Source organism: Aquamicrobium sp. YD-1-mutant5, from assembly GCF_059509755.1.
In genome coordinates this window covers 112,134-168,331 of record NZ_JCAKKP010000005.1, presented here as the reverse complement: position 1 = coordinate 168,331, position 56,198 = coordinate 112,134, and the positions used below count along the sequence as shown (strand labels likewise).

Annotated in this window: 51 protein-coding genes and 1 tRNA gene (2 of these 52 cut by a window edge); 29 read left to right on the top strand and 23 right to left on the bottom strand. The window is 62.8% G+C overall.

Features of this window, described 5'->3' with window-relative positions:
- From AC5XE7_RS10720 to AC5XE7_RS10710, 3 genes are all read right to left on the bottom strand, one after another.
- On the bottom strand, positions 1–301 hold the 5' portion of the coding sequence (locus AC5XE7_RS10720; RefSeq protein ID WP_495366007.1) for a hypothetical protein. It extends 89 nt beyond the left edge of the window; the window shows 301 of its 390 coding nt (coding positions 1–301); the start codon lies at positions 299–301; its stop codon lies off the left edge, out of view.
- An 87-nt stretch (positions 302–388) separates the two neighbouring features.
- Positions 389–589, bottom strand: a complete 201-nt coding sequence (locus tag AC5XE7_RS10715) for a Flp family type IVb pilin (RefSeq protein WP_495366006.1) — start codon at positions 587–589, stop codon at positions 389–391.
- Between the two features lie 241 nt (positions 590–830).
- Positions 831–1,784: a phosphatase PAP2 family protein gene (locus AC5XE7_RS10710; RefSeq protein ID WP_495366005.1), complete on the bottom strand. Its 954-nt coding sequence runs from the start codon at positions 1,782–1,784 to the stop codon at positions 831–833.
- 105 nt (positions 1,785–1,889) lie between these two features.
- Between AC5XE7_RS10710 and AC5XE7_RS10705 the strand changes: the two genes are divergently transcribed.
- Positions 1,890–2,213, top strand: coding sequence for a hypothetical protein (locus AC5XE7_RS10705; RefSeq protein ID WP_495366004.1), 324 nt, complete (start codon positions 1,890–1,892; stop codon positions 2,211–2,213).
- A gap of 47 nt (positions 2,214–2,260) precedes the next feature.
- Positions 2,261–2,926, top strand: a complete 666-nt coding sequence (msrA, locus tag AC5XE7_RS10700; protein WP_495366003.1) for a peptide-methionine (S)-S-oxide reductase MsrA — start codon at positions 2,261–2,263, stop codon at positions 2,924–2,926.
- A 30-nt stretch (positions 2,927–2,956) separates the two neighbouring features.
- Here msrA and AC5XE7_RS10695 read toward each other — a convergent pair whose 3' ends face one another.
- The gene (locus tag AC5XE7_RS10695) at positions 2,957–3,169 is read right to left on the bottom strand and encodes a SlyX family protein (protein ID WP_495366002.1); all 213 of its coding nucleotides are present in this window, start codon (positions 3,167–3,169) and stop codon (positions 2,957–2,959) included.
- A gap of 7 nt (positions 3,170–3,176) precedes the next feature.
- Complete coding sequence (upp, locus tag AC5XE7_RS10690) at positions 3,177–3,806, bottom strand: uracil phosphoribosyltransferase (RefSeq protein WP_495366001.1); 630 nt, start codon at positions 3,804–3,806, stop codon at positions 3,177–3,179.
- Between the two features lie 212 nt (positions 3,807–4,018).
- On the opposite strand from upp, the gene ubiE reads away from it, so the two are divergent.
- The 3 genes from ubiE to coaBC all read left to right on the top strand — a co-directional run bounded on the left by ubiE (position 4,019) and on the right by coaBC (position 7,701).
- On the top strand, positions 4,019–4,795 hold the full coding sequence (gene ubiE / locus AC5XE7_RS10685; protein WP_495366000.1) for a bifunctional demethylmenaquinone methyltransferase/2-methoxy-6-polyprenyl-1,4-benzoquinol methylase UbiE: 777 nt from the start codon (positions 4,019–4,021) through the stop codon (positions 4,793–4,795).
- A 13-nt stretch (positions 4,796–4,808) separates the two neighbouring features.
- On the top strand, positions 4,809–6,383 hold the full coding sequence (gene ubiB / locus AC5XE7_RS10680; RefSeq protein WP_495365999.1) for a 2-polyprenylphenol 6-hydroxylase: 1,575 nt from the start codon (positions 4,809–4,811) through the stop codon (positions 6,381–6,383).
- 79 nt (positions 6,384–6,462) lie between these two features.
- Positions 6,463–7,701 carry a bifunctional phosphopantothenoylcysteine decarboxylase/phosphopantothenate--cysteine ligase CoaBC gene (gene coaBC, locus AC5XE7_RS10675; protein WP_495365998.1) on the top strand — a complete coding sequence of 413 codons (1,239 nt, stop codon included), beginning with the start codon at positions 6,463–6,465 and terminating at the stop codon, positions 7,699–7,701.
- A 215-nt stretch (positions 7,702–7,916) separates the two neighbouring features.
- Here the strand turns inward: coaBC and AC5XE7_RS10670 are convergent, their stop codons facing one another.
- The 4 genes from AC5XE7_RS10670 to AC5XE7_RS10655 all read right to left on the bottom strand — a co-directional run bounded on the left by AC5XE7_RS10670 (position 7,917) and on the right by AC5XE7_RS10655 (position 11,473).
- On the bottom strand, positions 7,917–8,393 hold the full coding sequence (locus AC5XE7_RS10670; RefSeq protein ID WP_495365997.1) for a DUF992 domain-containing protein: 477 nt from the start codon (positions 8,391–8,393) through the stop codon (positions 7,917–7,919).
- Positions 8,394–8,560: 167 nt separating this feature from the next.
- Positions 8,561–9,397, bottom strand: coding sequence for a tetratricopeptide repeat protein (locus AC5XE7_RS10665; RefSeq protein ID WP_495365996.1), 837 nt, complete (start codon positions 9,395–9,397; stop codon positions 8,561–8,563).
- Positions 9,398–9,546: 149 nt separating this feature from the next.
- Positions 9,547–9,798 (bottom strand): 30S ribosomal protein S21, encoded by a 252-nt coding sequence (gene rpsU / locus AC5XE7_RS10660; protein ID WP_183831877.1) that lies wholly within the window; start codon positions 9,796–9,798, stop codon positions 9,547–9,549.
- Positions 9,799–9,964: 166 nt separating this feature from the next.
- On the bottom strand, positions 9,965–11,473 hold the full coding sequence (locus AC5XE7_RS10655) for a helicase HerA domain-containing protein (RefSeq protein WP_495365995.1): 1,509 nt from the start codon (positions 11,471–11,473) through the stop codon (positions 9,965–9,967).
- A 215-nt stretch (positions 11,474–11,688) separates the two neighbouring features.
- Between AC5XE7_RS10655 and AC5XE7_RS10650 the strand changes: the two genes are divergently transcribed.
- The 6 genes from AC5XE7_RS10650 (at position 11,689) to AC5XE7_RS10625 (ending at position 17,564) form a co-directional block, all read left to right on the top strand.
- Positions 11,689–12,942 carry a sarcosine oxidase subunit beta family protein gene (locus tag AC5XE7_RS10650; protein WP_495365994.1) on the top strand — a complete coding sequence of 418 codons (1,254 nt, stop codon included), beginning with the start codon at positions 11,689–11,691 and terminating at the stop codon, positions 12,940–12,942.
- Positions 12,942–13,373: a hypothetical protein gene (locus tag AC5XE7_RS10645; RefSeq protein ID WP_495365993.1), complete on the top strand. Its 432-nt coding sequence runs from the start codon at positions 12,942–12,944 to the stop codon at positions 13,371–13,373. Before AC5XE7_RS10650 ends, AC5XE7_RS10645 begins: the two co-directional genes overlap by 1 nt.
- Before the next feature lie 18 nt (positions 13,374–13,391).
- Positions 13,392–13,682 carry a sarcosine oxidase subunit delta gene (locus AC5XE7_RS10640; RefSeq protein WP_287943329.1) on the top strand — a complete coding sequence of 97 codons (291 nt, stop codon included), beginning with the start codon at positions 13,392–13,394 and terminating at the stop codon, positions 13,680–13,682.
- Position 13,683: 1 nt separating this feature from the next.
- The gene (locus AC5XE7_RS10635) at positions 13,684–16,680 is read left to right on the top strand and encodes a sarcosine oxidase subunit alpha (protein ID WP_495365992.1); all 2,997 of its coding nucleotides are present in this window, start codon (positions 13,684–13,686) and stop codon (positions 16,678–16,680) included.
- Positions 16,673–17,251 carry a sarcosine oxidase subunit gamma gene (locus AC5XE7_RS10630; RefSeq protein ID WP_495365991.1) on the top strand — a complete coding sequence of 193 codons (579 nt, stop codon included), beginning with the start codon at positions 16,673–16,675 and terminating at the stop codon, positions 17,249–17,251. The genes AC5XE7_RS10635 and AC5XE7_RS10630 overlap by 8 nt, the downstream gene beginning before the upstream one ends.
- Positions 17,252–17,336: 85 nt before the next feature.
- A complete protein-coding gene (locus AC5XE7_RS10625; RefSeq protein WP_183831870.1) occupies positions 17,337–17,564 on the top strand; it encodes a hypothetical protein in 228 nt (75 codons plus the stop codon).
- A 127-nt stretch (positions 17,565–17,691) separates the two neighbouring features.
- On the opposite strand, the gene AC5XE7_RS10620 is transcribed toward AC5XE7_RS10625, so the two are convergent.
- From AC5XE7_RS10620 to AC5XE7_RS10595, 6 genes are all read right to left on the bottom strand, one after another.
- Positions 17,692–17,931, bottom strand: coding sequence for a DUF680 domain-containing protein (locus tag AC5XE7_RS10620; protein WP_495365990.1), 240 nt, complete (start codon positions 17,929–17,931; stop codon positions 17,692–17,694).
- Between the two features lie 586 nt (positions 17,932–18,517).
- Positions 18,518–19,189, bottom strand: coding sequence for a TetR/AcrR family transcriptional regulator (locus tag AC5XE7_RS10615; protein ID WP_239799477.1), 672 nt, complete (start codon positions 19,187–19,189; stop codon positions 18,518–18,520).
- A gap of 76 nt (positions 19,190–19,265) precedes the next feature.
- Positions 19,266–19,736 (bottom strand): MaoC family dehydratase, encoded by a 471-nt coding sequence (locus AC5XE7_RS10610; RefSeq protein ID WP_495365989.1) that lies wholly within the window; start codon positions 19,734–19,736, stop codon positions 19,266–19,268.
- A 108-nt stretch (positions 19,737–19,844) separates the two neighbouring features.
- The gene (locus AC5XE7_RS10605; RefSeq protein ID WP_495365988.1) at positions 19,845–22,973 is read right to left on the bottom strand and encodes an efflux RND transporter permease subunit; all 3,129 of its coding nucleotides are present in this window, start codon (positions 22,971–22,973) and stop codon (positions 19,845–19,847) included.
- A 30-nt stretch (positions 22,974–23,003) separates the two neighbouring features.
- Positions 23,004–24,146 (bottom strand): efflux RND transporter periplasmic adaptor subunit, encoded by a 1,143-nt coding sequence (locus AC5XE7_RS10600; RefSeq protein ID WP_495365987.1) that lies wholly within the window; start codon positions 24,144–24,146, stop codon positions 23,004–23,006.
- A gap of 171 nt (positions 24,147–24,317) precedes the next feature.
- Positions 24,318–25,145, bottom strand: a complete 828-nt coding sequence (locus AC5XE7_RS10595) for a MurR/RpiR family transcriptional regulator (RefSeq protein ID WP_183831864.1) — start codon at positions 25,143–25,145, stop codon at positions 24,318–24,320.
- 142 nt (positions 25,146–25,287) lie between these two features.
- Between AC5XE7_RS10595 and AC5XE7_RS10590 the strand changes: the two genes are divergently transcribed.
- From AC5XE7_RS10590 to AC5XE7_RS10540, 11 genes are all read left to right on the top strand, one after another.
- Positions 25,288–26,076: an N-formylglutamate amidohydrolase gene (locus AC5XE7_RS10590; protein ID WP_287945846.1), complete on the top strand. Its 789-nt coding sequence runs from the start codon at positions 25,288–25,290 to the stop codon at positions 26,074–26,076.
- Entirely contained in the window at positions 26,069–26,581 is a 513-nt protein-coding gene (locus tag AC5XE7_RS10585; protein ID WP_495365986.1) for a TRAP transporter small permease subunit, read from the top strand. The genes AC5XE7_RS10590 and AC5XE7_RS10585 overlap by 8 nt, the downstream gene beginning before the upstream one ends.
- Positions 26,578–27,906, top strand: coding sequence for a TRAP transporter large permease (locus AC5XE7_RS10580; RefSeq protein ID WP_183831861.1), 1,329 nt, complete (start codon positions 26,578–26,580; stop codon positions 27,904–27,906). The genes AC5XE7_RS10585 and AC5XE7_RS10580 overlap by 4 nt, the downstream gene beginning before the upstream one ends.
- A gap of 109 nt (positions 27,907–28,015) precedes the next feature.
- Positions 28,016–29,086 carry a TRAP transporter substrate-binding protein gene (locus tag AC5XE7_RS10575; protein WP_183831860.1) on the top strand — a complete coding sequence of 357 codons (1,071 nt, stop codon included), beginning with the start codon at positions 28,016–28,018 and terminating at the stop codon, positions 29,084–29,086.
- Positions 29,087–29,180: 94 nt separating this feature from the next.
- Complete coding sequence (locus tag AC5XE7_RS10570; protein WP_495365985.1) at positions 29,181–30,551, top strand: glutamine synthetase family protein; 1,371 nt, start codon at positions 29,181–29,183, stop codon at positions 30,549–30,551.
- A 115-nt stretch (positions 30,552–30,666) separates the two neighbouring features.
- On the top strand, positions 30,667–32,055 hold the full coding sequence (locus tag AC5XE7_RS10565; protein WP_495365984.1) for an aldehyde dehydrogenase family protein: 1,389 nt from the start codon (positions 30,667–30,669) through the stop codon (positions 32,053–32,055).
- Between the two features lie 94 nt (positions 32,056–32,149).
- Complete coding sequence (locus AC5XE7_RS10560) at positions 32,150–33,322, top strand: iron-containing alcohol dehydrogenase (RefSeq protein ID WP_495365983.1); 1,173 nt, start codon at positions 32,150–32,152, stop codon at positions 33,320–33,322.
- Between the two features lie 271 nt (positions 33,323–33,593).
- Positions 33,594–34,646, top strand: a complete 1,053-nt coding sequence (locus tag AC5XE7_RS10555; protein WP_425291502.1) for an ABC transporter substrate-binding protein — start codon at positions 33,594–33,596, stop codon at positions 34,644–34,646.
- 166 nt (positions 34,647–34,812) lie between these two features.
- On the top strand, positions 34,813–35,700 hold the full coding sequence (locus AC5XE7_RS10550; RefSeq protein ID WP_425291460.1) for an ABC transporter permease: 888 nt from the start codon (positions 34,813–34,815) through the stop codon (positions 35,698–35,700).
- A complete protein-coding gene (locus AC5XE7_RS10545) occupies positions 35,697–36,488 on the top strand; it encodes an ABC transporter permease (protein WP_183831854.1) in 792 nt (263 codons plus the stop codon). The genes AC5XE7_RS10550 and AC5XE7_RS10545 overlap by 4 nt, the downstream gene beginning before the upstream one ends.
- Positions 36,489–36,508: 20 nt before the next feature.
- Positions 36,509–37,573 carry an ABC transporter ATP-binding protein gene (locus AC5XE7_RS10540; RefSeq protein WP_495365982.1) on the top strand — a complete coding sequence of 355 codons (1,065 nt, stop codon included), beginning with the start codon at positions 36,509–36,511 and terminating at the stop codon, positions 37,571–37,573.
- Here the strand turns inward: AC5XE7_RS10540 and AC5XE7_RS10535 are convergent.
- The 3 genes from AC5XE7_RS10535 to AC5XE7_RS10525 form a co-directional block, all read right to left on the bottom strand.
- Entirely contained in the window at positions 37,547–39,283 is a 1,737-nt protein-coding gene (locus AC5XE7_RS10535; protein WP_495365981.1) for an ABC transporter permease, read from the bottom strand. The genes AC5XE7_RS10540 and AC5XE7_RS10535 overlap by 27 nt on opposite strands.
- A gap of 41 nt (positions 39,284–39,324) precedes the next feature.
- On the bottom strand, positions 39,325–40,347 hold the full coding sequence (locus AC5XE7_RS10530; RefSeq protein WP_495365980.1) for a Fe(3+) ABC transporter substrate-binding protein: 1,023 nt from the start codon (positions 40,345–40,347) through the stop codon (positions 39,325–39,327).
- A 114-nt stretch (positions 40,348–40,461) separates the two neighbouring features.
- Positions 40,462–41,535 carry an ABC transporter ATP-binding protein gene (locus AC5XE7_RS10525; protein ID WP_495365979.1) on the bottom strand — a complete coding sequence of 358 codons (1,074 nt, stop codon included), beginning with the start codon at positions 41,533–41,535 and terminating at the stop codon, positions 40,462–40,464.
- Between the two features lie 196 nt (positions 41,536–41,731).
- Between AC5XE7_RS10525 and AC5XE7_RS10520 the strand changes: the two genes are divergently transcribed.
- Both AC5XE7_RS10520 and AC5XE7_RS10515 read left to right on the top strand, forming a co-directional pair.
- Complete coding sequence (locus tag AC5XE7_RS10520; protein ID WP_495365978.1) at positions 41,732–42,577, top strand: EamA family transporter; 846 nt, start codon at positions 41,732–41,734, stop codon at positions 42,575–42,577.
- A gap of 122 nt (positions 42,578–42,699) precedes the next feature.
- A complete protein-coding gene (locus AC5XE7_RS10515; RefSeq protein WP_183831848.1) occupies positions 42,700–42,951 on the top strand; it encodes a GlsB/YeaQ/YmgE family stress response membrane protein in 252 nt (83 codons plus the stop codon).
- Between the two features lie 270 nt (positions 42,952–43,221).
- On the opposite strand, the gene AC5XE7_RS10510 is transcribed toward AC5XE7_RS10515, so the two are convergent.
- Together AC5XE7_RS10510 and cpdR are read right to left on the bottom strand one after the other, a co-directional pair.
- Positions 43,222–43,296 (bottom strand) — tRNA-Val (locus tag AC5XE7_RS10510).
- Positions 43,297–43,364: 68 nt separating this feature from the next.
- A complete protein-coding gene (gene cpdR, locus AC5XE7_RS10505; RefSeq protein WP_183831847.1) occupies positions 43,365–43,727 on the bottom strand; it encodes a cell cycle two-component system response regulator CpdR in 363 nt (120 codons plus the stop codon).
- A gap of 163 nt (positions 43,728–43,890) precedes the next feature.
- On the opposite strand from cpdR, the gene AC5XE7_RS10500 reads away from it, so the two are divergent.
- Complete coding sequence (locus AC5XE7_RS10500) at positions 43,891–44,832, top strand: N-formylglutamate amidohydrolase (RefSeq protein ID WP_495365977.1); 942 nt, start codon at positions 43,891–43,893, stop codon at positions 44,830–44,832.
- 79 nt (positions 44,833–44,911) lie between these two features.
- Positions 44,912–45,685: a histidinol-phosphatase gene (gene hisN / locus AC5XE7_RS10495; protein WP_495365976.1), complete on the top strand. Its 774-nt coding sequence runs from the start codon at positions 44,912–44,914 to the stop codon at positions 45,683–45,685.
- A 45-nt stretch (positions 45,686–45,730) separates the two neighbouring features.
- On the opposite strand, the gene AC5XE7_RS10490 is transcribed toward hisN, so the two are convergent.
- Positions 45,731–46,696, bottom strand: a complete 966-nt coding sequence (locus AC5XE7_RS10490) for an alpha/beta fold hydrolase (RefSeq protein ID WP_495365975.1) — start codon at positions 46,694–46,696, stop codon at positions 45,731–45,733.
- 435 nt (positions 46,697–47,131) lie between these two features.
- Here AC5XE7_RS10490 and AC5XE7_RS10485 point away from each other — a divergent pair, with 435 nt between their 5' ends.
- On the top strand, positions 47,132–47,602 hold the full coding sequence (locus tag AC5XE7_RS10485) for an Hsp20 family protein (protein WP_183831843.1): 471 nt from the start codon (positions 47,132–47,134) through the stop codon (positions 47,600–47,602).
- Between the two features lie 69 nt (positions 47,603–47,671).
- Here the strand turns inward: AC5XE7_RS10485 and AC5XE7_RS10480 are convergent, their stop codons facing one another.
- Entirely contained in the window at positions 47,672–48,721 is a 1,050-nt protein-coding gene (locus AC5XE7_RS10480) for a threonine aldolase family protein (protein WP_495365974.1), read from the bottom strand.
- A 446-nt stretch (positions 48,722–49,167) separates the two neighbouring features.
- Between AC5XE7_RS10480 and gltB the strand changes: the two genes are divergently transcribed.
- Positions 49,168–53,895 (top strand): glutamate synthase large subunit, encoded by a 4,728-nt coding sequence (gene gltB / locus AC5XE7_RS10475; protein WP_495365973.1) that lies wholly within the window; start codon positions 49,168–49,170, stop codon positions 53,893–53,895.
- Positions 53,896–54,094: 199 nt separating this feature from the next.
- The gene (locus tag AC5XE7_RS10470) at positions 54,095–55,549 is read left to right on the top strand and encodes a glutamate synthase subunit beta (protein WP_495365972.1); all 1,455 of its coding nucleotides are present in this window, start codon (positions 54,095–54,097) and stop codon (positions 55,547–55,549) included.
- 57 nt (positions 55,550–55,606) lie between these two features.
- Here the strand turns inward: AC5XE7_RS10470 and AC5XE7_RS10465 are convergent, their stop codons facing one another.
- Positions 55,607–56,198: the 3' end of an SGNH/GDSL hydrolase family protein gene (locus tag AC5XE7_RS10465; RefSeq protein WP_495365971.1), read on the bottom strand. The gene runs 623 nt beyond the window's last position; the window shows 592 of its 1,215 coding nt (coding positions 624–1,215); its start codon lies off the right edge, out of view — the gene reads right to left on this strand; it ends in the stop codon at positions 55,607–55,609.

Below are 56,198 nucleotides of genomic sequence, written 5' to 3'. Positions count from 1 at the left end.
GCTGGGTGACCTGCTGGCGGTCGATCTGCCTGTTAAGCTGCTGCTGCTGCTCGAATTGCTGGCGCTGGATGCGGTTCTGAAGCTGGATGATTTCGGACTGGTCCTGCACCACGGGCGGCCGTTGCTGGGCCGAGGCCGGAACGCTGACGGTCAGAAGTGCTGCTGCGAAGACCGCCGCCGCATATGAGGTTCGGGAGAGTTCGTTCAGCATCTGTCCGCAACCCTTGATACCGCCAGAATATAAGCCTGCTGCATCATTGTTCCAGAAAATTGAGGCCGAAAAACAGAAAAGGCCGCCCAATGGCGGCCTTTTCGTGCAGTTACTAAATCCACTGGTTTCAGTGATACTTAAGAGCCAATGGTAGCACCGCCGCCTTTGGCTGGCTTATTAGCTGCCATTGCCACCGCCGGCGGTGCCGTTTGCCTTCTCAAGTTCACCGCTCACCTTTTCGAAGGTTCCGCTGATGTTGGTGCCAAGAGCAGTGGCAGCCGTGATGATGCCAACGGCGATCAGAGCTGCGATCAGGCCGTATTCGATGGCGGTGGCGCCAGACTCGTCCTTGGCGAAGCGTGCGAAAAGCTTGGTCATATCTGTATTCCTTGTTGCCCAGGTTGTGACTTGTTTGAACGGCTTCTTGATGAACCGTGACCCCACTATCGCGGGTGCAGCTTTCGGTTGTGTTAAGCCCGATGGTAAACGAAAAATGTCGAAAAAATGTACTTAACAAAGGCGCAACAGAGAAGGTTGAATTGTTGGAATCCGGATCCCTCAAACAGGCGTGAAAGGCCAGAGGCCATCGCGATCGCCCTTCATGCCTGCTTTTCTCCAATCAGGCGTTTGATGCGGGAGTTACGGCGAGCCTGCCGGGCCCCACGGGATGGCCAAGGGTCATTATTTTTCCTGTCGCCATGAGCGCCAGCACAATCAGTGTCAGCCCGGCAGGAATATCGACCAGGTGATGACCGCCATGCACCAGAACGCCGGGAATGACCATGATCACGATGGCCAGATAGGGCAAGAACAGCCACTTCATCGGCCGTGAAAAAAGCAGAGACAAACCGGCCATCACGATATGCATCGATGGGAATGCGATCATGCCGCGAATTTCGTCCGGGCTGATCATGGATGAGCCATGTTTGAAGTGGGACAGGATCGTTGCCCCGTATTCTGTCGATACGACAGGGTGTACACGCAGCAATATGTCTTTCGGCACCTGATAATACGCACTTGGTCCAAGACTTGGAAAGAAAGCCCAGAAAATAACGGCGATGAGGCCTGAGATAGACAGGCTCAATGTAAACGCGTGCAGGTGCCGGATGCGATTGGTGAAGACCAGAGCAATGATGAGCACCGCGACTTGTATCAGAGTGGCGTTATAGGCCAGACGCATCGCCTGGCTGACCAGTGGATGGTCAGAAGCCCATGCGATTATCTGCGGCCAGGAATAGCCGAGCAGAGTGTCCATCTGGATCAGCCAATCGTCGATCAGAGGCCTGCTGTTGGGCGTCAACAGGTAATTGAGCAGGGAAACCGAGTTGGAAAACAGAATGAAAATGCCCACTGTGGTGATCGCGCTGCCCAGTTCCCTGCTTCTTCCGCTGTGGCGATACCACGAACCAAGACCCAGAAAGAGCATCACCAGCAGGCCGAGCACGGCATAGGAGCCCCAGGCAACCTTTGCAGGGTGCAGCAGGATCAACATCGCATCGATGGCCAGCACCGTGAACGTGATCCGGAACAGGAAAAGCTCGGCCGGAGGATAAAGGGGATCAGATGTGAACATGGCTGATTTTGATCACAACATGGCTTACAAATCTCTAATGGCCACTCTGCCGAGCTTGTGTAGACGGGCCTCTGCTCATATCTCTTGTGCCAGAAAGGTGCACTGATGTTCCGTTTCCTGTTCCGGCTTGCCGCGATGGTTTCACTTTCGGTCGCCGTGACCATGGCGGTGCTCGATGCGACGCGCACGGTTGCGGCTTCTCAGCTGATCACCACGCCGCTGAAAACCAGCTGGAATGCGGTGTCGCCGCAGACACTGGGTGCCGCGGAAATGTTCGTGCGCGAGAAGATTGGTCCGCTGGTCTGGGATGTAGGCGTGAACTTCATTCTGTCTCTGCCGGGTTTTGCGGTGTTCGCGTGCCTGGCATTGCTGCTCTACGCCATCGGCTACCGGCGCGAGCGCCCGGCCGTACGCTATGCAGCCGGCTGAACGGTGATAGCCCTTTAGCGCTAACCCTTTAAGGAAGGAAGACCGACATGTTTTCCCTGAATGATCTCCTGAGCAAGAAATCCTCCATGCCGAAGCCTGAGGAGGCGCTGCCGGGACGCGATCAGCCGCTCCCGACCGCCGAGACCCACTACGTCAACGGCAATCCGCTCAAAGGACCTTATCCGGCTGGCATGCAGAGCGCCTTGTTCGGCATGGGCTGCTTCTGGGGTGCGGAGCGGCTCTTCTGGCAGATGCCGGGCGTCTTCGTCACCGCCGTCGGCTATGCAGGTGGCCTCACGCCCAACCCGACCTATCGTGAAACCTGCACCGGGCTCACCGGCCATGCCGAGGTGGTGCTGGTGGTCTTCGATCCAGACATTGTATCGTATGCCGACCTGCTGAAGCTGTTCTGGGAAAATCACGACCCGACGCAGGGCATGCGTCAGGGCAACGACATCGGCACCACCTATCGCTCGGTGATCTTCACCACCAGCGAGGCGCAACTGGAGCAGGCAAAGGCTTCGCGCGATGCCTATGAGGCCTCGTTGCTGGCAAGCGGCCGCGGCAAAGTCACCACGGAGATTGCGCCGGCGCCGGAGTTCTATTTCGCTGAAACCGAGCACCAGCAATATCTGGCGAAGAACCCGGACGGCTATTGCGGCCTGCAAGGCACAGGCGTTTCCTGCCCGATCCCGACCGGCGTGCGCGCCTGACCGTCCGTTCCGGTCGTGTCGTCTCCGCACTTACCAGTGGGGCGGTTTGGTCACCGGTATCTCGGGCGAGGCCTGTTCTTCCAGTTCCAGAAAGCGCTCGGTCAGGGCGTTGAGCTTCTTCTGAAGCCGGTCGATCACCTTCCACTGTTCGGCGAGCTGGCCGGACAGTTCCTCGATGGTCTTTTCCTGTTCGGCCGCGCGGATTTCCAGCGCGACCAGCCTGTCATTATCACTGTCGCTCATGGCGGGCCTATTTCGTGCCATACATGCGGTCGCCCGCATCGCCGACACCGGGCATGATGTAACCCTTTTCGTTGAGCTGGCGATCGATGGACGCGGTATAGACCGGCACGTCCGGATGGGCGGCGGTGAAGCGGGCAATGCCTTCCGGCGCTGCGAGCAGGCACAGGAAGCGGATATTGGTGGCGCCGCGCGCCTTCAGCCTGTCGATTGCCGCCGTGGCCGAATTGGCGGTCGCCAGCATGGGGTCGACCACGATCACCAGCCGGTCGGCAAGGTCGCTGGGAGCCTTGAAGAAATATTCGATCGCTTCCAGCGTATCGTGATCGCGATAAAGCCCTATATGGGCGACGCGCGCGGCCGGTACGAGGTCGAGCAGGCCTTCGAGCAGCCCGTTGCCGGCGCGCAGCACGGAGGCGAACACCAGCTTCTTGCCTTCCAGCACCGGCGCTTCCATTTCCTCGATCGGCGTTTCGATGGTTCTCGTCGTCAGTTGCAGGTCGCGCGTCACCTCGTAGCCGAGCAGCAGCGAGATCTCGCGCAGCAGCCGGCGGAAGCTCGCCGTCGAGGTGTTCTTGTCACGCATGATGGTGAGCTTGTGCTGCACCAGCGGATGATCGATGACGGTGACGCCCTTCATGGTGTTCTCCGGCTAATTCATAGCTCGATTGTGAATGGTGGAAAGAAATTAGAAAAGGCCTATGCGGGCTGAGGCGCACAAAGTCCACAGCTGGCCTGCGACCTTTTACCGGGTAAATGCGGGGCGCAGGGTAAATGAAATGACGGCTAAAGCCATGGCGCGGCCAAATTCGTTCCTGTATGGTCCGCGCGCATAAAAGGCGGATCATGATCATGTCAGTTGAAAGAACCACCGCCCGTGGCGGCATGGAAACCTCCTACGGATTCCGTCAGGTCGGCGCCGGCGAAAAGCAGCCCCTGGTCAACGAGGTGTTCCACAAGGTCGCCAATCGCTACGACCTGATGAACGACCTGATGTCGGCCGGCATGCACCGCATCTGGAAGGACGCCATGATCGCCTGGCTCAACCCGCCGAAGCGGCCGGGCTGGAAGGGGCTGGACGTGGCCGGCGGCACCGGCGACATCGCCTTCCGCATCATCGAGGCCAGCCGGCGCAATGCCCACGAAACGGTGCTCGACATCAACGGTTCGATGCTTCAGGTGGGGCGCGAGCGCGCGGAAAAGAAGGGGCTTTCGCCGCATCTCGATTTCGTCGAAGCCAATGCCGAGGAACTGCCTTTCGCCGATTCCACCTTCGATGCCTATACGATCGCCTTTGGCATTCGTAACGTGCCGCGCATCGATGTGGCGCTGTCGGAAGCCTTCCGCGTGCTGAAGCCCGGTGGACGTTTTCTGTGCCTCGAATTCTCCGATGTCGACATGCCGCTGCTCGACCGGTTCTATGAGGCATGGTCGTTCAACGCCATTCCGAAGATCGGCGAAATGGTGACCGGCGACGGCGAGCCTTACGCCTATCTGGTGGAATCGATCCGCAAGTTCCCCGACCAGAAGAACTTCGCTGAAATGATTTCCTCGGCCGGCTTCGAGCGCGTGAGCTTCCGCAACTATTCGGGCGGCATCGCCGCACTTCATTCGGGCTGGAAGCTTTGACTGGACAGCCTTCATGAGCAGCGTGAGTGCGGGTTTCCGGCTGGTCAGGGCCGGCTGGGTTCTGGTGCGTGAGGGTGTGGTGGCCGCACTGCCGGGCGATCAGCTTTCGGGTCTGCCGAAACTGGGCTGGCGGGTCGCCACGATGTTCACGCGGCGGCGCGCGCTGAAAGAGCAGCGCAGCGACCGGCTGGCGCATGCGGTGGCGCGGCTCGGGCCATCCTATGTCAAGCTCGGCCAGTTTCTTGCTACCCGTCCCGATGTGGTCGGCAACGACATCGCCCTTGAGCTTGCGCTGTTGCAGGACAAGATGCCGACCTTCCCAAAGGCGGCCGCGCAGGCGGCTGTCGAGGCGTCGCTGGGGCGCACGATCGGCGATCTCTACCATGACTTCGGGGATGCCGTGGCTGCCGCCTCCATCGCGCAGGTGCATCCGGCAGATGTCGATTATCCCGATGGCCGGCGTCAGGTGGCGGTGAAGGTCATCCGCCCGGGCGTGCGGCGGCGCTTCAATCAGGATCTGGAAAGCTATTTCCTCGCTGCCCGCCTGCAGGAGAAGTACATTCCTTCAAGCCGGCGGCTGCGCCCCGTGCAGGTCACGGAAACGCTGGCGCAGACCACCCGCATCGAGATGGACCTGCGGCTCGAAGGGGCAGCTCTTTCCGAGCTTGGCGAAAACACGAAGGACGATCCCGGTTTTCGCGTGCCGGCGGTGGACTGGGAGCGTACCGGCCGCGACGTGCTCACCATGGAGTGGGTCGACGGCATCAAGATGAATGACATCGCCGCCCTTGCGGCGGCCGGTCACGATCTGAGGGCCATCGCCACCAATCTGATCCAGTCGTTCCTGCGCCATACGCTGCGGGACGGCTTTTTCCATGCCGACATGCATCCGGGCAACCTGTTCGTGGAAGCCAATGGCACTATCGTCGCCGTCGATCTCGGCATTTCCGGGCGTCTCGGCAAGAAGGAGCGTCGCTTCCTGGCCGAAATTCTCTACGGTTTCATCACACGCAACTATCTGCGCGTGGCGGAAGTGCATTTTGAGGCCGGTTATGTGCCTGCCAGGCACGATGTCGCCGCCTTCGCGCAGGCGATCCGCGCCATCGGCGAGCCGATCCATGGTCAGCCGGCCGAAACCATCTCCATGGCCAAGCTGCTGACGCTGCTGTTCGAGGTAACGGAGCTGTTCGACATGCAGACCCGGCCGGAACTGGTGTTGCTGCAAAAGACCATGGTGGTGGTGGAAGGCGTGGCACGCACGCTCGATCCGGCCTTCAACATGTGGAAGACGGCGGAGCCGGTCGTGGGAGACTGGATACGGGACAATCTGGGTCCGCGCGGTTTGGTGGCCGACGCCCGCGACGGGGTCTATGCGGTTACGGCGCTGGCGCGTCAAATGCCCGAATTTGCCAAGCGCACGGAGCGCCTGTCGCGCGAAATCGATCATATGGCCGAGAACGGCCTGCGGTTCGATGCCGAGACCGCGCAGGCGATCGGCAAGGCCGAAGCCCGCCACACCCGCTCCGGCCGGCTGGCGCTGTGGGTGATCGCGCTGACGCTCATCTACATTGCGTGGAAGGTGTTCTGAACGGCAAATTGACCGCACCGGCAGTCCTGCCTAATTTGCTTTTCCAGACAGGACGCTGCTTACGGAGTTGATCAACGGCATGTCGAGTACCCTTTCCGGCAAGCGAATCCTGCTTATCATTGGCGGCGGTATTGCCGCTTATAAAACTCTGGATCTCATAAGGCGGCTGCGCGAGCGCGGGGCGGCGGTGCGGCCGGTGATGACGCAGGCGGCGCAGCAGTTCATCACGCCGCTGGCAGTCGGGGCGCTGGCGGCGGACCATGTGTTCACCGACCTGTTCGACCGGCAGGACGAGCAGGATGTCGGCCACATCAGGCTGGCGCGCGAGGCCGATCTGGTCGTGGTCGCGCCGGCAACAGCCGATCTGATGGCAAAGCTTGCCAATGGCCTTGCCAGTGATCTGGCTTCTGCCGTTCTTCTGGCAACGGACAAGCCGGTGCTGATCGCGCCGGCCATGAACCCGAAGATGTGGGCGCATCCGGCAACACGCCGCAACCGCGAGACGCTGGCAGGCGATGGCGTTTGCTTTGTCGGGCCGAAGCGGGGCGAAATGGCCGAAAGTGGCGAGGCGGGCGAGGGCCGCATGGCGGAACCGCTGGAAATCGTGGCAGCCATCGAGGCGCTGTTGGCGCCGGCGGCGAAACCGCTGGCGGGACGGCGCATTCTCGTCACTTCCGGCCCCACCCATGAGCCGATCGATCCGGTGCGCTATATCGCCAATCGCTCGTCGGGCAAGCAGGGCCATGCCATCGCTGCCGCCCTTGCCCGGCTGGGGGCCGAAGTGCAGCTCGTCTCCGGCCCGGTGACCATTGCCGATCCGGCGGGTGTGTCGGTTACGCATGTGGAAAGCGCGCGCCAGATGCGTGATGCTGTCGAAAGCCTGCTGCCGGCCGATGCGGCGATCTTCGTTGCCGCCGTGGCGGACTGGCGCACGGCCGATGCTGCCGGGGAAAAGATCAAGAAGGTGGCTGGCGAGGGACCGCCGGCCCTTCAGATGGTGGAAAATCCCGACATTCTGGCCGGCATCGGTCATCATTCCAGGCGTCCGCCGCTGGTCATCGGCTTCGCCGCCGAGACACAGGACCTTGTGAGAAACGCACAGGCCAAGCTCGACAGGAAGGGCGCGGACCTGATCGTCGCCAATGACGTGTCGCATGACAGCGGCATCGGAGCTGGTGGTGTGATGGGCGGTGATCGCAACCGGGTGCGCATCGTGTCGCGAACCGGCGTGGACGAGTGGCCGGAACTCACGAAGGATGAGGTCGCGGAACGGCTTGCTGCTCTGGTTGCAGATCGTCTGGGCGGCGCAACCGGCTAAAGCGCATCGTCCGAAAATGGCCAGCGGATGCGGCACGACGGCAGATGTGAGAATAGGAACTCGAGCTTCGGGAGCGAATCTGAAGCATCGCTACGCGTTTCAAGCCTGCAGGCATTCGGCAGGACGCCGTAGTTGGCCCTGCAGTGTGTTCGACCCGGCTGCCCGATACCGTGAAGGACGCCGGCGAAACGCTGGGTTCCGCCGGCGAGGTTTCCTTATTTCAGCGAGTGAACCAGTTCGAGCGACTGCACGGCCACCGCGAGGTTGAGGCCGGTCTGGGCCTGCACGCTGAGCGGCTGCAGGGCATAGGAGCGGTCGAAGCCGCCAAGCAGCAGATTGGCGCCGCCGCCGGTGATGACGCTGGCTTCGGCGTTCACACCGAAATACTTGCCGGCGATGCGGCCACTGTCATAGTTGCGGTTGGCGGCAAGCACTGCCCAGACGAGATTGCCCTGATGGGTCTTGCCGAGATCCACACCAAGCTTGGAGACCACGCCGCTGTAATACTCGGTCGCGCGGCCATTGGAGGGCTTGAAGGAGCAGGCAAGGCCCTTGTTCGAGGTGATGAGGTAGCCAACGCCGCCGTCGATCTTGCAGTCGAGAATGCCGAGTTCGAACATGTCGGCTGCATGTGCGGTGGCGGTCATCGAAGCAAGGCCGACCACTGCGGCGGCAACAAATTTCCTGATCATGAGAGAACTCCTGAATTCCTGATCGCGCATTGGCAGAATCGCCATGGCGATCAACGCCTGAAAGCGCGATACGTTGCGTCGAACCATGGCGCGATCATGGCACAGTGATGCCGGATCGCTGCGATATGGCTGACGCTGCGGAAGAATATGTGCCCCCTATCGGGTGCTTACTGGGTGCGGGAAAGCCCGTCCTTGGCCGGCTGATAGGCCGGCTTGAGGCGTACCGCCTCGCGATAGGACTTCGCGGCCTTCGCCTTTTCGCCGCGCCGCTCATAGATCAGCGCCTGATTGGTCCACGCTTCGGCGTTCTTCGAATCCAGCTTGATCGCCATGTTGAAGTCGGCGAAGGCGTTGTCCTCCTGGTTCATGGCCAGATAGGAAAGGCCGCGGCCATTGTAAGGCTCTGAGGCGTCCGGGGCGAGGGAAATGGCTGACGAGAAGTCCTCGATGGCATAGCTGTGCTGGCCCTGTCCCTGATAGATCAGGCCTCTGTTGTGATAGGCGCGGGCATCGGTGGTGTCGAGTTGGATCGCCTTTTCGAAGTCATTGAAGGCTTCCTGCGTGCGGCCCGCCTGCCGATAGACATTGCCGCGGCCGATATAGGCTGCGTCATAGCTCGGGTTGATCTGCAGGGCGCGGTTATAGTCGGCCAGCGCCTTGCCGCTGTCGTTCATGAAGCGATAGATCAGGGCGCGGTTGGCATAGGCCTGATAGAAATTCGGATTGAGCGAGATGGCGGTGTCGAAATCCTTCAGCGCCTGCTGGTAGCGACCGCCGCGTCCATAGGCGGAGCCGCGGACATTGTAACCTTCGGGATCGCGCGGGTTGGCGTTGATCACCTGCGTCAGCGAAGAAATGTTCTCGCTCGAAGCCTGCGTGACGTCGACATTGCTGAGGTCGATGGCGGAGCCGGACTGGCAGGCGGCCAGAATCAGTCCGCTCAGGGCGAGCGCGGCGATGGAAAATCCGTGACGCGCGGCGCGCCGTTCGTTCACTGTTTCCATGGCAGTCTGTCCTCGCTTTGTCCTGTGTAGACCCTAGCCTGCAGCCAAAGCCCTGTCCCGGCTAAAGTGCCCCGGCAAAAACAAAAGGTGGCCGCGACCGGAATCGCGCCACCTCGATACCCTGCAAAAAGGGCGAAAGACAGATCGTATCAGCGCGCGGCGCGGGCGGCCGGAGCCGGGCGGGGGGCTGCGCCGGGAAGCAGGCCTTCGCGCTGCGCACGCTTGCGGGCCAGCTTGCGCGCACGGCGCACGGCCTCAGCCTTTTCGCGCGCCTTCTTCTCGGAAGGCTTCTCGTAGTGACCGCGCATCTTCATTTCACGGAAGATGCCTTCGCGCTGCATCTTCTTCTTGAGGGCGCGGAGCGCCTGATCAACATTGTTATCGCGAACGAGTACCTGCACGGGCGTTCCTGTCTCTCAGGTTAGGATGCATAAAACTGGCGGACAAAGCCTCCAGCTTCCGTGACGGCTCCCGCCACGAATTTGCGGCGGCTAGTATCAGAATGGGGATTTGTTGTCCATACCATATTTCGCCGGTGGACCTGAGATTGCAGCGCTGTGGCGCATGTTACTCGGCAGCGTCGGCCGAAGGCGCGGCTTCATCGGGCGCGTTGGGATCCCCGGGCGCGGTTTCGCAGCCGAGATCCGGGAAGGCCACGACGCGATTGTTGTGGAAATCGGTGCGCACGACGATCAGGTCGCGCTCCTCGAAATAGGTGAGAAGCCTGCGGGCACGGCGCGCTGAATGGGTGCCGTAGGCGCGCGCCAGCGTGGCGTCGGAGGGACAGGGCGCGCCGGTGACGGCGGCCTGCGCCACCATAAGAAACACGCCCTGCACGTCATCGGGCAGGGTTTCGGAAAGCTGGAGCGCCTGCGGCCAGGCTTCGCCGCCGGCGGTCTTGCGATCGACGCCCGCACGGGCGACGGCAAGGCGCCTGCGGAAAGCGGCCAGTTGCAGCGGTTCGCCCACGACCCGGCGAATGCGGCAGCGCACCAGAAAATCCTGATAGAGAACGGCGTCAGTGCGGAAGCCGGCGTCGGGGTCCTCAAGGATTTCCTTCAGCACGGTGTCGATGCCTGCCTCGCGCTCCGCCTCGTCGATTTCGGGGAACATCGGCTCGACCGGTGGCGGCATCGGGGCCGGTTGCGGACGTGCAAGCTGGGCCATCAGGTCGGCGGTGGGAATGGGTTGCGGCGCGGCCTTGCGCACCGGCATGCGCGCCTCTTCCGGACCCGGCGTGAACACCAGGTCGGCCATGTCCTCCGTCTTCTTGGGAAGCGGCATCAGCTTCGGGCTGACCGAGCGGGCCGAGGTTTCAACCGCGCCGATGGTGATCGGCAGGGGGCGGCGCGACATGGCGGGCCCCAGCGCCACGAAACGGCCGCGGGCCAGATCGCGGAACATTTCGGCCTGCCGCCGCTCCATGCCCAGAAGGTCGGCGGCGCGGGCCATATCGATGTCGAGGAAGGTTCGCCCCATGAGGAAGTTGGAGGCTTCCGCCGCGACGTTCTTGGCGAGCTTGGCCAGCCGCTGGGTGGCGATGACGCCGGCAAGGCCGCGCTTGCGGCCACGGCACATCAGGTTGGTCATCGCGGCGAGCGAGATGCGGCGCGCCTCGTCGGACACTTCGCCGGCTGCGGCCGGTGCGAAAAGCTGCGCCTCGTCGACCACGACGAGAACCGGATACCAGTATTCGCGCTCGGCATCGAACATGCCGCCGAGGAAGGCGGCGGCGGCGCGCATCTGCTGGTCGACGTCGAGACCTTCCAGATTGAGCACTGCGGAGACGCGATGCTGGCGGATGCGGCCGGCGATGCGGGTCAGCTCGGCCTCGGTGCGCTGCGCGTCGACCACCACATGCCCGAACTTGTCGGCCAGCGTGACGAAATCGCCTTCCGGGTCGATCACGCATTGCTGCACCCAGGGCGCGCTCTGCTCCAGCAAACGGCGCAGCAGATGCGACTTGCCCGAACCCGAATTGCCCTGCACGAGCAATCGGGTGGCCAGCAGTTCCTCAAGATCGATCATGGCCGGCTTCCCTGGGGAGGCCGTGCCCATGTCAATGTCGACTCTCATTGCAGCTCCTTGTACTGGCGCTTTACCATTGCTGCGCCCCGGTTGCGAAGCCGTGCGGGGCGATACCCACAGGCGCGCTTCGCCGCAGCCGCTGACGGCGTATATTGCGGCGGGCTCCGTCGCAAACAGCGCATGGGTGGCCGGGCGGTTTGGCTAGTGATAAGAAAAAGCACCTTCGTCGGAAAACTTGCCGTCCAATCGCGAGGCGTCGGAACGTGAAGAAATACTCGGTATTCGCCATCGCGCGGGAAGCCATGCGCGGCCACAAGGGGTGGGAGCAGCAATGGACCTCGCCGGAACCGAAGGCGGACTATGATGTCATCATCATAGGCGCAGGCGGGCATGGGCTGGGCACGGCCTATTATCTCGCCAGGGAGCACGGCATCACCAATGTGGCGGTGCTCGAAAAGGGCTGGCTCGGTGGCGGCAATACGGGCCGCAACACCACCATCATCCGCTCCAACTATCTCTATGACGAATCGGCCGGCATCTACGACCATGCGCTGAAGCTGTGGGACGGGCTTTCGCAGGACCTCAACTACAATGTGATGTACTCGGCGCGCGGCGTCATGATGCTGGCGCACAATGTCCATGACGTGCAGTCGCTCAAGCGCCATGTCCATGCCAATCGCCTGAACGGCATCGACAATGAATGGCTGACGCCGGAACAGGTGAAGGAATACTGTCCGCCGCTCAACATATCGCGCGATGCGCGCTATCCGGTCGTCGGCGCTTCCCTGCAGCGTCGTGGCGGCACGGCCCGCCATGACGCGGTCGCATGGGGCTACGCGCGCGGCGCCTCGGCGCGCGGCGTCCACATCATCCAGAACTGCGAGGTCACGGGCATCAGGCGCGGGCCAAACGGTGCCGTTACAGGTGTGGAAACATCGCGCGGGCCGATCGGTGCGAAGAAGATCGGCGTGGTCGCGGCCGGCAACACCTCCGTCGTCATGAACATGGCCGGGGTGCGCATGCCGCTGGAAAGCTACCCGCTGCAGGCGCTGGTGTCAGAGCCGGTCAAACCGGTGGTGCCTTGCGTGGTCATGTCCAACACGGTTCATGCCTACATCTCGCAGTCCGACAAGGGCGAACTGGTGATCGGGGCGGGAACCGACCAGTATTATTCCTATTCGCAGGCCGGCTCGCTTCACAATCTGGAACACACGCTCGATGCGATCTGCGAGATGTTTCCGGTGTTCACCCGCATGAAGATGCTGCGCTCATGGGGCGGCATTGTCGACGTGACGCCCGACCGCTCGCCGATATTGGCGAAGACGCCGGTCAGCGGGCTTTACGTGAACTGCGGCTGGGGCACCGGGGGCTTCAAGGCGACTCCCGGCTCGGCGCATGTCTTCGCCCACACGATCGCGCGCGACGAGCCGCATCAGATCAACGCGCCGTTCTCGCTGGAGCGTTTCCGCACCGGCCGGCTGATCGACGAGGCGGCGGCCGCCGCCGTGGCGCATTGATGCCGGTGCTTTCGGCGATCCTGCTGTCGGCGCAGACGGCGACAGTCACGCCGGCGCGTGACGAGCGCAGCCTGTTTCATCTGCCCGGCCCCGAAGAGGTGCGCGTGCAGTCGGTGGCGCGCACGGACAATGAGCAGCACTGGCCCTTCGTGCCCGAAGAGGGGCTTTTGATGTGCGTCTGGAGCGGAGGCCGCAAGGTCGTGATGTTTGCGGCGAAGCCGGACGGGAGTGAGACCGAAGCAAGGCCCGATCTGGTTTTCGTCTCGACCAATCCACTCGATGCGACGCTGATGAACATGGGTAGCACCCATCTGATCGCGAAGACAGAAGGTGTCGGGGAACTGATCAGGCGCTTTGCGCCCTTCGAGCAACTTGGCCAGCGCCTGTGCAACCAGCCACAGGGCGCGAGGATGGGCCATGGCGAATTATAGGACAGGAATGGCGAGCCCATGCTTTTGATCCGCTGCCCCTATTGCGAGGAAGAACGCCCGGAGACCGAGTTCCGGCATGCGGGCGAGGCCCATGTCGCGCGGCCTTCCGACATCGCTTCGATCAGCGACGAGGATTTCGAGGCATTTTTCTTCATTCGCGCCAACACGCGCGGCACCATCTATGAGCGCTGGCGTCACATTCACGGCTGCGCCCGCTTCTTCAACGCGGTGCGTGATTCGGTGAGCGACCGTCTTATCGTCACCTACAAGGCCGGCGAGCCGAAGCCGAAGAAGCTTCCGGGGGTATAATATGGCCGAATCCTTCCGACTTCCGGGCAAAGGCCGCCTTGCGCAGGCCAGAACCGCCCGCTTTACCTTCGATGGCAAGAGCTACAGCGGCGTTGCGGGCGATACGCTGGCCTCGGCGCTGCTTGCTAATGGCGTGCACCTTGTCGGCCGCTCGTTCAAATATCACCGGCCGCGCGGCATCCTCTCGGCAGGCGCGGAAGAGCCCAATGCGCTGGTCGGCATCCATCGCGATGCTTCGCGCAAGACGCCAAACGTGCGCGCCACGGTGCAGGAGCTTTATGACGGACTGACCGCTGTTTCGCAGAACCGCTGGCCCTCGCTCGGCTTTGACGTGGGTGCGGTCAACGACCTTGCCTCGCCGCTGTTCTCCGCCGGCTTCTACTACAAGACATTCATGTGGCCGAAGGCGGCATGGAAATCGTTTTATGAGCCGTTCATCCGCTCCGCCGCCGGCCTTGGCGTTGCGCCGGACCAGCCCGATCCGGATCATTACGCCGCGCGCTTTGCCCATTGCGAGGTACTGGTTCTGGGCGGCGGCGCGGCAGGAGTCGCGGCGGCTCTGGCCGCGGCGGAATCCGGCCTGCGGGTCATCATCTGCGACGAACAGGCAGAGCTTGGCGGTTCCCTGCGTTTCGAGAGCGGTGCGGTCATCGACGGTGAGAACGGCTGGCAGTGGGCGCAGGCGGCGCGGGCGAAGCTGGCTGCGATGGACAATGTGCAGGTGCTGACGCGCACCACGGCATTCGGATATTATCTTCAGAACTTCGTCGCGCTCACCGAGAGGGTGAGCGATCACCTTTCCAATCCGTCCGGCAGCCTGCCGCGAGAACGGCTGTGGCAGGTGCGGGCGAAGCGCGTGGTGCTCGCCACCGGTTCCATCGAGCGGCACATGGTGTTTGCGGACAACGACCGGCCGGGCATCATGCTGGCATCGGCGGCGCGCACCTATCTCAACCATTACGGCGTCGCTGTGGGCAAAAATGTCGGCGTCTATACCGCCAATGACAGCGCCTATGCGGCGGCCATCGACCTGAAGAAGGCCGGGGTCGGGGTGGCGGCGATCGTCGACCTGCGCGACAACCCGACCGGCGATCTGGTGGACGAGGCGCGCGCGCTCGGCATCGAGATCCACGGCGGGCGCGGCGTGGTCCGCGTCGGTGGGCGGCTGCGCGTCAGTTCCATGACGGTGCGTCCGCGCAGCGGCAGAGGGGGCGAGCGCACCATTCCCATCGACGCGCTGCTGATGTCGGCCGGCTGGACGCCGTCGGTGCATCTGTTCTCGCAATCGCGCGGCAAGGTCGCCTTCAACGACGAGGTCAAGCGCTTCCTGCCCGGCACCTATGCGCAGGACTGCATCTCGGTCGGCGCCTGCAACGGTACCGACGGACTTTCCGCCACCATCGATGAGGCTTATGCGGCCGGCTTGAAGGCTGCGAAGGAAGCCGGTGGCAAGGTGGCGAAACCGGCAAAGCCGAAGGTGGAAGCCAGCGAGAACTGGTCGCGCGGTATGCTGGGCGCGGGACCGGGGGCGGAGGCCGGCACCACGGTCAAGGCGTTCGTGGATTTCCAGAACGATGTGACGGCCAAGGACATCCGCCAGGCGGTTCACGAAGGCATGCAGTCGATCGAGCATGTCAAGCGTTTTACCACCAACGGCATGGCGACCGATCAGGGCAAGACCTCCAACATGCACGGTCTGGCCATCGCCGCCGAGGAACTCGGCCGGACGATCCCTGAGGTTGGCCTGACCACGTTCCGCGCGCCCTACACGCCGGTGACGTTCGGCGCCATTGTCGGCCACGCACGCGGAAAACTGTTCGATCCGACGCGCCGCACCGCCATGCATGGCTGGGCCGAACGTCATGGCGCGGTGTTCGAGGATGTCGGCCAGTGGAAGCGCGCATGGTATTTTCCGCGCGCCGGCGAGGATATGCAGGCGGCCGTCAACCGCGAATGCGTGACCGTGCGCAAGAGCGCCGGCCTGTTCGACGCCTCGACGCTGGGCAAGATCGAGGTTGTGGGGCCGGATGCGGCGGCTTTCATGGAACTCATGTACACCAATCCTTGGCAGAAGCTGGAAGTGGGCCGCTGCCGCTACGGCGTGATGCTGCGCGAGGACGGCTTCATCTATGACGATGGCGTGGTCGGGCGGCTGGCAGACGACCGCTTCCATGTGACGACGACCACCGGTGGTGCTGCCCGCGTCATGAACCATATGGAGGACTATCTCCAGACCGAGTTCCCGCATCTGAAGGTGTGGCTGACCTCGACCTCGGAGCAATGGGCGGTGATCGCCGTTCAGGGGCCGAAAAGCCGCGACATCATCGCGCCGCTGGTCGAGGGCATCGACATTTCGGATGCGGCCATGCCGCATATGTCGGTGCGCGAGGGCCGCATCTGCGGCGTGCCGACGCGGCTGTTCCGCATGTCCTTCTCCGGCGAGCGCGGCTTCGAGGCGAACGTGCCGGCCGATTATGGCGAAGCCGTTTGGGAAGCGCTGTGGGCCGAGGGGCAGAAGCATGGCGCCTGCGCCTACGGTACCGAAACCATGCATGTGCTGCGCGCCGAGAAGGGCTACATCATCGTCGGGCAGGACACGGATGGAACGGTGACGCCGAACGATGCCGGTCTCGACTGGGCCGTGGGCAAGAAGAAGACTGATTTCGTCGGCATACGCGGGCTGAAGCGGCCGGATCTGGTGGCGGAAGGGCGCAGGCAGCTCGTTGGCCTGAAGACGCGCGATCCCGATGTGGTTCTGGAAGAGGGCGCGCAGATCGTCGCCGATCCGGAGCAGGCGGTGCCCATGAAGATGATCGGCCACGTTTCCTCCAGCTACTGGTCGGAAAATTGTGGCCGTTCCATCGCGCTGGCATTGGTGGAAGGCGGCGCCAGGCGAACGGGCGAAACGCTTTATGTGCCGATGCCCGACCGCACAATCGAGGTGGAGGTGACCGGGATGGTGTTCTTTGACGAGAAGGGGGAGCGCCTCAATGGCTAAGGCGGCAGCTAAGACCGTAAAGGCGGAAGCGGCGGCCGAGCGGCGGCCTGCGCTCGCTGGGCAGGAGGTATCGGCAAGCGGGGTGCGGGTCGCGGTGCTGCCGCCTGCTAATCGCGTGTCGCTGCGCGTGCCGGAAGAAGCGGTGGCTTCGCTGTCGCGGGCGCTCGGCGTTACCCTGCCACAGAAGCCGAAAACTTCCGCCGCAAAAGCCGCGCGGACGGCGTTCTGGCTGGGGCCGGACGAATGGTTCGTCATTGACACGGCGGGCGGCGACATACTGGCGGATTGCGGTAAGGCAAAGGGGCTTCATTCGGCGGTCGATGTGTCGCGCCGCAATGTCGCCTTCGGGGTGAGCGGGCCAGCCGCGGAGGCAACACTTGCCGCCGGCTGCCCGCAGGATCTGTCGTTACAGGCGTTTGCCGCAGGCGCGTGCTCACGCACGGTATTCGGCAAGACGGAAATCCTGCTTTACAGGGTGAGCGAACAGGAATTCCGGGTGGAGTGCTGGCGGTCCTTCTCCGATTATGTGTTCGGCCTGCTGTCGGAAGGCGCGCGCGACGCAGCAGCCTGAGGGAACCCGGAGCCGGGGAACCGAGTTTCTGTATCGTCACCTGCTTTGGGACAGGTCCGGGACAAACTGGCCGGGAGAAACTGGAATGGCAAGCAACGTGAAAACCGATAACAAGACACGCAGCAAGACATCTGCCGTGAAGTCGCTGGAGCATGAGCGGCAGGTGCAGGATCAGACCGAAGAGCTGGAGGAAGGTCTCGAAGACACTTTTCCAGCCAGCGACCCCGTTTCGGTAACGTCTTCCGCAATTCCCGGAGGGCCCAAGAAACCCGGGCAGGCCAAGACGGTCACAGGTCGCAAGCCGGGACGCTAAGGCGACATTTTTCCGCAGGGCTTTTTACCTTCGGCCAGAACGGCTCCCGGCGACGCCTTGGAAAAAGATCATGAAAAAAGGGCGGCTATCCGGGGGAAGGATGCCGCCCTTTCCGTATCGTGCGTACTCAGAGACCAGGCACGAACGGGTTTACGCCGATACCGAGACGAGGGCCGGAGGTCTTGCCTTCGCTGGCGGTGTTATTGATCGATGCGGTTTTGGCGCAGTCGATCTTCACTTTCTTGCCAGTGGTGGGGTTGACCGCGATGCACTCGGTCGTGGCCTTTGCCTGTGTCGTGGTGGAAGCTGCCATGCTGACGCCGGACAAGGCGAGCAGGGCGGAAAGCGCGATGAGGGCGGTTTTCATTTCCTTCTCCGATCGTACGTGTATTTTATGGCGTACATGTATAATTATTAAAAACGTAAATCAAGAAGAAATTGTACATGTACGGAAATTGGCGCGCGACAACGTTCCTGCAGCTTTGCCAGGCAGCCGAGGATCATCCGTGCGTCCATCTGCGCTGCGCCCAGCGTGATGCAATCCGCGGACAGGGCGGTGTTCAAACGCAGAGACCTGATGCCCTTGGCCTGAGCGCCTGCACACCCTTTGCCTCAGGATGATGACGCAGAGCCGGGAAACAGTCAGGCAGAAGAGGAGGGAGAATATCTAAAGCGTATCGCGATCATTCAGGTTCGTTCCTGACGCTTTAAGTCCCAGTTTTCACGCATATTGCCCAAAACAGTTCTCACTTTCGGGCGAGATACGTCAGAGCATTTGCAGTGAAACGTCATCGTCTGACGAAGCACGGTGGAGCGGCGGGGTGCCTTCGTCGGAATGCCGCTGGTATGGTGCTACAAACGCGCTTACCGGATCGGGCCACGCGGCTGACGAGCTCTCCGGCATGACCAGACGAAAGAGCTGCGCTTTCTTCGCCGATCTGAAGGCCGACGGATCAGGTGGGGGGAGCGAGCCGCGCCCGGCACATCGATCCGGGATTGTCACTCAACGGCTTGATGTCCTGACCCTCAAGAGCACCGAGCGCGAAATCGCACATCTGCTTCAGGAAGGCGTCGCGATCGCCGAACTCGTGGAAGGGGAAGGTGATCATCAGGGAGATGGTGCCATGGGCTATGCTCCACAGCATGGTGGCAATGGCGAAAGAATCGCCTTTCAGCTTCCCGGCCGCGATGCAGGCTTCGACACGGGTCAAAAGCGCCAGCATGGCGGGGTTGTTGGCTTCCATTTCCTCGAAAGTCATGCCCTCGGGAGGTCTGGTCTTCTCGGTCATGAAGACGATGCGGTATTCGTTCGGATTGCCGAGGCCGAAGGCTGCGTATTCTGTCATTACCGCGCGCAGCGCCTCGACCGGATCGTCGGATGTGTTTTCTTCGATCCGCCGCGCAAGGATGGCGAAGCGGTCTTCCGCCAGTGCCAGCAGAATATCCTGCTTGTCGGCGAAATAGGAGTAGACGGACATCGGCGCATAGCCGACGCGCCTGGCGAGCTTGCGGATGGTGAGGCCATCATAGCCTTCTTCCTGCACAAGCTGGCGCGCCGCCTCGATCAGGTCTGATCGAAGCGTTTCTCTGTGTCGTTCGCGCCGTTCCTGAACGGTGGGCGACACGGTCTTTGTTTTGCGAGTGTCCTCCACAGGAGCGACTATATCCCTGATATGAGTGGGGGCAAGCCGTGCCGCAGCGTCAGGCTTGCGGTTCGGCGAAGGTGAGCGTGAGCCAGCGTGCGGTGAAGGCGGGCTTCTTCGATCCCTCGATCTCAACCGTCACGTCGTGCATCACCTGCACCCAGCCGGACGGGCGGGCCTTTACGTCGGCCAGCACGAAGCGGGCGCGGATGCGCGATCCGGTCTTGACCGGGGCCATGAAGCGAACTTCGTCGAAGCCCTGATTGACGCCCATCTTGCCTTTTTCCAGCGGCGGCAATGTCTCGAAGGTCATGGCCGAGAGCAGCGAAAGAAGCAGGAAGCCATGGGCAATGGTGCCGCCGAAGGGAGTTTCCCGGGCGGCGCGTTCAGGATCGCAATGGATGAACTGATGATCGTCTGTCGCGTCGGCGAACTGATCGATCATGGTCTGCGTCACGGTGCGCCAGGGCGAGACGCCAACTTCCTTGCCAACACTGGCCAGAAGCTCATCGAGCGTGATCGGTTGCATGGCTGCCGCTTCTCCTGATGCCCGCATATCACCTTGGTTCGGGCAGGAGCAATACAGGGCCGTGTCCGCCCTGTCACCCTTCCGGTGTTCGCTTCGCCTGAAGGTTTGCTATTCCGCGGGCTCTACATTGGTGTAGGCGGCTTCTTCCAGCTCGCGGCGCAGGCGGTTCTGTTCCTCGACCTTCGGCGTGACGAAGCGGCCGAGCAGCAGATAGGCGACCGGCGTGAGGAAGAGGGTGGAGACGGTGGCAAGGCCGAGACCGCCGACGATGACCCACCCGAGCGCGATGCGCGCCTCGGCGCCGGCGCCGCTGGCCAGCACCAGCGGCAGGCCGCCCAGCACGGTACAGATCATGGTCATGAGCACCGGGCGCAGGCGCACGTTGGCCGCCTCTTCGATCGCCTGACGCACATTGGCGCCACGGTCACGCAACTGGTTGGCGAATTCCACGATGAGGATGCCGTTCTTGGCCATGACGCCGACCAGCAGCACCAATCCGATCTGGCTGTAAGCGTTGAGGCTGGTGCCGGTGAGCACCAGCGCGACGATGGCGCAGGCGAGGCCGAGCGGCACCGTGGCCATGATGATGATGGCCGATATAAAGCTTTCGAACTGCGCGGCCAGCACCAGAAGGATGATGACCAGCGCGAAGCCGAACACGGTGATCATGCCCGCATTGGTTTCGCCCAGCGTCGCGGCTTCGGCCAGCGGCAGGATCCGCACCCCGGCCGGTATCAGCGGTTCGGCGATGCGCTGCGCTTCGACATAGGCGTCGCCAAGCGCGAAATCGGCGCGCAGATCGGTGGTGATGGCCACCGAGGCCTGTCGCTGCTCGCGCGTCAGGGTCGGCGGCACCGCCTTTTCGGTCAGCGTGGCGATGGTCGACATCGGCACGAAGCGGCCGTCGCCCGTCCTGAGGAACAGGTTCTCGAGATCGGTCGGATCGTTGACCGGATTGGTGGTCGAGACGAGTTTGACGCCGAACGCGCGGTCGCCGATGAAGACGTCGCCGATCTCGTTGCCGTCGAGCATGGCCTGCAGCGTATTGGCCAGTCCGTTGATGTCGATGCCGAGGTCGGATGCCCGCTCGCGGTCAATGGCGACCGACAGCTGCGGCTGCGACGGGTCGATGGACAGGCGCGGCTTCTCGAAGCGCGGATCCTGCTCCATGGTGGCGATGATGTTGTCGGCTATGGCGCTGAGCGTGGCGCGGTCATTGCCGACGAGGGCGAACTGCAGGCCGTTGCCCGCGCCGCGGATGCCGAGGCTGTTGGGCTGGATGGGGAAGACGCGTATGGCCGGCATCTGGCGCGTCAGGGCATTGATCTGCGACCAGATTTCCTGCTGGCTGCGGCTGCGCTTGTCCCAGGGCGCGAGCGTGATCACCATAAAGCCGCTGTTGTAGTTGCCGCTGTTGCCGGCATACTGGAACGTGCTTTCGATCTCGCCCGTCATGCGCATGGGCTCGATCAGTTGTTCGATGGTGCGCATCTGCGCGGCCGTATAGTCGAGGCTGACGCCCTGAGGGGCGCTGACCCGCAGCAGCACCATGGAACGGTCCTCGCTCGGCGTCAGTTCCTGACGGATCGTTCCGAACAGGATGACCGCGAGGCCGGCAAACAGAACCGCCACCAGCACCACCAGCCATGGGGCGTTGAGGCAGGCGTTCAGACAGCGCTTGTAGAGGCCGCCGAGCTTCGCGCCGATGCGGCCGCCGATGCCGGTTCCGCCCTCGTGGTGCAATGACGCCGAAGTCAGCATGCGCGACGCCAGCATCGGGCACAGCGTCAGTGCCACCACGCCCGAGAGCAGGACGGAGATCGCCAGCACGAAGCCGAATTCGCGGAACAGGCCGCCGGTCTGGCCCGGCATGAAGGAGATCGGCACGAAGACGGCGATGAGGGTTGCCGTGGTCGCCACCACGGCGAAGAACACTTCCTGCGTGCCAAGCACGGCGGCAGCGCGGGGGCCGAGGCCCTGATTGCGCCGGCGCACGATGTTTTCCAGCACCACGATGGCGTCGTCGACGACGAGGCCGGTGGCGAGAACCAGCGCCAGCAAGGTGAGGATGTTGATGGAGAAGCCGGCCAGATAGATGGCGGCGATGGTCCCGATCATGGCCACCGGCATGGACAGGCCCGGAATGAGGGTGGCGCGCCAGTCGAGCAGGAAGGCGTAGATAACGATGAGCACGATCGACACCGCCAGCGCCAGCGCGATCTCGACCTCGTGAACGGCGCCGTTGACGAAGACGGCATCATCCGAGGTGATCTTGATGGTCATGCCTTCCGGCAGGTTCTGCTGGATGTTTTCGACCGCGGACCTCACGCCATTGGAAATTTCAAGCGTGTTGGATTCGGCGGCGCGCACGATGCCGATGCCGATGCCGGTCTTGCCGTCCGAGCGCAGCATGCTCTGGCCGATGTCGGGGCCGAGCGTCACGGTCGCCACATCGCCGATGCGGGTGTTGCCGTCGATGTAGATCTGCTCGAAAGCCTCGGGCGTGTTCACTTCGGCGCTGGTGCGCACGACCAGATTCTGGTCGGAGGTGGAGATCGATCCTGCCGGCTTGTCGAAGGCGACGGACGCCAGAGCCGCGCGCAGGTCCGCCACGGTGAAGCCAAGGCTGGCAAGTCTTGCCTGGTTGACGTCGATGCGGAAGATCTTCTCGCGATCGCCGTTGATCTGGACGTCGGCCACGCCAGGCACGGCGGCCAGCGTGTCCTCGATCTGGTCCTCGACGATGACGGTCATGTCCTCGACGGTCATCGTGTCGGAGGTGACGGCCAGACGCATGACCGCCTCGGCATTGGCGTCGGCCTTCACGATGCGCGGCGCGTCGGCCTCGTCGGGCAACTGGTTGGTGACGCGGGAGACGGCGTCGCGCACGTCGGAGGCGGCGACGTTGAGATCGACGCCGTCATTGAACTCGATGGTGACGCGGCTCGACCCATAGGACGAGCGCGACGAGATGGACTTCACGCCGGAGACGCGGGCAACCGCGCTTTCGATGACGTCGGTCATCTCGCGGTCGACCGTTTCGGCCGCCGCGCCGGTGAAGTTGGTGTTCACGGAAATGACGGCGCGATCGACGTCCGGCAACTCTCGAACCTCGACGCCGTAGAAGGCGGCAACGCCGGCCACTGCAATCAGCACGTTGAGCACGAAGGCCAGAACCGGGCGGCGGATGAAAAGCGCCGTCAGGCCTTTCTGGCCACTCTTGATCTCGTCATTCATGGCATGGTCTCGTTATTTCCGGGGCGGCCTTCAGCCGTCCGCATCCACGCTTCGGGCCGCGTCGCCGGCGATGCGCACGCCGCCGCCGTCACGCACGCTCTGCACGCCTTCGATGACGACGACAGTGCCTGCAGCGATCGGTGCGTCGATCAGCACATTTTCGGTGTTGCGCTGAACGATGCGCACAGGCACGCGCTTTGCCTTGCCGTCATCCACGGTCCAGATGAATGCGCCTTCCGAGCCCCACTGCACGGCAAGCGGGCTGACTGCCGGATAGGATTCGCCGGGGAACGACATGTTGATCTGGAACGACATGCCGGCGCGCAAAAAATCCGAGGGATTGGCGATCGTTGCCTGCACCCAGAGCGTGCGGCTTTTCTCGTCGATGCGATTGTCGATGGCGCTGACCGTGCCCGCATATTCCCGGTCGGGATTGGCAAGCGGCGTCGCCCTGATCGGAGCGCCGATCTCAATCATCGATGCGAAACGTTCAGGGACGTGAAAATCGACAAGAATCGAGGAGCGGTCGTCGATGGTGGCGATCGACGTCTGGCTGGTGACATAGTTGCCTGCCTCGATCGGCAGAATGCCGACGACGCCGGAAATGGGCGACGTGACGGAGCGGCGATCCAGCGCCACTTCAGCGTCGTGCAGGCTCAGTTCGGCGTTGCGCAGCGCAAGTTCTGCATCCGTGAGCTGAACCTGCGTGGCGGCGTTTGACGACCGGAGCTGACGGATGCGCGCAACCTTGGCAACGGCATCCTCGTGAACGACTTTCGCGCGCTCGACGGCGATTTCCTCGGTGGCGGAATCCAGTCTGGCAATGACCTGCCCGGCTTCCACGCGCGAGCCCGAGACGACCAGAAGTTCAGTCAGGCGGCCGGAGCCATAGGGTGTCACGGCCACCGTGGCTTTGGCGCGGCCGGTGCCGATGGCGTTGAGCCTGTCGTTGATTGTCGCGGTGGTGGCCGTGGCCGCGACGACCGAAACGCTGCGCGGGCCTTCACCCTGTTCGCCGGTCGCGATGGAGCTGGTGCGGGTGGCAGGGTTTTCTGCCGTGCCGATGCCGAGACGCGCCAGAGTGTCGGTCGAGGCAGGCATGAACATGTAGCCCCCAACTGCGATTGCAGCGAGAATCGCTATTGAGAACAGGATCTGCTTCCAGGCTGCCATCGAAACTCCGGTCGTCTGCCAAACTGCGCGCCGCATTCCGAGCGTGGAATTCAAGCGCAGGGTACCACGAAATGCACATCGTGCCCGGTACCCAACCTTTATGACAATTCTCCGGTGTCAAAGCACATTAAATCTGCGTAAGGTTGCTCAACCCCTTGCAGAAGATGCGTTTCAGCGCAGCCCTTCCATCTCGCGGATACGTCGTGCACCCTCCGTTTCGAGGCGTCTTGTGACGGCGTCGATCAGCGATTCCGCTATGACGAAAAGCGAAGCCGAGGAATCCCACGCCGAAGGCATGGCGGTGCGGCCTGCCACCACATATTTGGCGAAGCGCGATATGGGCGACAGCCACTGGTCGGTGACGAGCACGATGGCGACGCCGCGCTGATGCGCTTTTTCGGCGAAACGCAGCAAGCTGTCCTGATAGCGGCGTATATCGAAGATCAGCACGATATCCTGCTTGCCCATGTCGATGAGCCGGTCGCGCCACATGCTTTCCTGCCCCGCCAGATGAAAGACGTTCGGGCGGATGATGGCCAGATGGGCAGCCGTGTAACGGGCCAGCGGATCGGTAAAGCGGCCGCCAATCAAAAACAGATGCCCGCGCTTTTCGGCCAGGCAGGCGGCGATGTCCTCAAGCTGGCGGTCGGAAATATGGCGGAAGGTCTCCCGCAGATTGTCGAGGGTTGCCTCCAGCATCGGCGAGACGGCACCCTTGCCGCGGCTGCTCGGCGCATAGGTGCGCGAGGCGGGCGATTGCAGCTGCGCGGCAAGCTCGTCCTGAAGCGTGGCCTGAAACTCGGCGTAGTTGTGAAACCCCAGCCGGGCGACGAAGCGCAGGATGGTGGGGGACGACACTCCGGCCTGCTGCGAGAAGTCGGCCACCGTCTTCAGACCCAGCAGCGGATAGTTGGCGATCAGCGTCTGTGCTGCCCGCCGTTCGCCGGCCGGCATGTCATCGATGCGCTCCGTGATAAGCTCGGCGATGCTGGAGTTCATGATATCCCCATTTGGAAGCGATTGGGCCAGAGCCCGATAAAACGGATTTGACAAAGCTGAGCAATGTGTATGAAATCATCCGTCAAGGCGAAATGAAAAACAATAAGTAACATATGATACGTCGCCTGGGGAACGGAGAGCTATGGGGAACGAGCGTTCATCAGAGCAGGCTGTCAGGGTTACGAATCCGGGAGGGCAAAGCCCTTATGTGTTCACCTGCGACCATGCATCCAACTACATGCCGGCCGAAATCGGAACGCTTGGCCTGTCGCAGGATGATTTTCAGCGTCATATAGCCTGGGACCCCGGCGCTTTGGCGGTCGCGACCCTGATGGCGAATGCGCTCGATGCCACGCTGATCGAAACCTGCATGTCGCGTCTGGTGATCGACTGCAACCGCCCGCTCGATGCGCATAATCTGATCCCGGCAACCAGCGAAACCACGACCATACCCGGCAATGCCGGCCTGACTCCCGATCAAAGGCAGGCGCGCGTCGATCTTGCGTGGAGGCCGTTTCACAACACGATCGCCGCCACCATCGAGGAGCGGCTGGCCGCGGGACGCGAGACGCGGCTGGTATCCGTCCATTCCTACACGCCGGTCTATTTCGGAGAAAAGCGGCCCTGGCACATCGGAATCATCCATGATGAGGACGAGCGCATTTCAGCGCCATTGCTGCGCGCGCTGAATTCCGTGGCGGGCATCAGGGTGGGGGCGAATGAGCCCTATTCACCCGCTGATCTGGTTTATTTCACGCTGGAGCATCACGCCCGCGCGCGTGGGCTTGCCTGCGCGATGATCGAAATCCGCAATGACGAGATCGCCGACGCGGCCGGCCAGCGCAAATGGGCGGAACTGCTCGGCTCGCTGCTCGCCAACATCCATGTCGGCGGCAACACTGAGGGAGACAAGGGAGGCGTCAATGCCTGAACCCATCAGGCTCTACGTTCGCTGGGTCGATGCGATCGGCTACGGGGTCGGTCGTTTCGCGATGTATCTGATCTTTCCGATGGGCGCGATACTGCTCTACTCGACGGTCATGCGCGTCGTCTTCGGCTACCCGGTCAACTGGGTCATGGAGATGTCGCAGTTCATGCTGTCGGCATATTATCTGCTGGGCGGAGCCTATTCCCTGCAGATCGATGCGCATGTGCGCATGGACCTGTTCTACGGCATGATGTCGCCGCGCCGCCGTGCGATGACCGATGCCTTTACCATTCTCTTCGTCATCTTCTATCTGGCGGTGCTGTTCCGTGCGGGCGTGTCGTCCACGGAATATGCGATCACCTACGGCCAGAAGAACTACACGGCATGGGCGCCGCCTCTGTGGCCGATCAAGACGGTCATGACATTCGGCATCTTCCTGATGCTGCTGCAATCCATATCCACTTTCTTCAAGAACGTGGCTGAAGCGCGTGGGAAGCCGCTGACATGAGTTCGGAACTGATCACCCTTTTCATGTTCGCGTCCATGCTGCTGCTCATGGCGACAGGGCAGCGCGTGTTCGGCGTCATCGGCGCGGTGGGCGCCGGTGCTGCGCTGTGGCTGTGGGGCGATGGCGCGGCGGAAATGCCGTTCAACGCCGCCTTTCAGGTGCTCAACTGGTATCCGCTGATCACCGTGCCGTTCTTCGTCTTCATGGGCTACATGCTGTCGGAATCCGGCATCGCCACCAATCTCTACCGGATGTTCCATGTCTGGTTCGGGTCGGTGCGCGGCGGTCTTGCTATCGGCACCATGGGCCTGATGATCATCATTTCGATGGTCAACGGCCTGTCGGTGGCGGGCATGGCCATCGGAGCGACGGTGGCGCTGCCGGAACTGCTGCGCCGCGGCTACGACAAGACGATGATCACGGGCGTCATTCAGGGCGGCTCGTCGCTCGGCATCATGGGGCCGCCTTCGGTGGTGCTCATTCTCTATGCGATGATCGCGCGCCAGCCGGTTCTGCAACTGTGGCTTGCCGGCATCGGGCCGTTCATCCTGATGGCGATCATCTTCACCGCCTACATCTATATACGCTGCCGCCTGCAGCCCGAGATGGGGCCGGCGCTGTCGAAGGAAGAACTCAGCCAGATCACCATGCGCGAGAAGCTGGTGCTGCTGCGCGCGGGCCTGCTGCCTTTCGGCCTGTTCGCCACGATCATGGGCCTGTTCCTGACCGGCACCACCAGCCTGGTTGAAACCTCGATGGTCGGTGCGCTTCTGGCGCTGCTGGCCGCGCTGTTCACCGGGCGCCTGACGAAGAGCGTGATGGAGGAGACGACGCGCAACACGCTGTCGGTCTCGGCGATGTTCCTGTGGATCATCCTCGGCGCGCTTTGCTTCAGTGCCGTCTACGACGGTCTGGGAGCCATCAAGGCGATCGAGAACCTGCTGCTCCACACCTGGGAGCTGAGCCCGTGGGGCGTGCTGTCGATGATGCTGTTTTCCTTCATCATCCTTGGCATGTTCCTCGACGACACCGCGATGCTGGTCATCGTCGCGCCGCTCTACATTCCTCTGGTCAAGGCGCTCGGGTTCGATCTGATCTGGTTCGGCATTCTTTATACGATCACCTGTCAGATCGCCTATATCGTGCCGCCCTTCGGCTACAATCTGTTCCTGATGCGGGCCATGGCGCCGCCGGAAATCACCATTGTCGACATCTACAAGTCGATCATTCCGTTCTTCTTCATGATGGTGTTGACGATGATCATCATCATGATCTTCCCGGACATCGCGATGTGGCTGCCTGAGACCTACATGGGCAAGCGCTGAGATGAGCCATATGCGCCTTGTTTCCGGAAGGCGTGGGGCGGGGCGAAACATGCCGGCCCGCCCGAGTGAGTGAAGCGTTGACGGTTCGACATAACAGAGGGAGCAATTCATGACCGACAGCAAGAAGACCATCAGCAAGCGCGATTTCCTGCGCAAATCCGTTCTGACAGGGGCTGGCGCCGTGGGCGCCACGGCACTTGCCACCCCCTATGTGAAGGCGCAGGCGCCGATCAAGTGGCGCCTCCAGACCTATGCCGGCCCGGCGCTTGCCGATCACGTCTGCAAGCCGGCCATCGATGCCTTCAACAAGGCGGCCAATGGCGAGATGGTGATCGAGATGTACACCGCCGACCAGCTCGTGCCGCAGGGCGAACTGTTCCGCGCCGTGCAGACCGGGACCATCGACGCCGCCCAGAGCGACGATGATTCCATGGCGTCGCCCGTGGATGTCGCCGTGTTTGGCGCTTACTTCCCCTTCGCCTCGCGCTACAGCCTCGACGTTCCGGTGCTGTGGAACTGGTATGGCCTGAAGGAGATCTGGGAAGAAGCCTATGGCGAGGTCCCCGGCGTGACCTGGCTCAGCGCCGGCGCATGGGATCCGTGCAACTTCGCCACCACCAAGCCGATCCGCTCGGTGGCGGACCTGAAGGGCCTGCGCGTCTACACCTTCCCGACCGGCGGCCAGTTCATCTCGCGCCTTGGCGTGGTGCCGGTTACCCTGCCGTGGGAAGATATCGAAGTCGCGCTCCAGACAGGCGAGATCGACGGTATCGCATGGTGCGGCGCCACCGAAACCTACACGGTGGGCTGGGCCGACGTCACCAAATACTATCTCACCAACAACATCTCGGGCGCATGGTCTGGCTCGTTCTTCGCCAACACCGACAAATGGAACGCGGTGCCCGATCATCTCAAGACGCTGTTCAATCTGGCGATGGATTCCTCGCACTATTATCGCCAGCACTGGTACTGGTGGGGCGAGGCGCACTACCGCACCACTGGCGGCAAGCTCGAACTCACCACCATTCCCGAAGAGGAGTGGAAGGGCGTCGAGGACATGGCGATGGAGTTCTGGGACGAAATCGCCGCCAAGAGCGAGCGCAACGCCAAGGTCGTGGAAATCCTGAAGAAGTATCAGGACACCATGCGCAAGGCCGGCGCGCCTTATCGCTACGGCTGATGTATTTCGGTCCGGCCGCTCCGGTGGCCGGACCTCTTTCCAGATTTTGAACTGAATTCGCAATCATGCAGCCGCAGGGGCGGCGGAGAAGAGAATGGCCGGAAAACTTTCGTTCGATCAATTGAAGAGCGCAGTCGCCTCGGGCGAAATCGATACCGTTCTGACGGCATCGGTCGACATGCAGGGTCGTCTCATCGGCAAGCGCTTCGTGGCGCAGTTCTTCGTCGATTCCGCCTATGAAGAGACGCATGGCTGCAACTATCTGATGGCAGACGACATCGATATGGAGCCGGTGCCCGGCTACAAGGCGGCAAGCTGGTCGAAGGGCTATGGCGACTTCGTCATGAAGCCCGACCTGTCGACCATCCGCCCCGTGCCATGGCTGGAAAAGACGGCGCTGGTGATCTGCGACGCGCAGGATCACCATACCCGTGAGGATCTGCCGCATTCGCCGCGTGGCATTCTGCGCCGCCAGCTCAAGAGGCTGGAGGAGCGCGGCTACATCGCCTATTTCGCCTCCGAGCTGGAATTCTTCCTGTTTTCGGAAACCTATGCGACTGCCCGTGACAAGTACTGGCAGAAGCTCGACACGGCCTCTCCTTACATCGGTGACTATCTGATCGATATCACCTCCAAGGAAGAGGGATATATGCGGCGTCTGCGCAATGAGCTGAACGCGGCGGGCATCCCGATCGAGTGTTCCAAGGGCGAATGGGGGCCGGGGCAGGAGGAAATCAACGGCCGCTATGCCGAAGCGCTCGAAATGGCCGACCGCCATGTCTTCATGAAGAACGGGGCCAAGGAGATCGCCCATCAGGAAGGCAAGGCCGTGACCTTCATGGCCAAGTACAATTACGATCTTGCCGGCAATTCCAGCCACATCCACAATTCGGTGTGGAGCGCCGACGGCAAGACGCCGCTGTTCTTCGACAAGAACGCACCGTGGACCCTGTCGGAGCTTGGCCGCCAGTGGTCGGCCGGCCAGATCAAATACGCACGCGAATATACCTATTTCCTCGCGCCCTACATCAACTCCTACAAGCGTTTTCAGGCCGGCACCTTCGCGCCGACCAAGATCATGTGGTCGGAAGACAACCGCACCGCCGGCTTCCGCCTGTGCGGCGAGGGCAGCAAGGCGATCCGCATGGAATGCCGGATCGGCGGCGCGGACCTCAATCCCTATCTGGCATTCGCTGCGCTCATCGCCGCCGGCCTTGCCGGTCTCGACGAGAAGCTGGAACTGCAGAAGCCGTTCGTCGGCGACGCCTATCAGGCCTCCAGACTTCCCGAAATTCCCAAGACATTGCGCGACGCGACCGAGACCCTGAACAAGTCGAAGCTGCTGAGGCAGGCTTTCGGCGACGATGTGGTGGATCATTATGTCCATACGGCCCGCTGGGAGCAGATGGAGTATGACCGGCGCATTACCGACTGGGAACTGCATCGCGGTTTCGAGCGCTACTGAGCACAGCAAGATTCCGGAGGGAGCGGCTGCAGGACAGCGGCTCCCTCCGGAGCAGCCGGAATTGCAGGAAATGGGGCGGCGTGTCCGCCCGGACAACTGACGAAGGACGACAACCATGACCGAAACGGTCAAGCTCATCTCCCCGATCGACGGTTCGGTCTACGCCGAACGACCGGTCGCGACCGATCAGGCGCTCAACGCTGCCGTCGAGCGCGCCCGCGCTGCCCAGCCCTGCTGGGCGCAGGTATCAGTCGCCGAGCGCGGCAAATACATGCTCGCCATGCTGGAAGCGCTTTTCTCCATGGCCGACGAGGTCGTGCCGGAAATCGCGTGGCAGATGGGCCGTCCGGTTCGCTATGGCGGCGAATTCGGCGGCGTGCGCGAGCGCGCTTCCTACATGATCGAAATTGCCGAACAAGCGCTGAAGCCGGTCGTCGCAGCCAATCCGAAGGACGGTTTCCGCCGTTATGTGAAGAAGGAGCCGCTGGGCGTGGTGATGGTCATCGCGCCGTGGAATTATCCATACCTCACGGCGGTCAACACCATCGTTCCGGCACTGATGGCCGGCTCGACGGTGATCCTCAAGCATGCTGCGCAGACGCTGCTGGTGGGCGAGCGCTTCGCCAAAGCCTTCGAGATGGCCGGTCTGCCGAAGGGCGTGTTCCAGAACGTCGTGCTCAACCATGGACAGACCGAGAAGCTGCTCGGCTCCGGCAAGATCGACCATGTCAACTTCACCGGATCGGTGGGGGGAGGGCGTGCCATCGAAAAGGCAGCCGCCGGCACCTTCATGACGCTCGGCCTCGAGCTCGGCGGCAAGGATCCCGCCTATGTGCTGCCGGATGCAGGCATAGAAAATGCGGTCGCCAGCCTGGTCGACGGCGCCTTCTTCAATTCGGGGCAGTGCTGCTGCGGCATCGAGCGCGTCTATGTGCACGAGAAGGTCTATGACCAGTTCGTGGAAGGCTTCATTGCCGAGACGAAGAACTATGTGGTCGGCAATCCGCTGGAGCAATCCACGACGCTCGGGCCGATGGCGCATGCGCGCTTTGCCGACCTGATCCGTGAGCAGAAGGCGGAAGCCCTGCGCAAGGGCGCGGTTGCGCATATCAACATGAAGGTCGATGGCGACGTCGCCGGTTCGCCCTATATCGGGCCGGAAGTGCTCACCAATGTCGATCACCAGATGAGCGTCATGCGTGAAGAGAGCTTTGGCCCCATCGTCGGCATCATGAAGGTGCGCAATGACGAAGAGGCCATCGCGCTGATGAACGACAGCCCGTATGGTCTCACCGCATCGATCTGGACCAGCGATACCGAGCACGCGATCTCGATCGGCGACCGGGTCGAAACCGGCACCGTCTTCATGAACCGCTGCGACTATCTCGATCCGGCGCTGGTATGGACCGGCGTGAAGGACACCGGCAAGGGCGCGGCATTGTCGGCCATCGGCTACGACAACCTGACACGCCCGAAGAGCTACCATCTGAAGGAAAAGATCTGATGTTCGCCTCCGTTCCGGATACAGGCTTCGCCGCGTTTCACGGAATGACGGACATCGGCTCCCAATCTGGCTTCCCCATCGAAAGATCATCTACATGACCAATCCCGTCTCCAAATGGAATTATCCGACCACCGTTTTCTTCGGAGTCGGCCGCATCAACGAGTTGCCAGCAGCGCTTGCTTCCACCGGCATCAGGAACCCGCTCTTCGTCACTGATCCGGGCCTGGCGAAGCTGCCCGTCGTTGCCTCGACCCTGGCCATTCTCGATGTCGCCAAAGTGCCCTACGGCGTATTCTCCGACGTCAAGCCGAATCCGGTCGAGTCCAATCTGACGGCCGGCATTGAGGTCTTCAACAAGGGCGGCCATGACGGCGTCATCGCCTTCGGCGGGGGCTCGGCGCTGGACCTTGGCAAGCTGATCGCCTTCCAGGCCGGACAGAGCCGCCCGGTGTGGGACTTCGAGGACATCGGCGACTGGTGGACGCGCGCCGACGCGGACAAGATCGTGCCGATCGTGGCGGTGCCGACCACGGCCGGAACCGGCTCGGAGGTTGGCCGCGCGGGTGTCATCACGCATGAGGCCTCGCACACCAAGAAGGTCATCTTCCACCCGAAGATGATGCCGGCCATCGTGATTGCCGATCCGGAGCTGACCGCCGGCATGCCGCCCTTCATCACCGCCGGCACCGGAATGGATGCGCTGGCGCACTGCCTCGAAGCCTATTGCGCACCGGGCTATCACCCCATGGCCGACGGCATTGCCGTGGAAGGCGTTCGTCTGGTTCTGGAAAACCTGCCGAAGGCGTTCCATGACGGCTCGGACCTGATCGCCCGCGCCAACATGATGTCGGCGGCGGCCATGGGCGCCACTGCGTTCCAGAAGGGGCTTGGCGCCATCCACTCGCTGTCGCACCCGATCGGCGCGCTTTATGACACCCACCACGGCATGACCAATGCCGTGTTCATGCCCTATGTACTGGCCTTCAACCGCGAGGCGATCGAGGAACGCATCGAGAGGCTCGCCGCCTATTGCGGCATCGAGGGCGGGTTTGACGGCTTTGCCGCCGCCATTCTGAAGCTGCGCGAGGAACTGAAAGTTCCGCATACGCTGCCCGGCCTGATCAAAGACCTCGATATGGATGCCGCACGCAAGGACCTCATCGCGGAAATGGCCATCGTCGATCCGACCGCTGGCGGAAATCCGCTCAAGCTGACCAAGGAAGGTGCGCTCAGACTGCTTGAGGGCGCTCTCACCGGAACCGTCTGAGAAGCGGCATAAGCTGCCCGGACCGCAACAGAAACTCCAGAGGGGAAGCAGGAGGGTATTATTTAGCCGGAAAATAATAGGGGCCGATTGCTAGTATCGGTCAAAGTAGTTTAGCCTTTCACTTTGTGGCGGGCGGGTTTCATCTGGCTTTCATCCAAACGTCACATGAACTCGCTACCGCGTCGCAGGCGTCACAAGGCGTCAGCTCAATGGAGATAACGAGATGTTCAAGTTTGCGGGGAAGGTACTGTCCGTAACGGCAACCGCTCTGATGGTCACGTCGGCCATTTCGTCCGCCCAGTCGCTGGATGAAATCGTCGAGGCGGCCAAGAAGGAAGGCATGCTGACCACCATCGCCCTTCCGCACGACTGGTGCGGATGGGAAGGCATTCTGGCCGGTTTCAAGGCCAAGTATCCGGAAATCACCATCAATGAACTGAACCCGGACGCCGGCTCGGCCGACGAGATCGAGGCGATCCGCGCCAACAAGGGCAACACCGGTCCGCAGGCCCCTGACGTGATCGACGTCGGCCTCGCCTTCGGCCCGTCCTCCACCAAGGAAGGCCTCCTCCTGCCTTACAAGGTTTCGACCTTTGACGGCATCGAGGTCAAGGATCCGGAAGGCCACTGGTACGGCGGGTATTATGGCGTTCTCGCCTTCGAGGTGAACACCGACATCGTCAAGGAAGTGCCGCAGGACTGGGCCGATCTGCTGAAGCCCGAATATGCCAATTCCGTTGCGCTGGCGGGTGATCCGCGCGCGGCGAACCAGGCGATCCTGTCGGTCTATGCTGCGGGTCTTTCGGCTGCCGGCGGCGACGCCTCCAAGGCTTCGGAAGCCGGTCTCGACTTCTTCAAGCAGCTCAACGAGAAGGGCAATTTCGTGCCGGTCATCGGCAAGGCCTCGTCGCTTGCGCAGGGCACCACGCCGATCATCGTGCGCTGGGACTACAACGCCCTTGCCGACCGCGACACGCTGAACGGCAACCCGCCGGTTGAGGTCGTGGTGCCGAAGAGCGGTGTTCTCGCCGGCGTTTACGCGCAGGCTATCAGCGCCCATGCGCCGCATCCGAACGCCGCCAAGCTGTGGCTGGAATACATCTATTCCGACGAGGGCCAGATCGGCTTCCTGAAGGGCTACTGCCACCCGGCCCGTTTCAACCAGCTGGTTTCCGAGGGCAAGGTGCCGCAGGAAATCCTCGACAAGCTGCCGCCGGCGGAGGCCTACACCAAGGCCGTGTTCCCGACGCTTGAGGAACAGGATGCCAACAAGAACGCCGTCACCGGCGGCTGGGACAGCGTCGTCGGCGCCAACGTCCAGTAAGGCGGCCTGAACAATCCGGCGCGGCTCCGCAGGGAACCGCGCCGGAGCGACCGGGCATTGTGCGAAGCCGGACCGGTTTCGCCCATTGCCTGTACAGAGGGGTAAGATCGCCAGAGCGTGGCTGTTAAAGTGCGCGGTGATCGCGGGAAGAAGGCATGTGTCGCGCATGAGCCAATCAATCGCCGCGCCGGCTTCTGCGGTAACACGCCCGCGCATGTCGTTTGCGTGGCTTGGCGTGATGCCGTTTCTGCTGTTCGCGCTTCTGTTTCTCGTTTTGCCGACCATGCAGATCATCGTCGGCTCCTTCCGCAATGCGGCGGGCGAATTCACGCTCGACAACATCGTCAACCTGTTTCAGCCGTCGATCATGGCGGCCTACTGGATTTCGATCCGCATCAGCGTGGCTTCCGCGCTGCTCGGCTGCCTTGTCGGCTTCCTCATGGCATGGGCAATGGTGCTGGGCGGGCTGCCCGCATGGTTGCGCTCGCCGATGCTCACCTTCTCGGGCGTCGCCTCCAATTTCGCCGGCATTCCGCTGGCCTTCGCCTTTCTCGCCACCTTCGGGCGGCTCGGCCTCGTCACGCTCATCCTGCGCGACTGGTTCGGCATCAATATTTACGGAATGGGCTTCAACATCCTGTCCTTCGGCGGGCTGACGCTGACCTATCTGTTCTTCCAGATCCCGCTCACCATACTGATCATGACGCCGGCGCTGGACGGCATGCGCCGCGAATGGCGCGAGGCTGCCTCCATTCTGGGGGCATCGCCCTTCCAGTACTGGCGCATGGTAGCGCTGCCGATCCTGTGGCCCAGCCTGCTCGGCACCTTCGCGCTGCTGTTCGCCAATGCCTTCGGCGCGGTCGCAACCGCCTATGCGCTGACCGGCAGCTCGCTATCCATCGTGCCGATCCTGCTGTTCGCGCAGATCCGCGGCGATGTCTTGCAGGACCCGCATCTCGGCTATGCGCTCGCCTTCGGCATGATCGTCATCACCGGCATCGCGAACTTCATCTATATCTGGCTTCGCGCCCGCAGCGAGAGGTGGATGAAATGAAGATCAACCGCATCTGGTCCTGGCTGTTCTTCGGCATTGGCGCGCTTTATTTCATTTTCCCGCTGGTCAGCACGGCCGAATTCTCGCTCAAGATGCGTCGCGGCGCCTACACGCTCGATGCCTACTGGACGGTGCTGGCCGATCCGCGCTTCCAGCAGACCTTCACCTATTCCGTGCTGATGGCGCTCGCCACCATCGCCTTCGGCGTGCTGCTTGTGGTGCCAACCGCATACTGGGTTCGGCTGAAGCTGCCGCGCTGGCGTCCGGTTCTGGAATTCGTCACGCTTTTGCCGCTGATCATTCCGCCGATCGTCATCGTGTTCGGCTATATCCGCCTCTACAACACCTCGTCATGGCTGCCGCTGACCGGCTCGGCCATGGGCACCAATCTGCTCCTGATGTTCGGCTATGTGATCCTTTCGCTGCCTTACATGTACCGGGCGGTGGATACCGGCCTGCGCGCCATCGACGTCGCCACGCTGACGGAGGCCGCGCAGAGCCTTGGTGCCGGATGGATCACGATCCTTGCGCGGGTCATCCTGCCGAATGTGGCGGTGGCGGTGCTGTCGGGCGCCTTCATCACCTTCGCCATCGTCATCGGCGAGTTCGTCATGGCGGCGCTGCTCAACCGGCCATCCTTCGGCCCGTACATGCAGTTGCTCGGCGCCAACCGCGCCTATGAGCCGGCGGCACTTGCCGTGATCGCCTTTGCCATAACCTGGGGCTGCATGGCCCTGATCCAGTTCGTCTCGAAGTTCGCGCCCAAGGCGCCGGGCGTTCAGCACTGAGAACGGAGACCGCACAGCCAATGCCAGAGCCCTTCCTGTCGATCCAGCACGTGCGCAAATCCTTCGGTGCCACCACCGTCGTGCAGGATTTCAATCTCGACGTCGAAGCGGGTGAATTCGTTTCCTTCCTCGGCCCTTCCGGCTGCGGCAAGACCACGGTTCTGCGCATGGTGGCGGGTTTCGAGGAGCCGAGTGCGGGGCGTATCGTCATTGGCGGCAAGGATGTCACCGCATTGAAGCCGAACCAGCGCAATATCGGCATGGTTTTCCAGGCCTATGCGCTGTTTCCCAACCTCACCGTGGCGCAGAACATCGGCTTCGGCCTGAAAGTGGCCGGGGTGCCGAAAGCCGAAATCGACAGCCGCGTCGCCGAGATGCTCGACATCATCAAGCTGCCGGCCGGCGAGTTCGGCAACCGCTATCCCTATCAGCTCTCCGGTGGCCAGCAGCAGCGCATTGCGCTGGCGCGTGCGCTGGCGCCGAGACCGAAGGTGCTGCTGCTCGACGAGCCGCTGTCGGCGCTGGACGCAAAGGTGCGTGTGTCGCTGCGCGAGGAAATCCGCTCCATCCAGAAGAAGCTCGGCATCACCACCATCTTCGTCACCCATGATCAGGAAGAGGCGCTGTCGATCTCGGATCGCATCGTGGTCATGTATGGCGGGAAGGTTGAGCAGGTCGGCGCTGCTTTCGAGATATACAACCGCCCCGCGACACGCTTCGTGGCCGGTTTCGTCGGCACGCTGAACGTGCTCGAAGGCACGCTGGGGCCGGCAGGCAAGGTGCAGCTCGGCAGCGGTGCGTTTTCGCTCCGGCAGGAGCCTGAAGGGGTGAGGGCGGGCGATGCGCTGTCGCTGGCGCTGCGCCCTGAGGCGATTGCCCTCGGCCACCGCGAAGGCAACGACGCGATGCTTTCGGGCGAGATCGCGGACGTGCATTTCCTCGGTTCGGTCATCCGGGTTCGGGTCAGGGTGGGCGACAGCATCGTTTCGCTGGATACGTTCAACAATCCCGCGACGCCACCGCCGCAGATCGGCGATCGTGTCGAGATCAGCTTTTCGTCAGGCGATGTTCTGCTGCTGAACTGACGGCAGCGACTGCGGCACAAGCGGCGTGTCTGCCTGCCGCAGATTGCGCTCCGCGCCCACGCGCGACAGGAGCACCACGGGCAACAGGGCGATCAGCACGATGGCGAGCGCCGAAATCGACGCCTCCTCATAGGTGCCGCGCGCGGCCTCGCCATAAAGATGGGTGGCCAGCGTCTCGACATTGAGCGGGCGCAGAAGCAGCGTTGCCGGCAGCTCCTTCACGCAATCGACGAAGACGAGCAGGGCGCCGGCGGCGAGCGCCGTCTTCGACAGGGGCAGATGCACGCGCCGCAGGGTGCCGGATGCGGTTTCGCCGAGCGTGCGCGAAACCTCGTCCAGCGATTGCGGAATACGGCTGAGGCCGGCAGCCATTCCGCCCGCCGAAATGGCGAGGAAGCGCGCCGTATAGGCGTAGACCAGCGCCGCACCGGAGCCGAGGAAGATGAGGCCGGTGGAGATGCCGAACCACGACCCGGCCAATGCGTTCACCGTGCGGTCGAAGGCTCCCAGCACGATGACGAGCCCGATCGCGATGACGGTTCCCGGCGCGGCATAGCCGATGGTGGAAAGGCGGAAGGCTGAAGCGGAAAAGCCGCCCGGACGAATGCGCGCCGCATAAGCCGCTGCCGCACCGAGCGCCAGCGTGAGCAAGGTGGCTGCCGCCGAAAGCAGTATCGTGCCCGATACCGTCGACAGGAAGCGTGGCGGCACGCCGGCATAGCCGATGCGGGCCCAGGCTTCCGTCGCCAGATAAAGCGCTGGCCCGATGAAGCCGATCAGGACCGGTATCAGGCCGAGCACCAGCAGCAGCGCTCCGGTGGAGACGGACACGCGATGGCGTTCGAAGCTCTTGCCGCCGCGCTGTGCGCCGGCCGCGAAGCGCTGGCGCCGCCGCGCATAGTGTTCAAGTGCCACCACCGCCACCACGACGACCAGCAGCGAAAGTGCAATCTGCGATGCGCCCGGCAGGTCGGAGCGGGTGATCCATGTCGTGTAGATCGATACGGTCAGCGTACGCACGCCAAGGAATTCGGCGGCGCCGATGTCGTTCAGCGTCTCCATCAGCGCCAGGCTGATGCCGACGGCGACGGCCGGCCGGGCCAGCGGCAGGGCGACACGCCAGAACACTGCCCGACGCGAGACGCCGAGCGTTCGGGCCGCTTCGATCAGGCTTGCCGGCTGCGTCAGGAACATGGCGCGGGTGGCGATGTAGACGTAAGGGTAGAGCACGAAGGAAAGCAGGATTATGCAGCCCGTCATTGAGCGGATGTCGGGCAGGCGGAAATCGCGCGGGCTGGAATAGCCGAGAACGGTGCGAATGGCGCCCTGAACGACGCCGATCGGGTGCAATATGTCGAGATAGGTATAGGCGACGATATAAGTCGGGACCGCCAGCGGCAGCAGCAGCGCCCATTCCAGCGTGCGGCGTCCGGGGAATTCATAGGCCGTGACCAGCCATGCCGTTCCGGTGCCGAGAACGGCGACCAGAATGCCGACACCGGCAAGCAGGATCAGCGTATCACGCAGGGCAACCGGCAGGATGGTGGAGAAGAGATGCGCCCATAGCCCTTGCGAGCCGTGCAGCGCCTCGAAAAACAGGGCGAGAAAAGGCAGCGCGACGCCAAGGGCGGTGAAGCCCGCCACAATGAGCCAGGCGGCGCCGGAGCGCCGCCTTCTGTTTCGTCCTGAACCCGTTGCTGCCATGGTCATGAAAAATGGAATGGCATCCGCGAGGATGCCATTCTCCCATGTCAGTTGTCGAAGCCGACCTTGTCGACCAGCTCGCTGGCGGCCTTGCGGTTGGCGACGATCTCGCTGAGCGGCTTGGAATCGATCTTCAGGTCGCCGAGCTCGGCGATGAGCGGATCGGCGGCGACGCCGGCCTTGACCGGATATTCATAGTTCGCTTCGGCGTAGATCTTCTGCGCTTCATCCGAAACCAGATATTCCAGCAGCTTGACCGCCTCGTCCTTGTTCGGTGCATGTTTGGCGATGGCAGCGCCCGAGATGTTCACATGGGTGCCATCGTCCTTGAAGGTCGGCAGGAGAACCTTGATGGCATCGGCCCATTGCTTCTGCTCGTCGCCGCCCTTGCCCGAGCGCATCAGGCCCACATAGTAGGAATTGGCGACGGCGATGTCGCAGACGCCGCCCAGAATGTCCTTGGCGCCTTCGCGGTCGCCGCCGGCCGCCTTGCGGGCGAGGTTGTCCTTCAGGCCGGTCAGCCACTTCTCGGTTTCTTCAGCGCCGTAGTGGGCGATGTAGTCGGCGATCAGGGCGGTGTTGTAGGGATGCTGGCCCGAGCGGATGCAAACCTTGCCCTTCCATTTCGGGTCGGACAGGTCCTCATAGGTGATTGCGTCGAGGTCGAGGTCGCTGGCGGCGTAGACAACGCGGGCGCGCATGGACAGGCCGAACCAGTTGCCGGCTGCGTCGCGGAGCTGGGCGGGGATCGCTTCGCTCAGTACGGCCGATTCCACCGGCTGCGTCACGCCCTTGTCGACCAGATCGACGAGGTTGCCGGCATCGACCGCCATCAGGATGTCGGCCGGCGAGCTTTCGCCCTCCGAGGCCACGCGCTCGGCGAGGCCATCCTTGAGGAAGACAGTATTGACCTTGATGCCGGTTGAGCTGCTGAAGGAATCCAGCAGCGGCTGGATCAGGCCGGGTTCGCGCGTGGTGTAGATGCTCACCTCCGCTGCCGAGGCCACATTGGCAACGGCAAGCAGTGAGGCGGCGGCGAGAAGCGTCGTCTTGAAATGTGCGTTGCGCATGGAACCTCTCCTCCTGTGTTGGGCTACAGAAGCTGACCATCATTTATGATCCAGATAGTCAAGTTTTCTTAGGCCAGTTTGACGCCGATCACAGAAAGTTTATTGCCGGAATGGTCAGGAGGCGGCGAAGGCCAGAACCGTGTTCGGGTCGATGTGGAAACGCAGCCGGCCGTCCCGTATCTGCAAGGGCTGCGTGGTGCGCATGGTGAGCGGTGTTTCCAGTCCCTCGACCTCGAGTTCGAGCTGCTCGATCTCGCCGCGGAAGCTGCGGGCGCGGACCGAGCCGGAAAAGGCGTCTTCGGCAAGGCAGGGGCATACGGCCTGCGGGCGGATGAAGGCGAGCGCCTGGCCGCCCTCGGCAAGATCCAGCCTGCACGGAAAGGCGCCGAGCGCCGTATGCAGACGGCCATTGCGATAGGTGCCGGGAACCCGGTTGAAGGTGCTGAAGAACTCCGCTGCATAGCGGTCGACCGGCCGGTCATGCAATTCGCGGCCGGTGCCGCTCTGGACGATGCGGCCCGCCTTCATCAGCACGACGCGATCCCCGGTGGACAGCGCCTCCTCGGGATCGTGGGTGACGATGATCGCGGTCGTGCCGGTGCGGCGCAGAAGGGCGATGGTATCGTGGCGCACCCGTTCGCGCAGGTCGCGGTCGAGATTTGAGAAGGGTTCGTCCATCAGCACCACGGCGGGCTGCGGCGCCAGCGCGCGCGCCAGTGCCGCCCGCTGCTGTTCTCCGCCGGACAGCATGTGCGGGTAGCGGCCCGCCATCGCCGAGAGCGCCGTCATTTCCAGAAGCATGGCAACGCGCGCGCGGGCAGCCTCACGCGACCATTTGCGCAGGCCGAACATGACGTTCTGCTCGATGGTCAGATGCGGAAACAGGGCATAGTCCTGAAAGACAAAGCCGATATTGCGCTTCTCGGGTTCGACGAACACATCGGAACTGGCCAGTTCCCTGCCATCCAGCCGCAGGGTTCCGCTGTCCGGCTGCTCGATGCCGGCGATCAGGCGCAGCAGCGTGGACTTTCCGCAGCCCGAATGGCCGACGAGGCAAACAATCTGCTTCGGCTCGATGGCAAGCACGACGGGACCCAGCGCGAAGCCGGGTCCAAGCCTGCGGGCCAGCCTGTCGATCTCCAGAACCGGTTCCGGACGATTCCCGCTGCCATGAAGTTGTTCCGTCACGAAACGATCCTCTCCAGCTTCAGCCATCTGAACCGGGCTACATGGCCATGGCGCCTGAATCAAGGATGCAGCAATGACAGTGGACCAAAGGATCGCGCGGTTCATGCGCATTGCAAGAGAGGTTGCAGACCTTTACGGCGGGTAACGGATTTAAGCTCGCTCTTTGCAATCCGGAGGCGACAGCAGGTGAAATGACATGAGCCTTGCCGTTTTCAGCGCCGTTCTTGCCGCGGCACTGATGCATGCTTCGTGGAATGCCCTGATCAAGGTCAGGCTGGACCGTTTCGCCTCGATCTCCCTGACGTCGCTGGGCATGGCCATCACGGCGCTCCCGGTGCTGCCCTTCGTGGCATTTCCCGGCAGGATGGCATGGATGTGGATCGGCGTTTCGCTGTGCATGCACATCGGCTACCGGCTGTTCCTGATCCGCGCCTATGAGGTGGGCGATCTTGCTCAGACCTATCCGCTGGCGCGGGGCACGGCGCCGCTCATCACCACTATCGGCGGTATCGTCCTCATTCAGGAAGTGCCCGGCAAATTTGCCCTGATCGGCATTCTGCTGTTGTCGGCCGGCACATTTCTCATGTGTTTGCGTGGGGGTGGGCGGCTGGCCGCTCTCAATCCGGCCGCCGTCTTCTACGCGCTGACGACCTCGCTGTTCATCTCCGGTTATACGCTGGCGGACGGATTGGGCGCCCGCGAAGCGCCGGCCGCGCTCTCCTATGCCGCGTGGCTGTTCGTGTGCGACGGCATCGTCGCCACAACCGTTGCGCTGATCTATCGTGGCCGGCGTCTGGCCACCACGCTGGCGCTGGAATGGCGCATCGGCCTGCTCACGGGTTTCCTCAGTGGTGCGGCTTATGCGATCGCCATGTGGGCGATGACGAAGGCGCCGATCGCCTCCGTGGCGTCGTTGCGCGAGATCTCCATTCTTTTCGCCATGGCGATCTCGGTGTTCGCGCTGGGCGAAAAGATGACCGGCTGGCGCGCCGCTTCCGTCTTATGCATCGTGGCCGGGGTGGTGGCGCTGAGGCTCAGCTGACGACTGCCATTCCGTTGAAAAGGAGCGGCGCAAGCCGGGGCCCGCAGGCCTTGCCGGGTCGTCTTGACGAACACCGCATCGTTCCGCATTCTCTGCCCTGTGGTTGGGAATGGAGATTGTCCATGGATGACGCAGGCGTAGGCTGGATTGCAGCCATCATCATCGGCGGCCTTGCAGGCTGGATCGCTTCAAGGTTCATGAACAGCGACACCGGCGTGTTCATGAACGTCATACTCGGTATCATCGGCGCGGCTGTCGCCAGCTTCATCTTCGGTTTTCTGGGCGTGTCGTTCGGTGGCTGGCTCGGATACCTCGTCGCTGGCTTCGTTGGCGCATGCATCCTGATATGGGGCGCCCGCGCCGTCAGGAGTTGAAGCCGGACGTTTTGGCCGTGTGCTGAGCGCTGCCGGCAAACCGTGGCGGGGAAAGGCGGTGGCCCGTAGAGGTCGTCGCCTGTCCGGAGAGCAATCATTCGCTGTGGGCGAGTGACGATGACGTCTTGTTCCGGGCATGCCGTACGTGAAGAGGATCGGGTCGGCAGGCTGCATGCCTCGCTGGCGCAAGCCGGGTCGGCGCTGCTCTGCCGTGAGGTTCGGTGAACCCACGGGGACCTATATGAAACTACGCTAAGTTATTGAAACGGATGGTGGGCGTGACAGGGATTGAACCTGTGACCCCTACGATGTCAACGTAGTGCTCTCCCGCTGAGCTACACGCCCATCCGATGGCGGGCTTACATCATTTTTGCTGGAGCCCGTCAATAGCGCAAATTGGAAAATTGCGCTCCTTATGCAGCCTGCAGCATCTTTTCCACCTCGTTGACGAGGTCGCGCAGGTGGAAGGGCTTGGACAGCACCTTGGCGTCGCGCGGAGCCTTGGAGTCGGGGTTCAGGGCAACGGCCGCGAAGCCGGTGATGAACATGACCTTGAGGTCGGGATCGATCTCAGTGGCACGGCGGGCAAGCTCGATACCGTCCATTTCCGGCATGACGATATCGGTCAGGAGGAGAGAGAAGGGCTCCTCGCGCAGCCGCTCATAGGCGCTGGCGCCATTGTCGAAGTCGCTGACCTGATAGCCGGCGCGTTCCAGCGCCTTCACCAGAAAGCGGCGCATATCGTCGTCGTCTTCTGCAAGCAGAATGCGTGCCATGATTTCCCGTCCGAATCACTAACCCGGCCGGCGTGTGCCCCAGCCTGATAATCTGATTGTATATGAGCCAGCGCCGGTAAAGATCAAGTGAAGACAGCGCCATACGTGCCGGTTCCTGCCTTCGTGAAGCTGTGGGCGAAGCTATGGACAGGCCCGGCCGCGAATGGCACTTTCCGGGAATGACGTTTCGCAGTTCAGAGGTTCACCGACATTGACAAGCCCGGCCGAGGATTTTTCGGTTGTTCCCGCCTTCGAGGTAAGATCGGCCGCCGAGCAGCGGGTGCCGTTCGTTTTCAGCTCGCCGCACAGCGGGCGCTATTACCCGCAGCGCTTTCTGGCGATGAGCCGGCTCGACGAGCACAATGTGCGCCGCTCCGAGGACTGCTATGTCGACGAACTGTTCGGCGGCTGTATCATGCTTGGCGCTCCCCTCCTGGCCGCCAATTTTCCGCGCGCCTATCTCGACGCCAACCGGGAACCCTGGGAACTCGATCCGCGCATGTTTTTGGAGCCGGTGCCTCCCTATTGCAACATTCGCTCCGCCCGCGTCGCGGGCGGCCTTGGCACCGTGCCGAAGCTGGTCGGCGACGGCTTCGACATCTATTCCGGCCGCCTGCCGCTGGTCGAGGCGGTGACGCGGATCGAAACCATCTACAAGCCTTTCCACGAAACCCTGAAGAAGCTTGTGATGCGCACTCATGCAGCGTTCGGCTTTGCCGTGCTGGTCGATTGCCATTCCATGCCCGCCGGTGTGCGTGTTTCCGATACGGGGCTGCGCCCCGATTTCATCGTCGGCGACAGGTTCGGCACCTCCGCCTCAAGCGCGCTGACCGTCACGGCGATCGACCTGCTTTCGGCCATGGGCTACAGCGTGGCCCACAACAAGCCCTATGCCGGCGGCTTCATCACCGAGCATTACGGCCGCCCGACACGAAAGGTTCACGCGTTGCAGATCGAGATCAATCGTGGGCTCTACATGAACGAGAGCACGCTTCAGAAGACTGCCGGATTTGATGCGCTTGTCGAGGATCTGACCCAGTTCTGCGCCGACCTGATGGCGTTGACGGATCATCATTTTCGTATCGCGCCGCTTGCCGCGGAATAAGCTTCTGCAGCCCCGTGACTTTGTCTGCGGCTTTGCTATGACTGGCTGACACCTGCGCTTTCCCGATCAGGAGACACCATTGCACATTTCACCCGATTTTCTTCGGCGCGTCGCCGGAGTTGCCGCGGCCGAGACGTTGCCCCGGTTCCGCGCTCAGGGAGCCGTCGACAACAAGGAGGCGGCTGGTTTCGATCCCGTGACCGAGGCCGACCAGCAGGCCGAACTGGCGATCCGGCGCCTGATCAATGCCGAGTTTCCCGATCATGGCATTCTGGGTGAGGAACATGGCAGCGAGAACCTCGGCAGCAGCCATGTGTGGGTGATCGACCCGATCGACGGCACCCGTGCCTTCATTTCCGGCCTGCCGGTTTGGGGCACGCTGGTGGGGCTGACGATTGATGGCGAGGCGGTCGCCGGAATGATGTCTCAGCCGTTTACCGGCGAGCTGTTCTATGCCGATGGTGCGGGATCGCACTATGAGGGACCAGGCGGGGCGCGCAGGCTTGCCACCCGCAAGACCGAAAATCTTTCCGAGGCCATCTCGTTCACCACCACGCCTTCCCTGTTTAAGGGCGATATGCGCAAACGTTACGACGCATTCGAGAGCAAGGTGCAATTGGCGCGCTACGGCACCGACTGCTACGCCTTCGCCATGCTGGCGGCGGGATGCGTCGATATCGTCATGGATCCCGGCCTGAAGCCGTATGACATCGTGGGGCTGATCCCGATCATCGAGCAGGCCGGCGGCATCGTGACCACCTTCGACGGCGGGCCTGCCGAAAATGGCGGTGACATAGTGGCGGCGGCGACGCCGCAGCTGCACGAAGCAGCAATGGCCGCTGTGCGCGGCTGAGGCCGTAAATTGCCACTCCAGCGCGGCTGATGCCGCGCTCAGCCTTCAGGCGGCCTTGAATATCTCTTCTTCGGTGCCGGGAATGAAGGCATCGAAGGCAGCCAGAAACTGCTCGCGGTAGAAGTCCGCTTCCTGCAGGATCTCGTGGCGGGAACCATCTATGGTGAGCAGCGAACTCAGCCGCAGCCGCTGGGCGTAATCGGAAGCAGCCCGTGTGGAGACGATGCTGTCGGCCCCGGCGGTCACGATCAGGGTGGGAATGCGCATGCCGGCCAGGAATTGCGGGTCGCTGACCCTGAGCACGGCCTTGCTTGCCGCACGCAGCCACCGCACCGTCAGCCCGCTGAGCGCAAGATGGGGATGCTCTTCATAAACGGACGTATTGCGCCGGTATCGGACGGGATCCGAGGTCAGGTCGTTGATCTCGAAGGGTGCCGCTGCCTTCGCCCGCTTTCTTTTGACGTACATCCGGCCAAGTCCCATGAACATGAGAGCCGTCGTCATGGTGTGGATCGACTTCATCGAGTAGCGCTGCCCCGGCATGCCGATAAGCGGGGTCAGCAGAACCATGCGCTGGACGCGGTTGACCAGCGAGGCTGACGCCAGCAGAGCGACCAGCGCGCCGGTCGAATGGGCGAGGATGTAGTAGGGGCCGCGGCAATCCGGAAGCACGACCTCCCGGAAGAAGATGTCCAGATCGTCCACATATTGGCCGAAGCTTTTGACGTATCCCTTTCGGGGATCCCGGATCAGCCGGTCCGAGCCGCCCTGACCGCGCAAATCGAAGGTCGCGGTGCCCAGCCCTCGCGCCGACAGATCGCGGATGGTCTCGAAATATTTTTCGATACACTCATTGCGACCCTGCAGCAGGACGACCGTGCCTTTTTCGGGCCGGCCGCCGGGCGCAAAGTGCGCATAGCGGATCTGCCTGCCGTCGCGGGCTCTGAAAAAGCCGCCACTGGCATTGTCGGGAACGGGGTTGTCCGTCGTGTGAAAGAAAAGCTCTGTCATACGGCCGCCGGCCTGTGCTGCGGATCTGGTCACGGTGATAGGAAGGGCACGTTCATATTGCAAAGGAAATCATTGCAGGAACAATCCGGCACGCTTGTGGCAGCGTGGGAGCCGGAAGTCGCCTCAAACGACTTCCGGCCACTGTCGACCCGGATGGAAGGGACGTTACACCCGGATCGGCTCTGGTCTGGCATCGCCGCCGTTCCGTTGCAGAGAAAGGAATAGGGCACACAAGCTGAACGGCTTTTGAGCGCGCCGTTCATCGCGCGTTCATCCCTGCGCGAATGGCATGAGCGACAGGGTCTTGAAACCGTTTTGGCAGGCACCCAAATGTACTGTGCGGTCGCCGATGTCGGGGCCGCTGGCCCGGAAAGCGCCATCAGGGTTTTCAAGTGGTCACAACGCAAACCTTGTTGCTCGACAGGAGAACACACCATGCGTCACGTTGATTTTTCGCCCCTCTATCGCTCGACCGTAGGCTTCGACCGCCTGTTCAATATGATTGACTCGCTCGGTCAGCCCGAAGGCGGCCAGTCCTATCCGCCCTACAACATCGAAAAAACCGGCGAGGATGCCTATCGCATCTCCATGGCCGTGGCCGGCTTTGCGGATGACGAGATTTCCATCGAGGCTCACCGCAATGTGCTGACCATCAAGGGTGAGCGCGGGCAGGAGACCGAAAGCGACGGCGCCGAACTGCTTTATCGCGGCATTGCCTCGCGCTCCTTCGAGCGCCGGTTCCAGCTTGCCGACCATGTCGATGTCGTCGGCGCGGCCCTCAAGAACGGCCTGCTCCACATCGACCTGAAGCGCAACATTCCCGAGGAACTGAAGCCGCGCAGGATCGCCATTACCTCTGTGCCGGCTGACAATTCCCGTCAGATCGAAGCCAAGACCGTCAACTGATCTTCTATCACTCCTCCCGAGGGAGAGGCGGCGCGGGGAAACCCGCGCCGCTTTTGCGTTCACACGGGATCAGCGGATCAGGCCAGCCAGCCGCTCTATATCATCGTTCTGCGTGGCGAAGCTGGTGACGAAACGATAGATTTTTTCGTCCTCGCCAAGCTGCCCGCTGAACCCCGCCGGCGCCGGCCATTGGTGGAAGGTCGCGCCGGCGGCCTGCAGCCTGGCGGCCATGTCATCGCCGAAGATGGCGAAAACCTCGTTGGCCTGCGGCTGCCACGCAAGGCGCGCGGTGAGGGCTGCGTCGATCGCTTCGGCAAGGCGGCTGGCCATGGCATTGGAGTGCCTGGCGTTTTCCAGCCACAGGCCGTCATGGAAATAGGCGTCGAACTGGGCGGCCACGAAGCGCGATTTCGAGAACAGCTGCCCGGCACGCTTGCGCAGGAAGGCCATTTCCCGCGCCAGATCGAGGTCGAACAACACGATGGCCTCGGCGCACCAGCAGCCGTTCTTGGTGCCGCCGAAGGACACCACGTCTATCCTCCGCTTCCACGTCATTTCCGCCGGTGTGGTTTCAAGTGCCACCAGCGCATTGGCGAAGCGCGCGCCGTCCATGTGCAGGGGCAGGCAGCGGCTGCCGGCGATGGTGGAAATCGCCTCGATATCCTGCAGTGAGTAGACAGTGCCTATTTCGGTCGACTGGGTGATCGATATGGTGGCCGGACGCCCGGTGTGAACTGATTCGGGGAAGAAATGGCCGAGTGCCTTCTCCAGCGCTGCCGGGTCCATGCGGCCGAGGCTGCCATCGATGCCGAGCAGCCGCCCGCCGCCGGAGAAATATTCGACCGCCCCGCACTCGTCCTCCATGACATGCGCTTCCCGGTGGCAGAATGAAATGCCGCCGGGCTTTCCATAAAGGGCCAGGGAAAGCGAGTTGGCCGCCGTGCCGGTGGACACGAAGAACACCGCCACTTCGCGTTCGAAGACTTCGCTGAATTTTTCATAGACGGCACGGTCGAGATCGCCATCGCCATAGGCCGTGCTGAAGCCCGCCGCAGCCCCTGACATGCGCGCGGCAACGGCAGGGTGGGCGCCGGCCCAGTTGTCTGACGCGAAGAACATTTCCGGCTCCGATGCTGCTGCTTTTCAGGTGCGCAATTGATCCTTTTCAGCAGCGCCTTGCAAGGTAGCGACAGGCATTGTGCCGCTTTGCTGCCCGCAAGTGGCTTCGGAGTGAGCAAGAATCGACGGAAAGTTTCCCTTTGCGTCAGGCTTTCGCAACTTTCTATCCAAAAGACGCAATTTTTTTCATCAATCGGTCTTGTGCGCTTTTTTGATTTCTGCCATAGAAATTTAGGACAGCAATGCTGTCTTATTTATCCGCGCAAAGCAGCCCGGATCGGCGTATAGTGAAATTGTCGATCCGACTGGTGGCGCAAGCGGCTTTTCCCCGCTGACCGGCGGGGCGTGAAGAGTTCTCGCCAGCGGTTACGCATACCCAACCGGGAGCTTGATGCTCCCCAAGGCAACCAGACGCCTCTCCGGCGCGAAAATGGAGGACGACAGCGATGACGCATGTGACGCCATCTGTGACGACGGATTTCAGGCCGGCCGCACAGACCGGGGCGGCCACCACGAAACGCATCGCTAACCGGGGCATTCCTCCCTCCGCGCAGGGCCTATACGATCCGCGCAACGAACATGACGCCTGCGGCGTCGGCTTCATCGCCAACATGAAGGGCGTGAAGTCGCACCAGATCGTCCGGGATGGCCTGTTCGTTCTGGAAAACCTGACTCATCGCGGCGCGGTGGGCGCCGACCCGCTGGTCGGCGACGGCGCGGGCGTGCTCGTGCAGATGCCCGACCGTTTCTTTCGCGAGGAAATGGCGACGCAGGGCGTCGAACTGCCGCCATCCGGCCGTTACGGCGTCGGCCACTGGTTCATGCCGCAGGACGAGGCCGCGCGCGCCCATGTGAACGATGTGATCGTGGAATCGGCGCAGTCCGAAGGTTTCACCATTCTGGGCTTCCGCGAAGTTCCCGTCGACAATTCGTCGCTTTCCAGCGCACCGGAGATCGTCGCCGCCGAACCATTCCACACGCAGGTCTTCTTTGACCGGCCCTCCGACGCCGGCGACGATGATGAGTATGAGCGCCGTCTCTATATCCTGCGCAAGGTCATCTCCGGCCGCATCTATGCCGAGAACGACAATCGCGACGTCGGCTCCTATTGCGTGTCGCTGTCGGCCCGCACCATCGTCTACAAGGGCATGTTCCTCGCCAATCAGGTGGGCGCCTATTACACGGACCTTCTCGATCCGCGATTCGAATCGGCGCTGATCCTCGTCCACCAGCGCTTTTCGACCAACACCTTCCCGTCGTGGAAGCTGGCGCATCCTTACCGCATGGTCGCGCACAATGGCGAGATCAACACGGTGCGCGGCAACAACAACTGGATGGCGGCGCGTCAGGCGTCGGTGGACAGCGAGCTGTTCGGCAACGACATCTCGAAGCTGTGGCCGATCTCCTATGAAGGCCAGTCCGACACGGCCTGCTTCGACAACGCGCTCGAATTCCTGTTCCAGGGCGGCTACAGCCTCGCCCATGCCATGATGATGCTGATCCCGGAAGCCTGGGCCGGCAACAAGCTGATGGGCGACGAACGCAAGGCGTTCTACGAATATCACGCCGCCCTGATGGAACCGTGGGACGGGCCGGCCGCCGTGGTGTTCACCGACGGGCGCCAGATCGGCGCGACGCTCGACCGCAACGGGCTCAGGCCCGCGCGCTACATCGTCACCGACGACGACCGCGTCATCCTCGCCTCCGAGGCCGGCGTGCTGCCGGTGGCGGAAGAGCACATCGTCACCAAGTGGCGCCTCCAGCCGGGGCGCATGCTGCTGATCGACCTCGAAAAGGGCCGCATCGTCTCCGACGAGGAAATCAAGACCGAGATCGCCACCCGGCACCCCTACGGCAAGTGGCTGGCGAACACGCAGCTCATCCTCGAAGACCTCAATCCGGTCGAGCCACGCGCGCTGCGCAAGGACGTGTCGCTGCTCGATCGCCAGCAGGCCTTCGGCTACAGCCAGGAGGACCTCAAGCTCCTGATGTCGCCCATGGCGACGACTGGGCAGGAGGCCGTCGGCTCGATGGGCACCGACACGCCGATCGCGGCCATGTCGGACAAGCCGAAGCTTCTCTACACCTATTTCAAGCAGAACTTCGCGCAGGTCACCAATCCGCCGATCGACCCGATCCGCGAGGAACTGGTGATGAGCCTCGTGTCCTTCATCGGGCCGAGGCCGAACATCTTCGACCTCGTCGGCACCTCGCGCCGCAAGCGGCTGGAGGTGCGCCAGCCCATCCTCACCAATGCGGACCTCGAAAAGATCCGCTCCATCGGCCATACCGAAGAGCGCTTCGACACCAAGACCATCGACATTACCTATTCGGTGACGGAAGGGGCCGAAGGCATGCCGGCGGCCATCGAGCGGCTGTGCGAGCGGGCCGAGGCGGCGGTAGCCGGCGGCTACAACATCATAATCCTGTCCGATCGCCAGATCGGGCCGGACCGCATCGACATTCCGACCCTTTTGGCCACGGCGGCGGTGCATCATCACCTGATCCGCAAGGGGCTGCGCACCTCGGTCGGGCTGGTGGTGGAATCGGGTGAGCCGCGCGAGGTGCATCATTTCTGCTGCCTTGCCGGCTATGGCGCCGAGGCGATCAATCCCTATCTCGCCTTCGACACGCTGGTCGACATGCACGCAAAGGGGCAGTTCCCGCCGGAAGTGGACCCGCAGGAGCTTGTCACTCGCTACATCAAGTCGATCGGCAAGGGCATCCTCAAGGTGATGTCCAAGATGGGCATCTCGACCTACCAGTCCTATTGCGGCGCGCAGATCTTCGACGCGGTCGGGCTGAAGTCCGAATTCGTCGACCGCTATTTCACCGGCACGGCCACGCTCATCGAGGGCGTGGGGCTGGAGCACATCGCGGCCGAGACGGTCGCCCGCCATGCGTCCGCCTTCGGCGATGATCCGGTGCTGCGCCGGGCGCTGGAAGTGGGCGGCGAATACATGTTCCGCATGCGCGGCGAGGCGCACGCCTGGACGCCGGATGCGGTCGCGACCCTTCAGCATGCGGTGCGGCAGGGATCGGCCGAGACCTTCAGGCAATTCTCTGAACAGGTGAACGACGCCACGGCCAATGCCCACGCCATTCGCGGCCTGTTCAGGATCAGGACGGCGGAAGAGGTCGGCCGCAAGAAGGCGCGGCTGGACGACGTGATGCCGGCCGCCGAGATCGTGAAGCGCTTCTCCACCGGGGCCATGTCCTTCGGCTCGATCTCCCGGGAGGCGCACACCACGCTTGCCGTCGCCATGAACCGCATCGGCGGCAAGTCGAACACGGGCGAGGGCGGCGAGGAGCCGGACCGCTATCTGCCGCTGCCGGGCGGCGGGGCTAACCCCGAGCGCTCGGCGATCAAGCAGATCGCCTCCGGCCGGTTCGGAGTGACGACGGAATATCTCGTCAATTCCGACATGATGCAGATCAAGGTGGCGCAAGGGGCGAAGCCCGGCGAAGGCGGCCAGCTTCCGGGCCACAAGGTCGATGCCACCATCGCCAAGACGCGGCATTCGACGCCGGGCGTGGGCCTGATCTCGCCGCCGCCGCATCATGACATCTATTCGATCGAGGATCTGGCGCAGCTCATCTACGACCTGAAGAACGTCAATCCGCGCGCCGACGTGTCGGTCAAGCTGGTGTCGGAAGTGGGCGTAGGCACGGTCGCGGCCGGCGTCGCCAAGGCGCGCGCCGATCACATCACCGTTTCCGGCTATGACGGGGGCACCGGCGCATCGCCGCTCACCTCGCTCAAGCATGCCGGTAGCCCGTGGGAGATGGGCCTTGCCGAAACCCACCAGACGCTCGTGCTGAACGGCTTGCGCAGCCGCGTTGCCCTGCAGGTCGACGGCGGTCTGCGCACCGGGCGCGACGTCATCATCGGCGCGCTTTTGGGCGCCGACGAGTTCGGCTTCGCCACCGCGCCGCTGATCGCGGCCGGCTGCATCATGATGCGCAAGTGCCACCTGAACACCTGCCCAGTGGGTGTGGCGACCCAGGATCCGGTTCTGCGCAAGCGCTTCAAGGGCACGCCGGAGCACGTCATCAACTACTTCTTCTATGTCGCGGAAGAGGTGCGCGAGCTTCTGGCCGAAATGGGCTTTACCCATCTCGACCAGATCATCGGCAACACCGATCTGCTCGAAAAGCGCGCGCTCATCGACCACTGGAAGGCGCGTGGGCTCGATTTCTCGCGCCTGTTCCACAAGCCGGACGCACCGGCCGACCAGACGCACTGGACCGAGCGCCAGAACCATCCGATCGACGATGTGCTCGACCGCAGGCTGATCGAGCTTGCCGCACCGGCGCTCGACGCCCGGCAGGCGGTGACCATCGAGGTTCCGATCCGCAATGTGGACCGTTCGGCGGGCGCCATGCTCTCCGGCGAAGTCGTTCGCCGCTTCGGCCACAAGGGACTGCGCCCGGACACGATCGCGGTCACGCTCACAGGAACCGCCGGCCAGTCCTTTGCGGCGTTCCTGTCGCGCGGGGTGTCGTTCGAGCTGGTTGGCGACGGCAACGATTATGTCGGCAAAGGTCTTTCGGGCGGCCGCATCGTCATCCGCCCGCCGCATGACACGAGGATCGTGGCCGCGGACTCCATCATCGCCGGCAACACCGTGCTCTACGGGGCCATCGAGGGCGAGGCCTATTTCGCGGGCGTCGCCGGAGAGCGGTTTGCCGTGCGCAATTCGGGGGCCATCGCGGTTGTCGAGGGCGTCGGTGATCATGGCTGCGAATACATGACCGGCGGCGTGGTGGTGGTGCTTGGACGCACGGGTCGCAACTTCGCGGCCGGCATGTCCGGCGGTGTTGCCTATGTGCTCGATGAGGACGGCGATTTCGCGCAGCGCTGCAACATGGCGATGGTCGAGCTGGAACCGGTGCCGGAAGAGGACGACATCCTTGAAAAGCTGCACCATCATGGTGGTGACATCGCCCACAAGGGCAGGGTCGACGTGTCCGGCGACATGACCAGCCATGACGAGGAGCGCCTTTACCAGCTCATCCTCAACCATGTGCACTATACGGGTTCCAGGCGCGGCCGCGCCATCCTTGACGAATGGGCAAGCTACCGGCCGAAATTCCGCAAGGTCATGCCGGTCGAGTATCGCCGTGCCCTCATGGAGATGGAGCGCGCCCGCATGAACGTGGCGGCGGAATAGGAATGAGCACGCCGCTCTTCCTCTACGGTGTTCCGCCAGACCTCAAACCGGGGGCGCGTCCGCGCTAGCCTGAGGAGCCTTGCCGCGCAGGGTTCCCGTACCCGTCGGGCGCGGCGTCGCGCCCGGAACCGTCAGCACCCGTACGAACGGCCCGCGCGCCATGCGCCTGCGTGCCGCACGCAAAGGTCAAGGAAGCATAATGGGCAAGGTAACTGGTTTTCTGGAGATCGACCGGCAGGTTCACAAGTATCAGCCTGCATCCGATCGCATACGTCATTTTCGCGAGTTCACGCTGCCCCTGTCGGACAGCGAGGTGGAAAAGCAGGCGGCGCGCTGCATGGATTGCGGCATTCCGTTCTGCCATGGGCCGACCGGCTGCCCGGTGCACAACCAGATCCCCGACTGGAACGATCTCGTCTACAACGGCGAGTGGGAGACGGCGATCCGCAACCTGCACTCTACCAACAATTTTCCCGAGTTCACCGGCCGCATCTGCCCCGCGCCCTGCGAGGAAGCCTGCACGCTGAACCTCGAGGACATTCCGGTCGCCATCAAGACGGTAGAGCAGGCGCTGGCCGACAAAGCCTATGAGATCGGTTACATCCGGCCCTATCCGCCGCTGATGAAGACCGGCAGGCGGGTCGCCATCATCGGTTCCGGCCCGGCCGGAATGGCCGCCGCCCAGCAGCTTGGCCGGGCCGGCCACGAGGTGCATGTCTATGAGCGCGAGAGCCGCCCCGGCGGGCTGATGCGCTACGGCATTCCCGACTTCAAGATCGAGAAGCATTTCATCGACCGGCGCATCGAGCAGATGCAGGGCGAAGGCGTGACCTTCTTCTGCGGTGTCAATATCGGCGTCGACAGGAGCGTGGACAGCCTGCTGGCGGAGTATGACGCGGTGCTTTACTGCGGCGGCTCCGAAACGCCGCGCGCTGCCGGCATTCCCGGCGCCGATCTGGAAGGCGTGCACGACGCCATGCCCTATCTGGTGCAGCAGAACCGCCGCGTCGGCGGAGAAGACATCCAGTCGGTGGCATGGGCGGCCCCCGAAATCCTCGCCAACGGCCAGCATGTCGTGGTGGTCGGCGGCGGCGACACCGCCTCCGACTGCGTCGGCACTGCCTTCCGGCAGGGAGCCGTGCGCGTCACCCAGCTCGACATCCGGCCGCAGCCGCCCGAGAAGGAGGACAAGCTTTCGGTCTGGCCCTACTGGGCCACCAAGATGCGCACCTCCTCAAGCCAGGCGGAAGGCGCAAATCGCGAATTTCAGGTGGCGACGCTGGAATTCATCGGCGAGGACGGCAGGCTTGTCGGCGTCAAGTGCTGCGAGGTGGACGAGAAGCGCAAGCCCATCGCGGGCAAGGAATTCGTCATCCGCGCCGATCTCGCCTTCATCGCCATCGGCTTTGCCGGACCGTTCCGGAAGGGCGTGCTGACGGAGCTGGACGGCCGCATGACGACGATAACCGACAACCGGCGTTCGACCAACATCGCCGCCAGCGACCGCGACTATCGCACCAGCATGGACCGCCTGTTCGCTGCCGGCGATGCACGGCGGGGTCAGTCGCTGGTGGTGTGGGCGATCCGCGAAGGCCGGCAGGCCGCGTGCGCCATCGACGAGGCGCTGATGGGGGTGTCGCTGCTGCCGCGGTGACGGCGATCGAAGGGCAATTGCGAAAGGAAGGCCGCCGACACCTTTGCCGGAAAGGCATCAGTTCCTGCGCGTGACGGAACCGGTCGTCTCCTGCGGCGAGGTCGTCGCGGTCGTGCGCTGCGGCGGCCATGTGAAATCGTCGGCCCGGCCAGGAGAGACCTTGCCGGCCTCACGTGTATCCTGCTCTTTTTTTGCAGGGGCGTCTTTGGTCGGCAGGGATGCGCCGAGCAGTTCCGTGCCGCCGTCCAGGGCCGGGTCGCTCAGCAGCATCGGCGGCGTGCGGTCGATGTTGACCGGCATCTGCGGGCTGTCCGGCGAGCCGGGGATCGGGGCCGGAAGCACCGGATCTGCCGTCGTGGCATTCGGAGAAGCCAGCCCGAGCAGCTTCAGCAGCGGCTTTTCGGTGTAGAAGGCAACCTTGCGCTTGCCGGCCCGCGTCATGTTGATGCCGTCCTCGGCGCGCAGGGTCACGGGCTGGCCGTTGATGTCGGGGCCTCTGGTGATGAAGGCGCCGTTTTCGTCGACGAAGCCTTCCCATATGTCGACGAATTCCCCGCCGGCGCTCTCGGCCGCATCGCGGTAGATCTCGTTGAGGGCAAGCATGTCTGAAGTCATCGTGCCCGGCCGGAAGGAAGGCATGCCCACCCAC

Excerpts from the sequence above, each read along its gene's own strand:
- AC5XE7_RS10715 (WP_495366006.1), bottom strand. The coding sequence starts at position 589 with ATGACCAAGCTTTTCGCACGCTTCGCCAAGGACGAGTCTGGCGCCACC.
- AC5XE7_RS10710 (WP_495366005.1), bottom strand. The coding sequence starts at position 1,784 with ATGTTCACATCTGATCCCCTTTATCCTCCGGCCGAGCTTTTCCTGTTC.
- AC5XE7_RS10705 (WP_495366004.1), top strand. The coding sequence starts at position 1,890 with ATGTTCCGTTTCCTGTTCCGGCTTGCCGCGATGGTTTCACTTTCGGTC.
- msrA (WP_495366003.1), top strand. The coding sequence starts at position 2,261 with ATGTTTTCCCTGAATGATCTCCTGAGCAAGAAATCCTCCATGCCGAAG.
- AC5XE7_RS10695 (WP_495366002.1), bottom strand. The coding sequence starts at position 3,169 with ATGAGCGACAGTGATAATGACAGGCTGGTCGCGCTGGAAATCCGCGCG.
- upp (WP_495366001.1), bottom strand. The coding sequence starts at position 3,806 with ATGAAGGGCGTCACCGTCATCGATCATCCGCTGGTGCAGCACAAGCTC.
- ubiE (WP_495366000.1), top strand. The coding sequence starts at position 4,019 with ATGTCAGTTGAAAGAACCACCGCCCGTGGCGGCATGGAAACCTCCTAC.
- ubiB (WP_495365999.1), top strand. The coding sequence starts at position 4,809 with ATGAGCAGCGTGAGTGCGGGTTTCCGGCTGGTCAGGGCCGGCTGGGTT.
- coaBC (WP_495365998.1), top strand. The coding sequence starts at position 6,463 with ATGTCGAGTACCCTTTCCGGCAAGCGAATCCTGCTTATCATTGGCGGC.
- AC5XE7_RS10670 (WP_495365997.1), bottom strand. The coding sequence starts at position 8,393 with ATGATCAGGAAATTTGTTGCCGCCGCAGTGGTCGGCCTTGCTTCGATG.
- AC5XE7_RS10665 (WP_495365996.1), bottom strand. The coding sequence starts at position 9,397 with ATGGAAACAGTGAACGAACGGCGCGCCGCGCGTCACGGATTTTCCATC.
- AC5XE7_RS10655 (WP_495365995.1), bottom strand. The coding sequence starts at position 11,473 with ATGAGAGTCGACATTGACATGGGCACGGCCTCCCCAGGGAAGCCGGCC.
- AC5XE7_RS10645 (WP_495365993.1), top strand. The coding sequence starts at position 12,942 with ATGCCGGTGCTTTCGGCGATCCTGCTGTCGGCGCAGACGGCGACAGTC.
- AC5XE7_RS10640 (WP_287943329.1), top strand. The coding sequence starts at position 13,392 with ATGCTTTTGATCCGCTGCCCCTATTGCGAGGAAGAACGCCCGGAGACC.
- AC5XE7_RS10635 (WP_495365992.1), top strand. The coding sequence starts at position 13,684 with ATGGCCGAATCCTTCCGACTTCCGGGCAAAGGCCGCCTTGCGCAGGCC.
- AC5XE7_RS10630 (WP_495365991.1), top strand. The coding sequence starts at position 16,673 with ATGGCTAAGGCGGCAGCTAAGACCGTAAAGGCGGAAGCGGCGGCCGAG.
- AC5XE7_RS10625 (WP_183831870.1), top strand. The coding sequence starts at position 17,337 with ATGGCAAGCAACGTGAAAACCGATAACAAGACACGCAGCAAGACATCT.
- AC5XE7_RS10620 (WP_495365990.1), bottom strand. The coding sequence starts at position 17,931 with ATGAAAACCGCCCTCATCGCGCTTTCCGCCCTGCTCGCCTTGTCCGGC.
- AC5XE7_RS10610 (WP_495365989.1), bottom strand. The coding sequence starts at position 19,736 with ATGCAACCGATCACGCTCGATGAGCTTCTGGCCAGTGTTGGCAAGGAA.
- AC5XE7_RS10605 (WP_495365988.1), bottom strand. The coding sequence starts at position 22,973 with ATGAATGACGAGATCAAGAGTGGCCAGAAAGGCCTGACGGCGCTTTTC.
- AC5XE7_RS10600 (WP_495365987.1), bottom strand. The coding sequence starts at position 24,146 with ATGGCAGCCTGGAAGCAGATCCTGTTCTCAATAGCGATTCTCGCTGCA.
- AC5XE7_RS10595 (WP_183831864.1), bottom strand. The coding sequence starts at position 25,145 with ATGAACTCCAGCATCGCCGAGCTTATCACGGAGCGCATCGATGACATG.
- AC5XE7_RS10590 (WP_287945846.1), top strand. The coding sequence starts at position 25,288 with ATGGGGAACGAGCGTTCATCAGAGCAGGCTGTCAGGGTTACGAATCCG.
- AC5XE7_RS10585 (WP_495365986.1), top strand. The coding sequence starts at position 26,069 with ATGCCTGAACCCATCAGGCTCTACGTTCGCTGGGTCGATGCGATCGGC.
- AC5XE7_RS10580 (WP_183831861.1), top strand. The coding sequence starts at position 26,578 with ATGAGTTCGGAACTGATCACCCTTTTCATGTTCGCGTCCATGCTGCTG.
- AC5XE7_RS10575 (WP_183831860.1), top strand. The coding sequence starts at position 28,016 with ATGACCGACAGCAAGAAGACCATCAGCAAGCGCGATTTCCTGCGCAAA.
- AC5XE7_RS10570 (WP_495365985.1), top strand. The coding sequence starts at position 29,181 with ATGGCCGGAAAACTTTCGTTCGATCAATTGAAGAGCGCAGTCGCCTCG.
- AC5XE7_RS10565 (WP_495365984.1), top strand. The coding sequence starts at position 30,667 with ATGACCGAAACGGTCAAGCTCATCTCCCCGATCGACGGTTCGGTCTAC.
- AC5XE7_RS10560 (WP_495365983.1), top strand. The coding sequence starts at position 32,150 with ATGACCAATCCCGTCTCCAAATGGAATTATCCGACCACCGTTTTCTTC.
- AC5XE7_RS10555 (WP_425291502.1), top strand. The coding sequence starts at position 33,594 with ATGGTCACGTCGGCCATTTCGTCCGCCCAGTCGCTGGATGAAATCGTC.
- AC5XE7_RS10550 (WP_425291460.1), top strand. The coding sequence starts at position 34,813 with ATGAGCCAATCAATCGCCGCGCCGGCTTCTGCGGTAACACGCCCGCGC.
- AC5XE7_RS10545 (WP_183831854.1), top strand. The coding sequence starts at position 35,697 with ATGAAGATCAACCGCATCTGGTCCTGGCTGTTCTTCGGCATTGGCGCG.
- AC5XE7_RS10540 (WP_495365982.1), top strand. The coding sequence starts at position 36,509 with ATGCCAGAGCCCTTCCTGTCGATCCAGCACGTGCGCAAATCCTTCGGT.
- AC5XE7_RS10535 (WP_495365981.1), bottom strand. The coding sequence starts at position 39,283 with ATGACCATGGCAGCAACGGGTTCAGGACGAAACAGAAGGCGGCGCTCC.
- AC5XE7_RS10530 (WP_495365980.1), bottom strand. The coding sequence starts at position 40,347 with ATGCGCAACGCACATTTCAAGACGACGCTTCTCGCCGCCGCCTCACTG.
- AC5XE7_RS10520 (WP_495365978.1), top strand. The coding sequence starts at position 41,732 with ATGAGCCTTGCCGTTTTCAGCGCCGTTCTTGCCGCGGCACTGATGCAT.
- AC5XE7_RS10515 (WP_183831848.1), top strand. The coding sequence starts at position 42,700 with ATGGATGACGCAGGCGTAGGCTGGATTGCAGCCATCATCATCGGCGGC.
- cpdR (WP_183831847.1), bottom strand. The coding sequence starts at position 43,727 with ATGGCACGCATTCTGCTTGCAGAAGACGACGACGATATGCGCCGCTTT.
- AC5XE7_RS10500 (WP_495365977.1), top strand. The coding sequence starts at position 43,891 with ATGGCACTTTCCGGGAATGACGTTTCGCAGTTCAGAGGTTCACCGACA.
- AC5XE7_RS10490 (WP_495365975.1), bottom strand. The coding sequence starts at position 46,696 with ATGACAGAGCTTTTCTTTCACACGACGGACAACCCCGTTCCCGACAAT.
- AC5XE7_RS10485 (WP_183831843.1), top strand. The coding sequence starts at position 47,132 with ATGCGTCACGTTGATTTTTCGCCCCTCTATCGCTCGACCGTAGGCTTC.
- AC5XE7_RS10480 (WP_495365974.1), bottom strand. The coding sequence starts at position 48,721 with ATGTTCTTCGCGTCAGACAACTGGGCCGGCGCCCACCCTGCCGTTGCC.
- gltB (WP_495365973.1), top strand. The coding sequence starts at position 49,168 with ATGACGCATGTGACGCCATCTGTGACGACGGATTTCAGGCCGGCCGCA.
- AC5XE7_RS10470 (WP_495365972.1), top strand. The coding sequence starts at position 54,095 with ATGGGCAAGGTAACTGGTTTTCTGGAGATCGACCGGCAGGTTCACAAG.